Annotated in this window: 48 protein-coding genes (2 of these 48 cut by a window edge); 37 read left to right on the top strand and 11 right to left on the bottom strand. The window is 71.4% G+C overall.

Translation table 11 applies throughout. The features are described from left to right. The 10 genes from ASE68_RS13060 to ASE68_RS13015 form a co-directional block, all read left to right on the top strand. A protein-coding gene (locus ASE68_RS13060) for an Ig-like domain-containing protein (RefSeq protein ID WP_055859371.1) crosses the window boundary here: on the top strand, positions 1–5168 show its 3' portion. The gene continues 691 nt to the left of window position 1, outside the view; the window shows 5168 of its 5859 coding nt (coding positions 692–5859); its start codon lies beyond the left edge, outside the window; the stop codon is at positions 5166–5168. 17 nt (positions 5169–5185) lie between these two features. Further along, positions 5186–6157: a MoxR family ATPase gene (locus ASE68_RS13055; protein WP_055859369.1), complete on the top strand. Its 972-nt coding sequence runs from the start codon at positions 5186–5188 to the stop codon at positions 6155–6157. Beyond that, complete coding sequence (locus ASE68_RS13050) at positions 6154–7560, top strand: DUF58 domain-containing protein (protein ID WP_055859365.1); 1407 nt, start codon at positions 6154–6156, stop codon at positions 7558–7560. The genes ASE68_RS13055 and ASE68_RS13050 overlap by 4 nt, the downstream gene beginning before the upstream one ends. Continuing rightward, complete coding sequence (locus ASE68_RS13045) at positions 7557–9902, top strand: transglutaminase-like domain-containing protein (RefSeq protein ID WP_055859363.1); 2346 nt, start codon at positions 7557–7559, stop codon at positions 9900–9902. The genes ASE68_RS13050 and ASE68_RS13045 overlap by 4 nt, the downstream gene beginning before the upstream one ends. Then, positions 9899–10549, top strand: coding sequence for a zinc-ribbon domain-containing protein (locus ASE68_RS13040; RefSeq protein ID WP_157421643.1), 651 nt, complete (start codon positions 9899–9901; stop codon positions 10547–10549). The genes ASE68_RS13045 and ASE68_RS13040 overlap by 4 nt, the downstream gene beginning before the upstream one ends. Positions 10550–10662: 113 nt before the next feature. Beyond that, on the top strand, positions 10663–13686 hold the full coding sequence (locus ASE68_RS13035; protein ID WP_055859357.1) for an FtsK/SpoIIIE domain-containing protein: 3024 nt from the start codon (positions 10663–10665) through the stop codon (positions 13684–13686). An 85-nt stretch (positions 13687–13771) separates the two neighbouring features. Continuing rightward, entirely contained in the window at positions 13772–15019 is a 1248-nt protein-coding gene (locus tag ASE68_RS13030) for a PotD/PotF family extracellular solute-binding protein (RefSeq protein ID WP_055859354.1), read from the top strand. 14 nt (positions 15020–15033) lie between these two features. Further along, a complete protein-coding gene (locus tag ASE68_RS13025; protein WP_055859351.1) occupies positions 15034–16233 on the top strand; it encodes an ABC transporter ATP-binding protein in 1200 nt (399 codons plus the stop codon). 2 nt (positions 16234–16235) lie between these two features. Further along, entirely contained in the window at positions 16236–17150 is a 915-nt protein-coding gene (locus ASE68_RS13020) for an ABC transporter permease (protein ID WP_055859348.1), read from the top strand. 128 nt (positions 17151–17278) lie between these two features. Next, positions 17279–18040, top strand: a complete 762-nt coding sequence (locus ASE68_RS13015) for an ABC transporter permease (protein WP_082462374.1) — start codon at positions 17279–17281, stop codon at positions 18038–18040. A 144-nt stretch (positions 18041–18184) separates the two neighbouring features. On the opposite strand, the gene ASE68_RS13010 is transcribed toward ASE68_RS13015, so the two are convergent. Together ASE68_RS13010 and gabT are read right to left on the bottom strand one after the other, a co-directional pair. Beyond that, a complete protein-coding gene (locus ASE68_RS13010) occupies positions 18185–19174 on the bottom strand; it encodes an asparaginase (RefSeq protein WP_055859345.1) in 990 nt (329 codons plus the stop codon). After that, positions 19171–20547: a 4-aminobutyrate--2-oxoglutarate transaminase gene (gene gabT / locus ASE68_RS13005; protein WP_055859342.1), complete on the bottom strand. Its 1377-nt coding sequence runs from the start codon at positions 20545–20547 to the stop codon at positions 19171–19173. The genes ASE68_RS13010 and gabT overlap by 4 nt, the downstream gene beginning before the upstream one ends. A gap of 145 nt (positions 20548–20692) precedes the next feature. Between gabT and ASE68_RS13000 the strand changes: the two genes are divergently transcribed. After that, the gene (locus ASE68_RS13000) at positions 20693–21172 is read left to right on the top strand and encodes an OsmC family protein (protein ID WP_055859339.1); all 480 of its coding nucleotides are present in this window, start codon (positions 20693–20695) and stop codon (positions 21170–21172) included. A gap of 15 nt (positions 21173–21187) precedes the next feature. Here ASE68_RS13000 and ASE68_RS12995 read toward each other — a convergent pair whose 3' ends face one another. Next, positions 21188–22096, bottom strand: coding sequence for a hypothetical protein (locus tag ASE68_RS12995; RefSeq protein ID WP_157421642.1), 909 nt, complete (start codon positions 22094–22096; stop codon positions 21188–21190). A 160-nt stretch (positions 22097–22256) separates the two neighbouring features. Beyond that, positions 22257–23024, bottom strand: coding sequence for a 1-acyl-sn-glycerol-3-phosphate acyltransferase (locus ASE68_RS12990; RefSeq protein ID WP_055859333.1), 768 nt, complete (start codon positions 23022–23024; stop codon positions 22257–22259). Positions 23025–23100: 76 nt separating this feature from the next. Here ASE68_RS12990 and ASE68_RS12985 point away from each other — a divergent pair, with 76 nt between their 5' ends. The 6 genes from ASE68_RS12985 to ASE68_RS12960 all read left to right on the top strand — a co-directional run bounded on the left by ASE68_RS12985 (position 23101) and on the right by ASE68_RS12960 (position 28869). After that, on the top strand, positions 23101–23739 hold the full coding sequence (locus tag ASE68_RS12985) for a 4-phosphopantetheinyl transferase family protein (protein WP_055859330.1): 639 nt from the start codon (positions 23101–23103) through the stop codon (positions 23737–23739). Positions 23740–23810: 71 nt separating this feature from the next. Next, positions 23811–24896, top strand: a complete 1086-nt coding sequence (gene dxr, locus ASE68_RS12980) for a 1-deoxy-D-xylulose-5-phosphate reductoisomerase (protein WP_055859327.1) — start codon at positions 23811–23813, stop codon at positions 24894–24896. A gap of 87 nt (positions 24897–24983) precedes the next feature. Further along, entirely contained in the window at positions 24984–26309 is a 1326-nt protein-coding gene (locus ASE68_RS12975; protein WP_055859324.1) for an RIP metalloprotease, read from the top strand. Between the two features lie 199 nt (positions 26310–26508). After that, positions 26509–27777 carry a sensor histidine kinase gene (locus ASE68_RS12970; RefSeq protein WP_055859321.1) on the top strand — a complete coding sequence of 423 codons (1269 nt, stop codon included), beginning with the start codon at positions 26509–26511 and terminating at the stop codon, positions 27775–27777. Continuing rightward, complete coding sequence (locus ASE68_RS12965; protein WP_055861333.1) at positions 27774–28436, top strand: response regulator transcription factor; 663 nt, start codon at positions 27774–27776, stop codon at positions 28434–28436. Before ASE68_RS12970 ends, ASE68_RS12965 begins: the two co-directional genes overlap by 4 nt. A gap of 127 nt (positions 28437–28563) precedes the next feature. Further along, complete coding sequence (locus tag ASE68_RS12960; RefSeq protein WP_055859317.1) at positions 28564–28869, top strand: SHOCT domain-containing protein; 306 nt, start codon at positions 28564–28566, stop codon at positions 28867–28869. An 89-nt stretch (positions 28870–28958) separates the two neighbouring features. On the opposite strand, the gene ASE68_RS12955 is transcribed toward ASE68_RS12960, so the two are convergent. Both ASE68_RS12955 and ASE68_RS12950 read right to left on the bottom strand, forming a co-directional pair. Beyond that, entirely contained in the window at positions 28959–30209 is a 1251-nt protein-coding gene (locus tag ASE68_RS12955; protein ID WP_055859313.1) for a low temperature requirement protein A, read from the bottom strand. A gap of 128 nt (positions 30210–30337) precedes the next feature. Further along, a complete protein-coding gene (locus ASE68_RS12950; protein WP_055859311.1) occupies positions 30338–31522 on the bottom strand; it encodes an acetyl-CoA C-acetyltransferase in 1185 nt (394 codons plus the stop codon). Between the two features lie 128 nt (positions 31523–31650). On the opposite strand from ASE68_RS12950, the gene ASE68_RS12945 reads away from it, so the two are divergent. The 4 genes from ASE68_RS12945 (at position 31651) to ispG (ending at position 35166) form a co-directional block, all read left to right on the top strand. Beyond that, positions 31651–32424 (top strand): CoA transferase subunit A, encoded by a 774-nt coding sequence (locus tag ASE68_RS12945; RefSeq protein ID WP_055859307.1) that lies wholly within the window; start codon positions 31651–31653, stop codon positions 32422–32424. A gap of 1 nt (position 32425) precedes the next feature. Then, a complete protein-coding gene (locus tag ASE68_RS12940; RefSeq protein ID WP_200921711.1) occupies positions 32426–33058 on the top strand; it encodes a CoA transferase subunit B in 633 nt (210 codons plus the stop codon). A gap of 122 nt (positions 33059–33180) precedes the next feature. Continuing rightward, complete coding sequence (locus ASE68_RS12935) at positions 33181–33930, top strand: hypothetical protein (protein ID WP_157421641.1); 750 nt, start codon at positions 33181–33183, stop codon at positions 33928–33930. A gap of 105 nt (positions 33931–34035) precedes the next feature. Then, entirely contained in the window at positions 34036–35166 is a 1131-nt protein-coding gene (ispG, locus tag ASE68_RS12930) for a flavodoxin-dependent (E)-4-hydroxy-3-methylbut-2-enyl-diphosphate synthase (protein WP_055859302.1), read from the top strand. 13 nt (positions 35167–35179) lie between these two features. On the opposite strand, the gene ASE68_RS12925 is transcribed toward ispG, so the two are convergent. Further along, a complete protein-coding gene (locus ASE68_RS12925) occupies positions 35180–36439 on the bottom strand; it encodes an FAD-dependent oxidoreductase (RefSeq protein WP_055859299.1) in 1260 nt (419 codons plus the stop codon). 167 nt (positions 36440–36606) lie between these two features. Here ASE68_RS12925 and ASE68_RS12920 point away from each other — a divergent pair, with 167 nt between their 5' ends. The 3 genes from ASE68_RS12920 to ASE68_RS12910 all read left to right on the top strand — a co-directional run bounded on the left by ASE68_RS12920 (position 36607) and on the right by ASE68_RS12910 (position 41057). Next, positions 36607–37251, top strand: a complete 645-nt coding sequence (locus ASE68_RS12920) for a PadR family transcriptional regulator (RefSeq protein WP_055859296.1) — start codon at positions 36607–36609, stop codon at positions 37249–37251. A gap of 257 nt (positions 37252–37508) precedes the next feature. After that, the gene (locus ASE68_RS12915; protein ID WP_055859293.1) at positions 37509–39176 is read left to right on the top strand and encodes a hypothetical protein; all 1668 of its coding nucleotides are present in this window, start codon (positions 37509–37511) and stop codon (positions 39174–39176) included. A 114-nt stretch (positions 39177–39290) separates the two neighbouring features. After that, a complete protein-coding gene (locus ASE68_RS12910) occupies positions 39291–41057 on the top strand; it encodes a proline--tRNA ligase (RefSeq protein ID WP_055859290.1) in 1767 nt (588 codons plus the stop codon). Positions 41058–41110: 53 nt separating this feature from the next. Here the strand turns inward: ASE68_RS12910 and ASE68_RS12905 are convergent, their stop codons facing one another. Continuing rightward, the gene (locus tag ASE68_RS12905; protein ID WP_055859287.1) at positions 41111–41920 is read right to left on the bottom strand and encodes a DUF1206 domain-containing protein; all 810 of its coding nucleotides are present in this window, start codon (positions 41918–41920) and stop codon (positions 41111–41113) included. A gap of 213 nt (positions 41921–42133) precedes the next feature. Here ASE68_RS12905 and nusA point away from each other — a divergent pair, with 213 nt between their 5' ends. The 4 genes from nusA (at position 42134) to rbfA (ending at position 46959) form a co-directional block, all read left to right on the top strand. Continuing rightward, the gene (gene nusA, locus ASE68_RS12900; RefSeq protein WP_055859284.1) at positions 42134–43132 is read left to right on the top strand and encodes a transcription termination factor NusA; all 999 of its coding nucleotides are present in this window, start codon (positions 42134–42136) and stop codon (positions 43130–43132) included. 114 nt (positions 43133–43246) lie between these two features. Then, positions 43247–43510 carry a YlxR family protein gene (locus ASE68_RS19900; RefSeq protein WP_082462230.1) on the top strand — a complete coding sequence of 88 codons (264 nt, stop codon included), beginning with the start codon at positions 43247–43249 and terminating at the stop codon, positions 43508–43510. Positions 43511–43593: 83 nt separating this feature from the next. Continuing rightward, complete coding sequence (infB, locus tag ASE68_RS12895; RefSeq protein ID WP_055859281.1) at positions 43594–46416, top strand: translation initiation factor IF-2; 2823 nt, start codon at positions 43594–43596, stop codon at positions 46414–46416. Between the two features lie 57 nt (positions 46417–46473). Further along, complete coding sequence (gene rbfA / locus ASE68_RS12890; protein WP_055859280.1) at positions 46474–46959, top strand: 30S ribosome-binding factor RbfA; 486 nt, start codon at positions 46474–46476, stop codon at positions 46957–46959. 63 nt (positions 46960–47022) lie between these two features. Here the strand turns inward: rbfA and ASE68_RS12885 are convergent, their stop codons facing one another. Next, complete coding sequence (locus ASE68_RS12885) at positions 47023–47904, bottom strand: A/G-specific adenine glycosylase (RefSeq protein ID WP_055859277.1); 882 nt, start codon at positions 47902–47904, stop codon at positions 47023–47025. Positions 47905–47966: 62 nt separating this feature from the next. On the opposite strand from ASE68_RS12885, the gene ASE68_RS12880 reads away from it, so the two are divergent. The 3 genes from ASE68_RS12880 to ASE68_RS12870 all read left to right on the top strand — a co-directional run bounded on the left by ASE68_RS12880 (position 47967) and on the right by ASE68_RS12870 (position 51046). Then, on the top strand, positions 47967–48569 hold the full coding sequence (locus ASE68_RS12880) for a hypothetical protein (RefSeq protein WP_055859273.1): 603 nt from the start codon (positions 47967–47969) through the stop codon (positions 48567–48569). 291 nt (positions 48570–48860) lie between these two features. After that, positions 48861–50402, top strand: coding sequence for a hypothetical protein (locus tag ASE68_RS12875; RefSeq protein WP_157421640.1), 1542 nt, complete (start codon positions 48861–48863; stop codon positions 50400–50402). Next, entirely contained in the window at positions 50399–51046 is a 648-nt protein-coding gene (locus tag ASE68_RS12870) for a cell wall protein (protein WP_235480854.1), read from the top strand. The genes ASE68_RS12875 and ASE68_RS12870 overlap by 4 nt, the downstream gene beginning before the upstream one ends. A gap of 99 nt (positions 51047–51145) precedes the next feature. On the opposite strand, the gene ASE68_RS12865 is transcribed toward ASE68_RS12870, so the two are convergent. Continuing rightward, complete coding sequence (locus ASE68_RS12865; RefSeq protein ID WP_055859268.1) at positions 51146–52153, bottom strand: ketopantoate reductase family protein; 1008 nt, start codon at positions 52151–52153, stop codon at positions 51146–51148. A 77-nt stretch (positions 52154–52230) separates the two neighbouring features. Between ASE68_RS12865 and truB the strand changes: the two genes are divergently transcribed. From truB to ASE68_RS12840, 5 genes are all read left to right on the top strand, one after another. Then, complete coding sequence (gene truB, locus ASE68_RS12860) at positions 52231–53145, top strand: tRNA pseudouridine(55) synthase TruB (RefSeq protein ID WP_055859265.1); 915 nt, start codon at positions 52231–52233, stop codon at positions 53143–53145. Then, entirely contained in the window at positions 53142–53510 is a 369-nt protein-coding gene (locus ASE68_RS12855) for a hypothetical protein (RefSeq protein WP_055859262.1), read from the top strand. The genes truB and ASE68_RS12855 overlap by 4 nt, the downstream gene beginning before the upstream one ends. Positions 53511–53622: 112 nt before the next feature. Next, positions 53623–54045, top strand: coding sequence for a hypothetical protein (locus ASE68_RS12850; RefSeq protein WP_055861320.1), 423 nt, complete (start codon positions 53623–53625; stop codon positions 54043–54045). Further along, a complete protein-coding gene (locus ASE68_RS12845; RefSeq protein ID WP_055859259.1) occupies positions 54042–54971 on the top strand; it encodes a bifunctional riboflavin kinase/FAD synthetase in 930 nt (309 codons plus the stop codon). The genes ASE68_RS12850 and ASE68_RS12845 overlap by 4 nt, the downstream gene beginning before the upstream one ends. Further along, complete coding sequence (locus ASE68_RS12840) at positions 54968–56212, top strand: CynX/NimT family MFS transporter (protein WP_055859257.1); 1245 nt, start codon at positions 54968–54970, stop codon at positions 56210–56212. The genes ASE68_RS12845 and ASE68_RS12840 overlap by 4 nt, the downstream gene beginning before the upstream one ends. 65 nt (positions 56213–56277) lie before the next feature. On the opposite strand, the gene ASE68_RS12835 is transcribed toward ASE68_RS12840, so the two are convergent. Further along, entirely contained in the window at positions 56278–57210 is a 933-nt protein-coding gene (locus tag ASE68_RS12835; RefSeq protein WP_082462372.1) for an ROK family protein, read from the bottom strand. Between the two features lie 117 nt (positions 57211–57327). Between ASE68_RS12835 and ASE68_RS12830 the strand changes: the two genes are divergently transcribed. After that, positions 57328–57671 carry the beginning of a sugar-binding transcriptional regulator gene (locus ASE68_RS12830; RefSeq protein WP_055859251.1) on the top strand. It continues 601 nt past the right edge of the window, so 344 of the gene's 945 nt are visible here — the first part of the coding sequence; the start codon lies at positions 57328–57330; its stop codon lies beyond the right edge, outside the window.

Genomic DNA, 57671 nt, shown 5'->3' with positions numbered 1-57671 from the left:
GCAAGGTCGAACTCGGCCAGGTCGTGCAGTCGGCCGACGACCCGAGGCTGCAGGAGCCGTCCGTCGACGGCGACGCGGTCGCCATCGCGTCGCGCGACGGCCTCATCATGGTCGATCTGGCCGACGGGGCCGTCCAGACGGTGCAGGTCCCGCAGGCCGGTGGCTCCGCGACGGCGCCGGTGCGCCACGGCGGCTGCCTGAATGCGGCGTGGTCGGCCGGCACCGCCTGGCGCGCGTGCGACGGCGAGACGGCGGAGCGGTTCCCGCTCGATACGGCGACCACCGCCGACCTCGTGTTCCTCGTGAACGGGCGGTCCCTGGTGCTGAACGATCGCGGCTCCGGCCGCAGCTGGGCGGCCTCAGCCGACTACGGGCTCATCGACAACTGGGACCAGCTGCTCGCGACCGAGTCCGACGACGAGACCGTCGAACGGCCCGACGCCGAAGACCCCGCGCCGCTCGAGCGCAGCCAGGCCGACCCGCTGGCCGCCGACGACGCCTTCGGCGCCCGACCCGGTCGCGCGTCGACGCTGCCGGTGCTGCTGAACGACTACGACCCGAACGGCGACGTGCTCGTGATCGCCGCGCTCGATGTCGTGCCGCCCCCCGGCGTGAGGCTCGACCTCGTCTCCGATCGCCAGCAGGTCCAGGTCAGCCTCGACGAGACGGTGACCGAGGGCTTCTCCTTCGGCTACACGGTCGACGACGGTCGGGGCGGCAGCGCCGCGGCATCCGTGACCGTGCAGGTGCGCACCGACGACCAGAACGGCCCGCCGCAGCAGGTGCGCGATCGCTCCGCGGCCGTGGAGACCTCCGGACGGTCGACCACGGCGGTGCTCGGCGACTGGGTCGACCCCGACGGCGACCCGTTCTTCCTCCGCTCAGCCAGCGCCCCGGGCGACAAGGTGTCGTTCACGCCCGACGGCTCCGTCGTGTTCGACGAAGTGCAGCACCAGCCGGGCGAGCGGCGGGTCGCCCTCGTCGCGGCCGACGGCCGCGACGAGGGCGCGGGATCCCTCGATATCGACGTGCGCGCGCCGGGCACCGTTCCCCTGATCGCGGAGTCGTTCGTCGTGCTCGCCGCCGCGGGCGAGGAGGTGCGGGTCGATCCCCTCCGGCATGTGCACGGGGGAACGGGCCACGCGGTGCTCACGAGTGTGCCCGCGAAGCAGGACGCGGTCATCACGCCCGACTACGACGGCGGGACCTTCCGCTTCAAGAGCTCGGCCGAGCGCACGCATTACCTCGAGTACGTCGTCACCGACGGGAGCTCGGCGCCCGTCACCGGATTGATCCGGGTCGAGGTCGAGGCCGGATCCGATCGGGACACGATGCCGATCACGGTGCCGCACACCGCCTTCCTCCGGGTCGGCCAGCCCATGGACGTCGACGTGCTCGCCACGGACATCGACCCGACCGGGGGCGTGCTCGTGCTCACCGACCTCATCGGCGCCGACGCGAAGGAGTTCCGGGTCGCCCTGATCGACCACCGCATCCTGCGTGTCGAGCTGCTCGGACCGCTGCCGCTCGGATCGGTGACCTTCGGCTACCGGGTGAGCAACGGTCTCGGCGAGGCCGAAGGCGCCGTCACGGTCGTGGAGGTGCCGACAGCCGACACGATCCAGCCGCCGGTCGCGAACCCCGATACGGCGTCGGTTCGCACAGGAGACGTCATCGACGTGCCGGTGCTCGCGAACGACGAGCAGCCCGACGGCCTCCCGCTCGCGATCGATCCGGAGCTCGTCGAGCAACCGGTCGACGGCCTGCTCTTCGTCAGCGGCGACCGCCTGCGCTACTTCGCTCCCGACGAACCAGGGGAGTACGACGCGAAGTACACCATCGGCGCCGGCGGACAGGAGGCGACGGCGATGGTGCACCTGTCGGTGCGCTCCGCCGACCCCGAGACGAACTCCCCGCCCGTGCCGCCCGAGATCACCGCGCGCGCCCTCTCGGGCGACACGGTGCGCATCGCCGTTCCATTGGGCGGAACCGACCCCGATGGGGACTCCGTGCTGCTGGTCGGCCAGGAGTCGAACCCCGAGCTCGGCACCGTCGTCGAGACCGGACCCGACTGGCTCGACTACCAGGCCGGCGAGTACTCGGCCGGCACCGACACGTTCACCTACACGGTCGTCGACTCGCTCGGCGAGGGGGCGACCGGCACGGTCAGGGTGGGCATCGCCGCGCGGGCCGACGGCGCGAGGAATCCCATCGCGGTCGAGGACAGCGTGGTCGTGCGACCGGGGCGCACCCTGTCGGTCCGGGTGCTCGCGAACGACACGGACCCCGATGGCGACAGCCTCACGCTGACCGACGTCGTCGAGCAACAGGTCGGTGCGCCCGCCACGAAGGTGGGCGACCAGATCGACGTGGTGGTGCCGCAGGGCGACGGCGAGTACGGGTTCCAGTACACGATCGCGAATGAACGCGCCGGCACGGCGTCGAGCTTCCTCACGGTCGTCGCTCGCGAGGATGCCCCGCTCGCGCGACCCGAGGTCGACGACGTGGTCCTGAACCTGACCGACATCATCGACCGCGACCGGGTCGACGTCGACGTGCTCGCCGATGCGTTCCTCGCCGATGCCGACGTGGCCGACGTCGAGGTCGGCCTCCTGCCCGAATTCGACGAGGGCGCAGAGGTACTCCGCGACGGCCGCATCCGGGTGGCGGTCGAGGACCGCCGACGGATCATCCCGTTCTCCCTGACGCACCCCGACGACCCCGGCGTGGTGTCGTACGCCTTCATCCGCGTGCCGGGCCGCGACGACGCGCTGCCGCAGCTTCGACGCGACGCGCCCGACGTCGAGGTGCGCAGCGGCGAGAGCGTGCAGCTCGACATCGAGGACTTCGTGATCGCGGCGTCCGGCCGCCCGGTGCGCATCACCGATGCGGCGACGGTGCGGGCCGCGCACAGCGACGGCACCGACTCGTGGGTCGACGACCAGACCCTGCGCTTCCGGAGCGAGGCGGGGTACTTCGGGCCGGCGTCGATCTCGTTCACGGTCACCGACGGCGAGTCGGCGACCGACCCCACCGGGCGCACGGGCACCATCGTGATCCCGATCGAGGTGCAGCCGACGCAGAACCAACCGCCCAAGTTCCTGGGCGGCTCGATCGACTTCGAGCAGGGCGTGGCCAAGACGATCGACCTCGTGAAGCTCACCAACCACCTCTACGAGGAGCGGGACGACGAGTTGAAGTACCGACTGCTCGAACCGTTGCCCGAAGGCTTCGACCTCGAGCTCGACGGGCAGCGGCTGACGATCACGCCGACGGCGAACGCGGTCTCCGGCACGCAGGGGTCGGTCGCGGTCGCGGTCGTCGATGCCACGGGCGAGGGCGAGCCCGGACGCATCGACCTGCAGGTCGTGCCCTCGACGAGGCCGCTCGCCCGGCCCGTCGCCGATCGGGCCGTCGCACGGCGCGGCGAGACGACGAGCGTCGACGTGCTCGCGAACGACGACACCACGAATCCGTTCCCCGGCACGCCACTGCGCGTCGAGGCGCTCAAGGGTCTCGACGCGCTGCCAGCCGGCGTCTCGGTCACGCGCGACGGCGACGGCTCGACGCTGCTCGTGCGGGTCGCGGAGGACGCCGAGCCGGTGAACACCACGCTGCAGTACCAGGTCTCCGACGCGACCGGCGATCCGGAGCGGTTCGCATGGGGTACCGTGACCGTCTCGGTGCAGGACCGACCGGACCCCGTGACGGCGCCTCGGGTGACCGGGTTCGGCGATCGCAGCCTCGACCTCGTCTTCGGTGCCGGTGCGTTCAACAACTCGCCGATCACGGGATACGAGATCAGCCTGCTCGAACCCGGTTCGTCCGACGTGCTCGCGAAGAGCGAGTGCACGGCGACGAACTGCCGGGTGCCGACCCTGGGCAATGGCCGGGCGAACGCCGTGGTGCTGCGGGTGCAGGCCCGCAACGGCGTCGGGCTCTCCGACCCGGTCGACGCGCCGGGGCCGATCTGGTCGGATGTCGTGCCGCCGGCACCGGGCGAGGTCGTCGCCGCCCCGCTCGACGGGCGCCTCCAGCTCGGCTGGGCTCCGGTCTCGGCCGGTGCCGGAAGCCCCGTGCACTCCTACGTGCTCGTCGTCGGGGGCGTGCCGGTCGAGGTCGATGCAGCCTCGGTGTGCACGGCATCGCGGTGCCAGGTCGACTCGAGAGCGCTCGAGAACGGCAGTCTCGTCGAGTTCTCGGTGAGCGCGCGCAACGAGGCGTATCCGGCCATGGCGGTGTGGGCGGACGCCAAGGGGTCGGGCACGCCGTTCGGTCCGCCCGTCGCCGGCAGCATCAGCGTCGTCGGCGATGCGATCGCCGGCACCGTCACGGTGACCTGGACTCCCTTCGGCGGCAACGGCGACCCCATCGGCGGGTACTTCGTGCAGCGCCTCGCCGATGGGGCGACCACACCCCCCTCGGGTCCGCAGAGCTGCGTGGTGACCTCTCCCGCCCCCGGCACGGTCGTCGCCCCGTCGCGCGGCGGCGCCGTCTCCGAAATGGTCAGAGTGGGGCCGGATGCATCGAGCGTGCAGTTCACGGGCACCACGGCCGAGGCCGCGAGGTACTCCTTCGTCGTCTGGGGGTTCAACCGTTCCGCCTGCGTGAGCACCGGGGTCGGCACCATCGTGGTGCGCGAGCCCCCCGGACCGATCTCGTCGGTGCAGAGCGGCATGGACTGGATGACGCAGGACGCGTGGGACCGGTACATCTCGAAGGTCGAGCCGAACCAGCGACTGCAGATCGTCGCGGTCGACGCCGACGGCGTGCAGCTCGGCGCCCCCAAGGACTTCACCGGCTCGGGGTGGCTCCGTGCCGTCCTCGGGCGACCCTTCGGCGAGACCGCCCGGTTCCAGGTGCGTTCGTGTTCGCCGTGGGGCAGCTGCGGGCCATGGTCGGAGATCCTGCCGGCCGACGCGCAGCCGTCGCTCACGTTCGCGTTGCCGTCGCGCGCGTGGGACGGGGAACGTGCGGAGTGGTCGTGGGACTCCGAGCCCGACAACTCCGGGATCCCGGCGAACTTCCGATGCGGCATCGTCGGCGACGACATCGGGGTCGCGGCGCAGCGGGAGACGAGCTGCCGCGTGCCCGACGCACTGCCCGGTGACCGCGTCTGGTTGGATGTTGAGGTCGCCGGCGTGAAAGTGAGGTATCAGAACCCGTGATCACCGATGGAGCCCGCATGACGATGACCCCAGAAGAGGCCTCTCGATTCGCCTCGAACCTCGACCGGCTGGTCGGTGCGGTCGAGACCGTGCTGCTCGGCAAGAACCGGGTCGTGCGCCTCGCCTTCACGGCCCTCCTGAGCGAGGGCCACCTGCTGCTCGACGACGTGCCCGGAACGGGCAAGACGTCGCTCGCCCGGGCCATGGCCCAGTCGGTGCACGGCACGAGCAACCGCGTGCAGTTCACGCCCGACCTGCTGCCGGGCGACATCACGGGCGTCACCGTCTACGACCAGCGCACCGGCGCGTTCGAGTTCCACCCCGGCCCCGTGTTCGCGAACATCGTGCTCGCCGACGAGATCAACCGTGCGAGCCCGAAGACGCAGTCCGCGCTGCTCGAGGTCATGGAGGAGGGCCAGATCACCGTCGACGGGCAGACCCACCCGGTGGGGCATCCGTTCATGGTGATCGCGACGCAGAACCCGGTCGAGCAGGCCGGAACCTACCGCCTGCCGGAGGCGCAGCTGGACCGCTTCCTGATGCGCACCTCCATCGGATACCCCGACCATGCGTCGACGATCCGGATCCTCGAGGGAGCCGACCACCGTGCGCACGCGGTGCAGGTCGAGCCCCAGCTCGCCGCCGCCGAGATCGTGGAGATGGCGGCCGCGGCGCGCACCGTGCACGTCGACCCGACGATCCACGACTACGTGTCGCGCCTCGTCGACGCCACCAGGACCACCCGGGAGGTGCGACTGGGCGTCAGCGTGCGCGGCGCCCTCGCACTCATCCGGGCGGCGAAGACGCACGCCGCCGGTCGGGGCAGGCACTACGTCGTGCCCGACGACGTGAAGGCGCTCGCCGAACCCGTGCTCGCGCACCGGCTCATCCTCGACGCCGAGGCGGAGTTCGACGGCGTCACCGCGTCGAACCTCATCGCCCAGGTGCTCATCGAGACCCCGCCGCCGTCGACGAGGCAAGCGGTGTGAGCCTCACCGAGACCCGCACCACGATTCCCGAGGACGCCCGTCGGGAGGGGGTCCTCGCAGCCGTGATCGCGCTGCTCGTCCGGTCGGTCGGCCGAGTCGTCGGCGCGATCGACGAGTGGCGTCGCGCGGTCGCCTCCGTCGTGACCGGGCGCGGCTGGGCGGTGATCATCGCCGCGGTGGTGGCGTTCACCGTCGGCACGATGCTCGGCTGGGTCGAGTTCATCGCACTCGCATGGGGCCTCGCGGTCGTCGCGGCCGCGGCATCTGTCTGGCTGCTCGGCCGCGGTGCGTCGACGATCGGGCTCTCGGTGCCGATCCGTCGCGTCGTCGTCGGCGAACCGGCGCAGGCGCGGCTGGTCGCCGAGAACCCGGGGCGACGCCGGTGGGGCGGGGTCAAGCTCGAGGTCCCGGTCGGGCGGCAGGTCATGGAGTGGGTGCTGCCCGGGCTCGCGCGCGGCGGAGCGTTCGACCGGTCGTTCCGGGTGCCGACCGATCATCGTGGCATCGTGCAGGTCGGTCCGGCGCGAACGGTGCGCGCCGACCCGCTCGGCCTCGTGCGTCGCGAGATCGTGTGGTCGGAGGTCGCCGAGCTCCACGTGCACCCGCGCACCGTGGCGATCGCGGCGCTCAGCTCCGGGTTCGTGCGCGACCTCGAGGGGTCGCCGACCCGGGACCTGACCGCGAGCGACATCGCGTTCCACGCGCTCAGGGAGTACGTGCCGGGCGACGACCGGCGCTTCATCCACTGGAAGAGCACCGCGAAGACCGGCACGTTCATGGTGCGCCAGTTCGAGGAGACGAGGCGCAGCCGGCTCATGGTCGTGCTCGACCTCGACCCCGAGGCCTACCGCGACGATGCCGAGTTCGAGCTCGCGGTGAGCGCGGCGGCATCCGTCGGCGCGCGCGCGATCCGCGACGCCCGCACGGTGTCGTTCGTCGTCTCGGGCGCGAGCGCCGTGCCCGGCCAGGCGGGGCAACCGGGCGTCCCCGTCCGTCCGTCCGCGACGCCGACGCGGTACAGCGGCACCACCAGGCGCTCGTCGGTCCGCGGGGCCGCGGGCGTCGTGCGCGAACTGCCCACGGTGACGCGCGATCGCCTCCTCGATGCGCTGTGCCTGATCGAGCGCGACGAGCACGCGGCGATGATCGCGGATGTCGCGCCGGCCGCCGCGGAGGCGCTGCCCGGCGTCTCGCTCGCCTTCCTCGTGACCGGAACGGCCCGAGGCATCGGGCCGCTGCGGGCCGCCGCGTCGCGCCTGCCGATGGGCGTGGACGCGATCGCGGTGCAGTGCTCTCCCGAAGGCGACGCATCGGCGCGCACGGTCGCCGGGCTCACCGTGTTCGGCATCGGCTACCTCGAGGACCTGCGGGCGATGCTCGCACGAACGGCGTCGGTCGCGTGAGCAGGGCGGTCGGCGGCGGCAGGAGGGGCGGCGGCGGAGAGCGCGGCGGAGCCGGTCGCACCGGATGGTCGCGCGCCGTGTCGACGGCGCTGCTCGTGCTGCTGCTCGCCGCGGCGATGATCCCGTGGTGGCCGGTGTACGAGAGCACGGAGTTCCTCATCGCGGCGGCCGTCGCCGTCGTCGCCGGCATGGGCGTCGGCCTGATCGGCGCATGGCAGCGGTGGCCCGCGTGGGCGGTGCTCTCCGCACTGGTGGCCGCCTTCCTCGTGCTCGGCGTGCCGGCCGCCGTTCCGTCGCGCGCCTACGCCGGGGTGCTGCCGACCCAGCAGGGGTTCGTCGACCTCGTCGCCGCGACGGCGCTGTCGTGGAAGCAGCTCGTCACGATCGCCGTGCCGGTCGGGTCGTACCAGGCGCTCCTGGTGCCGCCGTTCCTGCTCGGCCTGCTCGCCTCGGCGGCCGCCGCGACCATCGCGTTCCGCACGCGGCATCCGGTCGCCGCGATCCTGCCGCCCGCGCTGCTGCTGACCGCGGGCATCCTGCTCGGGGTCGTGCACGGCGGGCTCGCGCTGCAGGCCGGGCTCGCGTTCCTCGTCGCGGTGGTCGCCTGGCTCGTGCACGTCGCGATCCTCGATCGGCAGTCGCTCGGCGGGCGCGCGGGCGTCGAACGGGCGCTCGCCGATGCACGGCGCGTGCTCGGGGCATCCGCGATCCTGGCGGTCGCCCTCGTCGGCGCCACCGCGGCGGTGCTGATCACGCCCGTGCAGGCGCGCACGGTCGTGCGGTCCGAGGTGCAGCAGCCGTTCGAGCCGCGGGCCCATCAGAGCCCGCTCGCGGCGTTCCGCGCCGCGTTCGACCCGCTCCAAGCCGACGACGTGATGCTCGAGGTGCGCGGACTTCCGGCCGGCGCGGGACTCGCGGTGGCCACGCTCGACACCTACGACGGCATCGTCTACTCGGTGGGCGGGGCTGACGGCACCTCGCTCTCCGGGAGCTTCACGCGACTGCCGTACCGCCTCGACCAGAGCGGCGTCACCGGCGACCCGGTCGAGATCGCCGTCACCGTCGAAGCGTACGACGACGTGTGGGTGCCGGGGGTCGGCCAGCTGGAGCGCATCGACTTCGGCGGCCTGCGGGCCGAGACCCTCGCCGACGGATTCGTCTACAACGACACCACCGGCACGGGGGCGGTCACCACCGGGCTCCAGCACGGCGACGCCTACGTCGCATGGTCGGTCGCGATGCTCGAGCCGACGGAGCTCGACACCATGCAACCCGGCACGAGCGTGATCCCGGCCGCGCCCGACCTGCCGGCCGAGCTCTCCGACCTCCTCGACCGATGGGCTCCGCTGTCTGAGGCCCCTGGCACCCGGCTCGCGGCGATCATCGACGGGTTCCACGAGAACGGGTACGTGAGCCACGGCACGGCCGCGGACGCCGTGCCCAGCCGCTCCGGACACGCGCTCGACCGGCTCGCCCAGCTCGCGGCCGACCAGCCGATGGTCGGCGACGGCGAGCAGTACGCCGTCGCGGCCGCACTCATGGCGCGCAAGATCGGCTTCCCCGCGCGGGTCGTCGTGGGGTACACGGCATCGGATGTCGCGGCCGGCGAGACCGGGGGCGCCGTCGCGGTCGGCGGCGAGACGATGCTCCGGCGCAGCGACCTGCAGGCGTGGATCGAGGTGCAGGGCGACGACGGCGCCTGGATCGCGCTCGACCCCAATCCCGAGGTGCGCGAGATCCCCGATCGGCAGCCCGAGCAGCCCGAGGTGGTCTCGCGGCCGGAGTCGGCGCTGCCGCCGCCGCCCGAACGCACGCAGGTCGATGAGAACGACTCGCCGACCGACCATTCCGACGAGCGACCGCAGGACGACCTCGGCCGCTGGCTGGGCGTGCTCACGACGGTCGCGACGATCGCCGGGCTGACCGTGCTCGTGCTCGCCCTGCTCGCGAGCCCGTTCCTCGCGGTCATCGTGGCGAAGATCCGTCGTCGTCGCGTGCGTCGCAGGGCCGACTCCCCGGTCGATCGCATCGAGGGCGGCTGGCGGGAGTTCGCCGACACCGCGGCGGACTACGGCTATCCGATCAGGCCGAATTCGACGAGGGCGGAGCAGGCGGTCACGGTCGGGGGCCTCGCACCCCTCGTGCTCGCCTCCGTCGTCGATCGCGCCGTCTTCGCGCCCGGCGGCCCCGAGGCCGGCGACGACGAGCGCGTCTGGCGCTCGGTCGACGAGTTGCAGCGCCGGCTCGCGGCTCCGCGCACGCGACGCGAACGCTGGTTGGCGGCGATCTCGCTCACCTCGCTCGGCGGGTACGCTGTCAGCCGGAGAGGGGGTCGACGATGAGGTGTCGCATCTGCGGGGCCGCGCTGCCCGACGGCGCGATGTTCTGCGGGCACTGCGGCAGTTCGACGAGCGCGACCCCCGAGTCGCGACGACGCCCCGATCCGCGGCCGGGCGACACGACCTCCCTGGGCCCCGGGTTCCGTCGCAGCGGTGTCGTGAGCGTGCCGGTCGGGCTCCAGGGCGGGATCGCGGATGTCGCCGCGGGCCGAGAAGACGGCGCGGCCGCGGGTGCGGGCGAGCCGGTGCCGGGCGATCCCGGCGCGGCCGGTGCCGGTTCGGGCGCCTCGGCGACCTCGGCTTCCTCGGCGTCGTCGACCGGCGGGCCGCCGCGGTTCGTGCTGCGGTTCGGCACCGGCGAGGTGCGCGTCGTATTCGGCACCGGACTCATCGGCCGACGGCCGCTGCCGCAACCGGGCGAGAGCTTCGACCATCTGGTGCAGGTCGAGGACCCGGCTCGGTCGGTCTCCAAGACCCACCTGGAATTCGGCACCCACGAGGGCACGCTCTGGATCGCCGACCGCTTCTCGGCCAACGGCACGATCGTGCGCCGATCCGACGACGTGATCCGCTGCGAGCCCGGGCGACGGTACCTGATCTCCTCCGGCACGGTCGTCGAGCTCGCCGACCAGTCCTTCACCCTCTCCTGACGGGCGCGGCAGGCCCGCAGAACCCGTCCTCAACAGCCGGTCGGATGCCTCCGCGCTGACGCCTCCCGCGGCTCGGGTCCGATGATCGCCGCACGCGGTGGTCGGATGACGGGATGCCGACCCGCCTGTTCGCACCCCCCGACGACACCCGGCTGCCCCTGTCGCTGCCCGCGACCGCGCCCGCGCCGAGCCCACCGGGGTTCCCGTTCATCGCCGCGATCGCCCCGGTCATCGGCGCCGTGGTGCTCTGGCTGGTCACCGGTTCGGTGATCTCGCTCGCGTTCGCCGTGCTCGGGCCCGTGCTGGCGATCGCCACCGTGCTCGACGGCCGCCGGCAGGCCCGCCGTGCGCTGCGCCGCGCACTGGCCGAGCGGGAGTCGGCGTTCGCGCGGCTGCACGAGGAGGTCGGGGTGCGCCACGCGCACGAGCGCGAGGCGGCATGGCACCGTCATCCGCCGGCCGGCCGGATCGCGGCGCTCGGTGATGCGCCGGAGTGGCGCGAGCATGACCTCAAGCCGATCGTGCTCGGCGCAGCGACGGTCGAGAGCACCCTGCGCGTCGAGGGGGCGCCCGTCGACGAGATCGATCGGGCCGCGCTCGACCACGTGCGAAGACTCGACCGGGCACCGGTCGTGGTCGACCCCACCGGCGGCGTCGGGTTCGCCGGCCCGGCACCGCTCGTGCGGGCGGCCGCACGATCGGCCATCCTGCAGTGCGCGCACCACGCGCGGCCCGATGCGGTCGCCTTCGAGGTGCCGGATGCCGCTGCCTGGCGGTGGGTGCGCGGCCTCCCGCATGCGGGCTCGGGCCTGACGATCACCCTTCGGGACCTGACGCCGGCGTCCCGGCGGTCGTCATCGTCGCCGTCGCCGTCGCCGTCGAGGGAGCCGGAGGCGGGCTTCAGCGTCGTGGTGGCCGACGATCCCGAGCAGCTTCCGCCGGGGCTCGCGACCGTGGTGTGCATCGAGGGACCGCGAACCGCCACGCTGCACCAGCGAGGAGCCGTCGTCGGCACGTCCCTCGCGCCCGACCTGCTCGGCCTCGAGGAGGCGGCCGCATGGGCCGGCCTCGCCTTCGGGTTCGCCGAGCGTGCCGGTCTCGGCACCCGCGCCTCGGCGTTGCCCGACCTCGTCGCAGTGGGAGGGCTCCCCGTCACGGCCGCTCCCGATCGTCGCCGCTCGAGTCTGCGCGTGCCGGTCGGCGCGGTCGCCGGGGGAGTGCTCGACCTCGATCTCGTGACCGACGGGCCGCACGCGATCGTCGCGGGCACGACCGGCAGCGGCAAGAGCGAGTTCCTCCTGGCGTGGATCCTGCAGATGGCCGCCGCGCACCCGCCCGAGCGCGTGGCCTTCCTCCTCGTCGACTTCAAGGGCGGGTCGGCGTTCGAGCCGATCGCGGGCCTCCCGCATGTCGCCGGCATCGTCACCGATCTCGAGGAGGCCGAGGCCGAGCGTGCGGTGCAGAGCCTCACCGCCGAGCTCCGGCACCGGGAACGCGTGCTCAGGGATGCGGGCGCGCGGGACATCGCGCAGTTGCCGGATGCCGCGCCGCTCGGACGCCTCGTCGTCGTGATCGACGAGTTCCAGGCGATGATCCACCGGTTCCGCGACCTCGGTGCGGTCATCGGCGACATCGCCGCACGCGGGCGGTCGCTCGGCGTGCACCTCGTGCTCGCCTCGCAACGCCCGAACGGCGTGCTCGGCGAGCAGGTCACGGCGAACGCCCCGATCCGGGTCTCGCTGCGCGTGATGCACCGCGCCGACAGCATCGCCGTCGTCGGCAGCGATGCGGCCGCCGGCATCCCGGCCGACCGACCAGGGCGGGGCATCGTCGACCGCGGCGACGGCGTCGCGGTGCCCTTCCAGTCCGCCCTGGTCGACGCGGGCGCCGTCGAGGAGGTGCGACGGCGATTCGCGGCGTCGCCCGCCGTGCGACGGCCGTGGCTCGACCCGCTGCCCCCACGGCTCGCGCCGGCCGACCTCGAGGCGGCGCGGCACGCGGAGGCGGTGAGGGTGGCGGCGGCGGTGGCCGTGGCACGAGCCGATCACCTCGCGGCCGCGGTCGGCGGCGCCGTCGTCGGGGAGCCCGGCGCCCGGAGCCCCGATGTCGGACCCTCGGTCGTCTTCGGCCTGCTCGACGAACCCGACCTGCAGCGCCGGAGCCTCGCCGCGTGGGCGCCGACGACCGATGGACACCTCCTCGTGCTCGGCGCACCCGGAAGCGGGCGTTCGACCGCGCTCGCCGCGATCGAGTCCGCAGCGAAGGCCCGTGCCGGTGCGCCCGACGTGCTCCGCCTCGGGCGGGGCCGGGCCGCCGACTGGCAGCTGCTCGCCGACCTGGTCGTCGCGGCGCGGGCCGGAACCCCCGAGCAGCGGCTGCTCGTGATCGACGACCTCGACACCCGGTTCGCCCCATGGCCCGAGGAGTACCGGCACGCCGCGACGGCCATGCTCGCCGAACTCATGCACGATGGCCGCCGGCTCGGACTCTCGGTGGCCGCCTCCGCGACGCTCGCCCACCGCGTGGGCGGGGGCCTGCGCGACCTGTTCGGTGCGGTCGTGCACCTGCGGCATCCGAGCCGGGCCGAGCTCTCGCACGCCGGCGGACTCGGCGAGCTCTGGCAGCGCGACGCCCCGCCCGGTGCCGGGCAGTGGCGGGCGCGTCGGCTTCAGGTGGTCGAGGCGGCCCTGCCGACGCCGCCCGCCGCGGTCGCCGCTCCGCCCGCAGGCCTCGACGCGGAATTCACGGCCGTGGTCTCGGCGACGGTGCAGCGCGACCTCGACCGACTGCGGGCGATCGGATGCGCGCCGATCAGGCTCGAGCCGGGCGGCGAACGTGAGCTGCTCGCCGGCGTCGGGCATGCGGCCCTGCTCGTCGTCGGCGACGCCGACGCCTGGACGGCGTCGTACGCGCTCGCAGCACGTGCCCGCGACGCCGCGACGATCGTCGTACGCGGGGGCATGCGCGAGTTCCGGGCCCTCGCCCCGGCCGGTGCCGGCCGGTCAGGGGCGATCGCCCTCCCGCCGCTGCTCGACGCCGACGGGGGTGAATGCTGGGTCGTCCAGCCCGGTGAGCCGGCCGTTCGTCGAGCCTGGCCGACGACGGAAAACATCGCATATCACGCCTTCGGGCACTGAATCCGAATGATCTGTTCCCAGAAATTAACGATTCGGACATCGATCCGTGAAATCGACCCCGCAGTGTGGCACTATCGACGCACCCATGGCAACGTCGCTGAACCCGAATGGAGCACCCGTGAACTCTCGGCCCCTTCCCCAGGATCCGATGATCCGTTCGCTCATCGCACGCGCCCGAGCGTCGCAGATGAGCCGCCGCACGATGCTCGCCGGCGCGGGCGCCGGTGCATCCGCCCTCGCCCTCGCCGCATGTTCGACCGGTGGCGGCGTGACCAAGCCCACCCCGGCAGCCGACAAGTCCGCCAACGACAAGACGCTCAACTGGGCGAACTGGGCGGCCTACATCGATGAAGACGACTCGGGAAACTACCCGACGCTCCAGGCGTTCGAGGAGCAGACCGGCATCAAGGTCAACTACGAGGTCGCGGTCGACGACAACAACACGTACTACGGCAAGGTCAAGGACCAGCTCGCCCTCGGTCAGGACATCGGCGCCGACACGGTGTGCCTCACCGACTGGATGGTCGCCCGGTGGATCCGCTTCGGGTACACGCAGGAGCTGAACCACGACAACATCCCGAACCTGGCGAACCTCGAGCCGGCCCTCCGGGAGCCCGACTTCGACAAGGGCCGCAAGTTCTCGCTGCCGTGGCAGGGCGGATTCGCCGGCATCTGCTGGAACAAGGAGGCGTTCCCCGACGGCCTCGCCTCCGTCGAAGACCTGTGGTCCTCCGAGCTCAAGGGCCGGGTGGGCGTGCTGTCCGAGATGCGCGACACGATGGGCCTCATCATGCTGCAGAACGGCGTCGACATCGCCGGCGACTGGGGCGATGAAGAGTACGACGCGGCCATCGACGTGCTCACCGAGCAGGTCGAGAGCGGTCAGGTGCGCAACATCAAGGGCAATGCCTACCTCGAAGACCTGAAGAGCGGCGACACCCTCGCGGCCATCTGCTGGTCGGGCGACATCACGGTCATCAACGCCGAGGCCGGCGACAAGTGGGAGTTCGCGATCCCCGAGGCCGGCGGCACGCTCTGGAACGACAACTTCCTGGTGCCGGTGGGCTCCACGCGCAAGACCAACGCCGAGGCGCTCATGAACTACTACTACGAGCCCGAGGTCGCCGCCGAGGTCGCGGCCTGGGTCAACTACATCACGCCCGTCGTCGGCGCGAAGGAGGCGGCCGCGGCCATCGACCCCGAGCTCGCCGAGAACCAGCTCATCTTCCCCGACGAGCAGACGCTGTCGCAGGCCCACATCTTCCGTTCGCTCTCGGGCGCGGAGGAGCAGAAGTACCAGGCCCAGTTCCAGAGCATCCTGCTCGGCGCCTGAGAGAGACCGACACCATGGCTGTACGCGAATTCGCCGAGCGGGGCGCAGACCTCGAACTCGTCGGCATCCAGAAGCGCTTCCCGGGGTTCACCGCGATCCAGGACATGGATCTCACGATCCCCGCCGGGTCGTTCTTCGCCCTGCTCGGTCCCTCGGGCTGCGGCAAGACCACCACGCTCCGCCTCGTCGCCGGGCTCGAGGAGCCGACGCAGGGCCGCATCCTCATCGGCGGCAAGGACGTGACCTCGACGCGCTCGCACGAGCGGCCCGTCAACACGGTCTTCCAGAGCTACGCGCTCTTCCCGCACATGAGCATCATCGAGAACGTGGCGTTCGGCCTCAAGCGCCGTCGCATCGGCGATCCGCTCGGCAAGGCGCACGAGGCGCTGCGCCTCGTCGAACTCGATCACCTCGCGCAGCGGCGCCCGCAGCAGCTCTCGGGCGGCCAGCAGCAGCGCGTCGCGCTGGCACGCGCGATCGTGAACCGCCCCGCGCTGCTGCTGCTCGACGAGCCGCTCGGCGCCCTCGACCTCAAGCTCCGACGGCAGATGCAGCTCGAGCTGAAGACGATCCAGGAGGAGGTCGGACTCACCTTCCTGCACGTCACCCACGACCAGGAGGAGGCCATGACCATGGCCGACACCGTCGCGGTCATGAACAAGGGCGCCATCGAGCAGATGGGCGCACCCGAGGCGCTCTACGACCTGCCGCGGACCGTGTTCGTGGCGAACTTCCTCGGGCAGTCGAACCTGTTCACCGGCGAGGTGGTCGGCACCACCGACACGGCCGTCTCGGTCGATGCCGGAGGCGCGCGCCTCGTCGTCCCCAAGGCCCGGTCGGCCCGCCACAACGGCACCGTGACGGTCGGCGTGCGTCCAGAGAAGGTCACGCTGCATACCGAGGCGCCCGCCGAGGCGCCCGACCGCAACGTGGTCGGTCCCGGTCGCGTGCTCGACGTGTCGTTCTCCGGCGTGAGCACGCAGTACCTCGTCGACATCCCGAGCCACGGCACCGTGCTCGTCTTCGCGCAGAACACGGGAGCCGGCCCCAGCGTCGGCCTCGGTGCGGAGGTCTGGGCGAGCTGGCGTGTCGAGCACGGCTTCGGGCTAGTCGACGGACCCGGTGACGCGGAGCGCTTCGCGGCCGACGACTCGACGACGGCCATCGCCGCGCAGCGCCGCGACGACCTCGTCGCCGAGCTCGAGGAGGGCTGAGCATGGCCTTCGCCGCGTTCTCGACTGCGGAGGCCCCGACCCAGCAGGCACCGCGCAAGTCGAGTCGAATCGCGCTGTTCCTGCTGCTGCCAGGCATCCTCTACCTGGTGCTGTTCTTCCTCACGCCGCTCGTCTCGCTGCTGCTGACCTCGTTGCAGGCGCCGCTCGAATACGGCGACATCGGCCAGTACCAGTACGCGTTCAACTGGCAGAACTACGTCGACGTGATGTCCACGTATTGGCCGCACATCGTGCGCTCATTCGGCTACGCGCTCACCGCGACGGTGTTCGCCCTGCTGTTCAGCTACCCGTTGGCGTACTTCATCGGCGTGACGGCGAGGAGGTGGCCGCTGCTGCAGAGCCTCATGCTCGTGCTCGTCATCGCCCCCTTCTTCATCAGCTTTCTGCTCCGCACCCTCGCCTGGAAGCAGTTGCTCTCCGACGAGTCGTTCGTGATCACCTCGCTGAAGGCGCTCTCGCTCCTGGCTCCCGACGCGCACTTCACCGGTACGCCGTTCGCGGTGATCTTCGGCCTGACGTACAACTTCATCCCGTTCATGGTCCTGCCGCTCTACACGACGCTCGAACGACTCGACCTGCGCTACCTGGAGGCGGGCAGCGACCTCTACGCGAGCCCGTTCACCGTGTTCCGCAAGATCACGCTGCCGCTGTCGATGCCGGGCATCGTCGCAGGCACGCTGCTCACGTTCATCCCGGCGGCGGGCGACTACGTCAACGCCAGTCGGGACTTCCTCGGAGGACCGGACACCCAGATGATGGGCAACGTGATCGAGGCGAACTTCCTCGTCCTGCTGAACTACCCGGCGGCGGCGGCACTGTCGATCATCCTGATGGCCGCGATCCTCGTGCTCGTCGGCATCTACGTCAAGCGTTCCGGAACGGAGGACCTGCTGTGAGCGGAGAAGTGCAAGCCGCCGCCGTGCTCGGCGGGTTGAGCGAGAGCGAGCAGACCGAACCGCGTCGCGGGCCGCAGCGGCCACGACGCATCGGCCTCGGCTCCTGGCTGCTGCCGGTGTACGCCGTCATGGCGTTCGTGTTCCTGCTGATCCCGATCGCCTACACGTTCGTGTTCTCGTTCAACGACTCGGTGAAGTCGAACATCGCCTGGCGAGGGTTCACCTTCGACAAGTGGCTGAACGTCTGCAACGTCGAGGGAGGCGCGGTCTGCCAGGCCTTCGCCAACAGCGTCATCATCGGCATCGTGGCCACGCTCATCGCCACGACGCTCGGCACCCTGATCGCGATCGCGCTCGTGCGCTACCGGTTCCGGGCGCGATCGGTCATCAGCCTGCTGCTGTTCCTGCCGATGGCCACACCCGAGGTCGTCCTGGGCGCCGGGCTCGCGGCGCAGTTCCTCGCGGTGGGCGTTCCGAAGGACATGACGACGATCATCCTGGCCCACACGATGTTCTGCATCAGCTTCGTGGTCGTGACGGTCAAGGCGCGTGTCGCGAGCCTCGACCCGGCGCTCGAGGAGGCCGGTCGCGACCTCTACGGATCGCCGTCGCAGGTGTTCTGGCGGGTCACGTTCCCCCTGCTGCTGCCGGGCATCGTGGCGGCCGCGCTGCTCTCGTTCGCCCTGAGCTTCGACGACTTCATCATCACGAACTTCAACTCCGGTTCGGTCTCCACCTTCCCGAAGTACATCTACATCTCGGCATCGCGCGGCATCCCCGCCGAGGCCAATGTCATCGCCTCGGCGGTGTTCCTCTTCGCGATCGTGCTCGTGATCGGCGCACAGGTGTCCCGTGCGGCGCGCGCGAAACGGCTTGCGAAGCTCGGCTGACCCGAACCGAGCGATCAGCGGATGCCGCACCGGAACGTTCCGGTGCGGCTCCGTCGTTCCGATCGGCCGACCTGCCGGCTGGCCGACCGGCCGACCGGGGCGTACGGGCGTCCGGGGCGCATGAGCGTCCCGCGCGCCCTCGCGTCAGAACGTCGCGCGGATCTCGCCGACCCGGCGCTCGCCGCCCATGACCCAGAGGTCGAGCTCGGTGGCGACGCGGTCGACCGCCGCGTCGTCGATCGCGCCCGTGCTCGCGAGCAGGCGCAGCGCGATGATCGTCGAGGCCCGCGAGGAGCCGTCGAGCACCTTCAGGGCGGTCGTCGTGCCGTCGGGTGCGGTCATGACCATGACGCCCTCGGCGCCGAACTTCGCGAACACGCCGACGCGTTCGATCGCGATCGTGTCTGGCTGGCCGGGGCCGGCGATCGCCCACGGGTTCTCGCGCACCGCCTCGGTGAGCGCAGCGCCCTCGCGGAAGAGCGCGAACGGCGACGACGAGGCCGCGGTCGTGACCTTCTGGATGCCGCGGGCGAGCCCGGTGAGGCTGATCGCGTGCACGGGCGCGCCGCAGCCGTCGATCGCGGTCATCGTGGCGCGCTCGCCGGTGAGGCGTTCGAGCACGTCGAGGATCCGACGCTGCAGCGGGTGGGCGGGATCGAGGTAGCCCTCGAGGGGCCAGCCGTTGGCGACGCACGCGAGGAGCATGGCCGCATGCTTCCCGGAGCAGGTCATGTAGACGCGTTCGCGCTGACCGCCGCTGCGCACCAGGTCTTCGTACGCGGTGCGGTCGCCGGGGTTGGCCGGCGGGCATCCGAGCGCGGACTCGGGCAGCGACGCACGTGCGAGCAGTCCGCGCACGAGTGCGACGTGCGCGGCCGTGCCGGAGTGGCTCGCGGTGGCGATGGCCGCGTCTTCGCCGCGGAGCGTCACGCCGGAGGACATGACGGCGACCGCGATGAACGGCTTCAGGGCGGATCGGGGGAGGACGGGCGATGCCACGTCGCCGAGGGAGCGCAGGAGCTCGCCCTCGGGGGAGAGCACGACGGCGGAGCCGGCGTGCCTGGACTCGGTGAAACCATTGCGTTCGACCACGGCGAGTTCGACGGCGTCTGCTGAGGCGAAGGTGCCGGTCATCCGAGTGCCGCGAGGCCGTCGTCGAGCACGCTGAGGGCGTCTTCGATGAGGGCGTCGGAGACGGCGAGGCTCGGGAGGAACCGGAGCACGTTGCCGTACGTTCCGGCATTGAGCAGGAGCACGCCGTGCTGCGCGGCGAACGCGACGAGCGCGTTCACGGCCTCGGGGTTCGGCACCTTCGTGGTGCGCCCCGTTCCGGGTTGCACGAGTTCGATCGCGATCATCGCGCCGATGCCACGGATGTCGCCGATCACGTCGTACCGGTGGCTGAGCTTCTCGAGCCCGGCCCGCAGCGTCGCCTCGATGCGTGCGGCCTCGCCGAGCAGGTCGTGCTGCTCGATCGACTCGAAGACCGCGACCGCCGCGGCGCAGGCCACCGGGTTTCCGCCGAAGGTGCCGCCGAGCCCGCCGGCGTGGGCGGCATCCATGATCTCGGCGCGGCCGGTGACGCCGGCGAGCGGGAGGCCGCCGGCGATGCCCTTGGCCGAGAGCACGAGGTCGGGGACCCAGCCGAAGTGCTCGCTCGCGAACCAGGCGCCGGTGCGGGCCATGCCCGACTGGATCTCGTCGGCGATCATGACGACGCCGTGCTCGGTGCACCAGGTCTGCAGGGTGGGCAGGTAGCCCTCGGCCGGCACGATGAAGCCGCCCTCGCCCTGCACGGGCTCGACGACGAGGCAGGCGAGGTCGCTCGCCCCGACGACCTTCTCGAGGTACGCGATGGTGCGGGCCGCGGCATCCGCACCCGAGAGCCCGTCGCGGTAGGGGTAGGAGTTCGGGGCGTGGTACACGTCGCCCGCGAACGGGCCGAACCCGGTCGCATAGGGGTGGGCCTTGTAGTTCATCGCCATGGTGAGGTTGGTGCGGCCGTGGTAGGCGTGGTCGATCACGGCGACGGCGCGGCGGCCGGTGTGCTTGCGGGCGATCTTGACGCCGTTCTCGACGGCCTCGGCGCCGGAGTTCACGAGCACGGTGCGCTTGGCGTGCGCGCCAGGGGTGTGCTCGGCGAGCAGCTCGGCGACGCGCACGTACTCCTCGTAGGGCGTGATCGTGAAGAGCGTATGGATCACGTCTTGCAGCTGGGCGGCGGCGGCGCGCACGACGCGTTCTTCGGTGTGGCCGACGGTGGTCACGCCGATGCCGGCGCCGAAGTCGATGAACTGGTTGCCGTCGACGTCGACGAGCACGGCGCCGTTGGCGCGTTCGATGTAGACGGGCAGCGCCGACGAGACCCCGGCGGAGACGACCGCGGCACGTCGCGCGTGCAGCGCCTGCGACTTGGGGCCGGGGATCGCCGTCACGATGCGGCGCTCCTGCGGCACCGTGTAGACGGGGGCGGCCGAGGTCTCTGCGGGTGTCCTGATGTCAGTCATGATGCCTTCCAGACTAGCGCCGAGGGGGCGACGGCCGAAGGCTGCGCCGACGCGAGGCGCCCGCTCGCGAGGCCGCCGGCCGCCGGCTCTGCGCGTTCGGCTACCGTGGACTCGATCGCGCGCCAGCGCATCGGAGAGGGGCATCGTGAGGCTCGGCGAACACGCGTACGCGATCGAGGTCGAGTGGACCGGCGCCCGCGACGCCGGCACGACCGGCTACCGCGCCTACGGGCGCGACCACGTCGTGCGGGCCGCGGGCAAGGCGCACGACCTGGCCGGTTCGAGCGATCGGGTGTTCCACGGCGACGCCGACCGATGGAACCCCGAGGAACTGCTGCTCGCGGCCCTCAGCCAGTGCCACATGCTCTCGTACCTGCACGTCGCGACCCTGCACGGCGTGGTCGTGACGGGCTACACGGATGCCGCGACGGGGGTTCTCGTCGAAGACGGCCGGGGTGGTGGCTCGTTCCGCGAGGCGACGCTGCATCCGCGCGTGACGGTGGCGGATACCGCGATGCTGGCGCTCGCGGAGGAGATCCACGCCGAGGCGGCGGCGAAGTGCTTCATCGCGGCATCCGTCGCCTTTCCGGTGCACCACGAGCCGGTCGCGGTCGTCGCCGGCTGACCTCGCACCGACGGCTCAGGGGGAGTCGGGCGTCTCGGCGACGGCCGGCAGCGTCGGCTCGGTCGCGCAGGGGTGGCCGCCGACGAGCCGCGTGCACGCCGGGAAGAACGCCGGGAAGCGCTCGAGCGTCGGATCGCCGAACCAGCGGTTCCAGAGGATCCAGAAGTTGAGGTTGCCGTAGGCCCCGCAGGCGTCGCCGGCTGAAGGGTCGGCGAGGGTCGCCGCGTTCGGCTGGTACGGCGTGTAGTTGTACAGGTTCGCGGTCGCCTGGTTGCGGATCGCCACGGTGCTCGCGCCGCACGCGGCATCGGGGTTGTACCCGATCGACGTCTCGCCGATCATGTACCGGCGCACAGGGTTCTCGGTGTACTGACGGAACTGCCAGGCCGCGTTGTAGACCTGGTTGAAGAAGCCGAAGTACTTCTGGTCGCAGTCGGCGGTGTCGGGGCAGGCGTAGCCGGTCGCACGCTCGTACCCGGAGGCGGTCGGACGCGTCAGCAGGGACTGCTCCTTCTGCAGGAGCACGAGGAGCGCCTTCGGGCTGATGCCGCAGGCGACCGCCGTCTTCGCGATGATGCGGCTCGCCGGCTCGTCGACGCCGCCGCGGTACTCGGCGCAGTGCGCGCCGCCCTCTGCGGGCTGGGTCTCGGTCGTCTGCGTGAAGTCGGCGAGGCACGGAATGCCCTCGTCGGCGCGGCAGGACACGTTCTCGAGGAACTGCTGGATCTGCCGCTCGGTCAGGGCCGCACTGTCGTAGAACGCGTCGTCGCTCACGATGAGCGCGGGGTCGAACTCGGTCGTCGGCGGCTCGGGCAGGGTTCGATCGACCCGCAGCGGTGCGGTGTCGGCCGGGGCGCACGACGCCAGCAGCAGGATCGCCGCGACCGCCGCGGTGAGGCGCGCGAGTCGGCCGAGGGTGCTCATCGGCACGACATTACCGGCCGGTCGGGCGAGGGTGCTGGGAATCGACCGGATGTCGCGTTCCGGATGTCGCGTACCGGATGTCGCGCGGTCGACCGTCGCGTGTCCGGATGTCGCATGCCCGCCTTCCCAGGCCGGGCAGGGCACGGCAGGCGGCTGCGGGTCAGCGCCGTTCGCGGGGGATGACCCGGTCGGCGATCTTCGCGAGCGTGCCCTCTGGGGGCTTCTCGTTGTAGATGCCGGCGAGCTCCTGCTCCGAGAGGGCGTGGATGCCGGCCATGATCTCGTCGGTCGCCGCCCGGCGGGCGCGGCCGGAGGTGGCCGCCCCGTGATGGGAGACGTCGATCGGCGCGCCGAACCGCACGGTCACGGGGCGGATCCGCGGCAGCTTCGCGCCGACGGGCTGGATCTCCTGCGTGCCGACGAGCCCGACGGGCACGACGACGGCGCCGGTCTGCAGGGCGAGCCAGGCCACTCCCGTTCGCCCCCGGTAGAGGCGGCCGTCGAGCGAGCGAGTGCCCTCGGGGTAGATGGCGAAGGCGTTGTCGTGCTCGAGGATGCCGCGGCCCGCGTCGAGCGCGGCCTGCGCGTCGGCGCCGGCGCCGCGTTCGACGCCGACCGCGCCGATCGCGGTGAAGAAGGTGCGCGAGACCCAGCCGCGGAATCCGGTGCCGGTGAAGTAGTCGTTCTTGGCGAGGAACTGCACGGGTCGCGGCGAGGCGAGCGGGATCACGACGCTGTCGATGAACGAGAGGTGGTTGCTCGCGAGGATGACGCGCCCGGTCGCGGGCACGTGCTCGGTGCCGGTGATCTTCGGACGGTAGACGAGCAGCGCCAACGGCCGCAGGATTCCGCGGATGATCCGGTATGCCGGCCCCTGCCGAACGGGTTCGGCGACCTCTGGGCTCTCGACTTCGTCGTGCTCTGTCACCCTAAGACCTTAGGCGTAGCGCCATTCCGCGGCCGGTATATGGGCTCGACCCGTCCCGGTGCGGGAGGATGGGGTCGTGGACGTGACGGCCGAGGGCGAGCTCATCGAGCTGGGTGACACCGGCGCGCGTGCGCTCGTGCACGCGGGTGCCCGCCGCCAGCCCGGGGCCGACGTCGTGCTGCGGGGCCTGGTCTCGCACGCGGCCTCCGTTCCGGCCGACGACGTCGAGCTCGTGCACGCGTGCTCCGAGTGCGGCGCCAGGCACGGCCGGGTCACGGTCGCGTACCCGCTCACGGCGTCCGGTGCGCCCTGGTTCGCGGATGTCGCGATCGACGGCGACACGATCGTCGCCGCGGCCGGCACGAGGCACGCGCTCGGGGTCGCGGTCGAGCCCGCCGCGATCGAGACGGGCGAGCTCATCGACGAGGCCGCGTTCCACCCCTCCGAGCGGGAGGCGCTCGGCTCGCTCGGCGGCACCCACGGGGCACTCGTGCGGGCGACGCTGTGGGCGCGGAAGACCGCCCTGCTGCGGGCGCTCGGGCACACCGACTTCATCGAGCCGTCGAGGCTCGCGCTCTCGATCCCCTCGGTCGACGGCGGGCTCGGGCGCATCGAGCGGCCCGTTCCCGAGTTCGGGTCCTTCTGGCGGGGGGTCGTGTTCCACGACCTCTCGGTGCGGGGGCCGCACGTGGCATCGGTCGCCGTGATCCGCTGACCGGCGCGAGCAGGCCTCCGCTGAGCGGCGCGAGCACGCATCCGGCGAGCCCCTCGGCCTACAGTGGTCACGTGCGCTCAGTCATCATCCTCGGCTCGACCGGTTCGATCGGCACCCAGGCCCTCGACGTGATCCGCGCGAATCCGCGCCGTTTCGAGGTCGTCGGCCTCGCGGTCGGCTCGAATCGCGCGACGCTCGCCGCGCAGGCGGCCGAGTTCGGCGTCGAGTACACCGCCGTCGGCATCGACGAGGCGGTGCAGCTGGTTCGGGATGTCGATGCCGATGTCGTGCTGAACGGCATCACCGGGTCGGTGGGCCTCGGCCCGACCCTCGCGACGCTCGAGCGCGGCACGACCCTCGCCCTGGCGAACAAGGAGTCGCTCATCGTCGGCGGCGCCCTCGTGACGAGGATCGCGGCGCCGGGGCAGATCGTGCCCGTCGACTCCGAGCACTCGGCGATCGCGCAGGCGCTGCGCTCGGGCACCGACGACGAGGTGCGCCGACTCGTGCTGACCGCATCGGGCGGCCCGTTCCGGGGGCGCCGTCGCGAGGAGCTCGCCGACGTCACGCCGGCGCAGGCGCTCGCGCACCCCACCTGGGACATGGGGCTCGTCGTCACCACGAACTCCGCCACGCTCGTGAACAAGGGACTCGAGGTCATCGAGGCGCACCTGCTCTTCGACGTGCCGTACGACCGCATCGACGTCACCGTGCACCCGCAGTCGATCGTGCACTCGATGGTCGAGTTCGTCGACGGGTCGACGATCGCGCAGGCGTCCCCGCCCGACATGCGCCTGCCCATCTCGCTCGGCCTCGACTGGCCGAACCGGGTCGCCGCGGTCGGCCGACCGCTCGACTGGACCGTCGCCTCGTCGTGGACCTTCGAGCCGCTCGACCACGAGGCGTTCCCCGCGATCGCACTCGCCAAGCAGGTCGGTCGCGCCGGCGGCGACTACCCGGCCGTCTTCAACGCCGCGAACGAGGAGGCCGTCGCCGCGTTCCACGCCGGACGCATCGGGTTCCTCGGCATCGTCGACACCGTGAAGGCGGTCGTCGAGGCGCACGAGCCGCCCGAGCGCGAGCTCACGCTGGCCTCCCTCGCCGAGTCGGAGCGGGCCGCGCGCGCCGCCGCGAACGCGCGCATCGCACGGGGCTGAGCCGCGGCATCCGGTCGCCGACGGAGCCATAGCGGCCTCACAGCGGAGCGTCAGGCGACACCGAGTCTCTGGCAGTACGCTCATCGGATGGATTCCGTGCTGCCGTTCATCATCGGCGTGGTCGTCATCGTCGTCGGCCTCGCCGTCTCGATCGCGCTGCACGAGATCGGGCACCTCGTTCCTGCCAAGCTCTTCAAGGTCAAGGTCACCCAGTACATGATCGGCTTCGGGCCGACCGTCTGGTCGCGACGTCGCGGCGAGACCGAGTACGGCGTCAAGGCGATCCCGCTCGGCGGGTACATCTCGATGATCGGCATGTTCCCGCCCGCCAAGGGCGGCCAGGTGCACGCCGACTCCACCGGCTTCTTCAAGGGCCTGGCGCAGGACGCGCGCGATGCGAGCCAGGAGTCGATCACCCCGGGCGATGAGAAGCGGGCGTTCTACCTGCTGCCGGTCTGGAAGCGCATCATCATCATGTTCGGCGGCCCGTTCATGAACCTCGTGCTCGCGGTGCTGCTGTTCGGCGTGCTGCTCATGGGCTTCGGCGTTCCGCAGTCGACGACGACCGTCGCCTCGGTCAACGAGTGCGTGCTGCCCGCGACGAGCGAGCGGCAGACGTGCGAGGCGGGCGACCCGGCCGCGCCGGGCGCCGAGGCCGGCCTCCAGCCCGGCGACGTCCTCGTGTCGATCGACGGCGAGTCGATCACCTCGTGGGAGCAGTCGACCGCGATCATCCGCTCGCACCCCGGCGAGCCGCTCGCCGTCGTCGTCACCCGCGACGGCGAGGAGCAGACCCTCACCGTGACGCCCGCACTCAGCGAGCGCTACGTCACCGACGCGAACGGCCAGGTCGTCGAAGACGAGACCGGCACGCCGGTCACCACCGACGTCGGCTTCGTCGGCATCGGCCCGACCTCGGCCCGCGTGCAGCAGCCCGCGACCGTCGTGCTGCCGACGGTCGGCGAGAACATCGCGGGCGTGGCGGGCATCATCGTGAACCTGCCGCAGCGCATGGTCGACGTGGCCAATGCCGCGTTCGGCCCCGACGAGCGCGACCCGAACGGGCCGATCAGCGTCGTCGGCGTCGGTCGCGTCGCCGGCGAGGTCGCCGCGACCGACCAGTTGGCCGTGACCGACAAGGTCGCCGGGCTCATCGGAATCCTCGGCTCGCTGAACATCGCACTCTTCGTGTTCAACCTGATCCCGCTGCTGCCGCTCGACGGCGGGCACATCGCCGGTGCGCTCTGGGAGGCGATCCGCCGCGGGTTCGCGAAGCTGTTCCGCCGCCCCGACCCGGGCCCCGTCGACATGGCCAAGCTCATGCCCGTGACGCTCGCGGTCGTCGTCGTGCTCGGAGCGATGAGCGCCCTGCTCATCTACGCCGACCTCGTGAAGCCGGTGCAGCTGTTCTGATCGTCATGCCGCACATCGCCCCCTCCGCCACGGTCGCCGTCCATCGCGCCGGACGCTCCGGGCGCCCCGCGCGCGCCGAGCGCGCCGAGCGGGCCGGGCACTCCGGGCGCTGCGGGTTCGCCGAGTACTCCGGGGGGAGTAGGCGATGAGCCTCCGGGCGGACGATTCCGGCGCGGCATCCGATCGATACGATCAGGGAATGCCCGTTCCGCCGTGGGATCCCCGCCCGGGTGCCGACGGGCGGCCCGAATGGGCGGGCCCGCACGGCTGGGCCGGCCCGCCGCGCTGGGGCGCCGACCTCGGCCGCGACCCCCGCGAGGCGCGGTTCCGCCCGTCGTCGACGTTCCGCCTGCTCGCGCCCGTCGTGCTGAGCCTCCTCGTGCAGGTTCCGGCCGCGATCGGCATCGCGATCGGCACCCACACCGCATGGGGCATGGGGCTCCTGCAGGTGCTGCTGGCCGCGGCCGGTCCGCTGATGCTGCTCGCCGTGCGCCGCCTTCCCGGCCTCACGGTCGCCGCGGTCACGGCCGCGGCGCTCGCCGACCTCCTGCTCGCCCCCGTCGTCGGCCCGCCATACATCGCCCTCGCGTTCGCGATCGTGATCTCCGTCGCGCGCGGCGCCGTCGTGTGGGCCGTCTCGGCGGTCGTCACGGGCTGGATCGCCGCGGTCGTGCTCGTGTCCGCATGGGGCGAGCCGTGGCATCCGGTGCGCGTCGCCTTCACGACCCTCGCGCTCGCCGCCTGCTTCGGCATCGGCGCCGTCGTCAGGGGACGCGACGAGCGCATGCGCCGCTACCGCGCCGAGGCGATGCAGCGACGCCAGACCGCCGAGGAGCGCGAGCGCGTGCGCATCGCCCGCGAACTGCACGACGTGATCGGCCACGCGCTCTCGCAGATCAACGTGCAGGCCAGCGTCGGCCTGCACCTCATGGACCGCGACGCCGACCAGGCCCGCACCGCGCTTGCGAACATCAAGGACACGTCGAAGACCGCGCTCGAGGAGGTGCGCAGCGTGCTCGGCGCGATCCGCACCGACGCCGATGCGCCCTTGTCGCCGCAGGCCGAGCTCGCCGAACTGCCGCGGCTGCTCGCCGGCGTCACGACCGCCGAGTTCGAGGCGACCCTCGTCGACCGCCTCGATGGCGACGCTCCCGGGCGGGCCGTGCAGTTCGCGGCCTACCGCATCGTGCAGGAGGCGCTCACGAACATCGTCAGGCACGCCGAGGCGGCCAACGCGGAGGTCACGCTCGAGCGCGTCGGCGACGTGCTGCGCGTCACCGTCGACGACGACGGCAGCGGCCTGCCCGCGGCATCCGGCGAGGGCAGCGGCATCCTCGGCATGCGCGAACGCGCCGCACTCCTCGGCGGGTCGGTGCAGGTGCTGCCCGTGCCGGCGCCCGAGGGTGCGGGGACGGCCACCTCCGGCACTCGCGTCGAGGCGCGGCTGCCGTGGAGGGCGACGGCGTGATCCGCGTCGCGCTGGCCGACGACCAGGTGCTCGTGCGCGCCGGCTTCCGCGCGCTGCTCGCGGCCGAGGACGGCATCGAAGTGGTCGGCGAGGCCTCGACGGGCGCCGAGCTCCTCGAGCTCGTGCGGCGGAACCCGGTCGACGTCGTGCTCATGGACATCCGCATGCCCGACGGCGACGGCCTCTGGGCGACCGAGCAGATCGCCGCCGATCCCGCACTGGCGGGCGTGCACGTCGTGATCGTGACGACCTTCGAGCTCGACGAGTACGTGGCTCGCGCGGTGCGCGCCGGCGCGAGCGGATTCCTCGTCAAGGACACCGAGCCCGTCGACCTGATCCGTGCCGTGCGCGTCGTCGCGACCGGCGAGGCGCTGCTCTCGCCCGGCGTCACGAAGCGCCTCCTCGAGCGCATGGCGACGGGTCTCCGCGACGCACCGGACGCCGAACGCCTCGCGGGGCTCACCGATCGCGAGCGCGAGGTGCTGCGGCTCGTCGGCCTCGGACTCACCAACGACGAGATCGCCGCCGAACTCGTGCTGTCGCCGCTCACGGCGAAGACCCACGTGTCGCGCATCATGGCCAAGCTCCACGCCCGCGACCGGGTGCATCTCGTCGTCACGGCCTACGAGTCGGGGCTCGTCTCGCCGGGCTGGCAGTAGTCGGGCCTCGGTGATGCTCCCGGGGGAGCATCCGAAGTGCCTCCCGTGGGCGGATTCGCGGCGCGCCCGCGATGACGAGACTCTGATCGACGGCCTGACCAGCAGGCCACGATCAAGGGATCACACCATGCTCACCACCCTCGCCACCGCAACCGTGGTCGCCCACGCCGGACCCTGGGCGGCCGGCTTCGGCTGGGTCTTCTTCCTCATCCCGCTGTTCTGGCTGCTCGTGGTCGGACTCATCATCTTCGGCGTGAGCCGCGGCCGCCGCCGGTACTGGGCTCAGGGCGCGGCCGAGGGCTACGGCCCGCCGTGGACCCGCGGCGCGAGCGCCGAGCAGACCCTCGGCCAGCGCTTCGCGAACGGGGACATCGACGAGGTCGAGTACCGCGCCCGCCTCGAGGTGCTGCGCTCGAACCGGCCCAGCGCCTGACCGGTCGCGACCCGGCGGCCGGCTGAGCGGCCGCAGACGAGGGGCGGATGCCGCGGCATCCGCCCCTCGTCGCGTTCACGGCCTGCGGTTCAGGCGCCGAGCGCCCGTTCGAGCGCCGCCGACTGGTGCCGGTGCCCCACCGTCTCGTACCCGACGACGACGACGACCGGTGCGAACGCCGTGATGAGGATGCCGGTCGGCAGGCTCGCTCCTGCTGCCACGGCGACCACGGCCGCCGCGAGCACGGCCGCGCTCGCGAGGAAGAGCGCGATGTGGAACGGATCGAACCGGCCGATCAGCAGCGCGTACAGCACGAACAGGGCCGTGAGGAAGACCGCGACCGGGATGACGATCGTGAGGAGCGCCTCGACCGCGCCGATGTGCGCCTCGCCGGCGATGACGTTCGCCGCGACGTGCAGGCCCGCGCCGGTCGCGGCGAGCGATCCGAACACGACGATGTGCCCGTATCCCCAGACGTACGACCGGTTTCGGAACACCGCGAGCAGCGTGCCGGAGGGCATCGTGAAGTAGCTCCACCAGAGGCCGAACACGAGCAGGGTTCCGCCGAGCGCGACGCCGGCCGCCTCGATCGACCACCGCTGCTCCTCGACGACGGCCGAGATCGCGAGGATCGTGCCGAGCACGATCTCGCCGAGCGTGATGATCACGAGCAGCCCGTAGCGTTCGGCGATGTGGTGCGGATGCCACGGCGTTGCGCCGCCGCGTTCGGCGAGCGGCGGCACGATGACCTCGAGGATCCCGAAGAGGAGCATCAGCCACAAGGCGAGCGCGAACGGCGGGTTCACGAAGATGAGCACGACCCAGCCGACCTGGACGACCCCGAGCGAGACCGCGTACCTGATCGCCGTGCGCCTCGCCGTCGGGTCGTCGCGCGCGATGCGCAGCCACAGGGCGATCGTCGACACCCTGATCACCACGTACCCGGCGATCAGCACCGAGTTGTCGACGTGATGTCCCTCGTCGATGGAGTGGAAGAAGTCCGGCAGCCCGAGCGCCAGCACGAGCACGCCGAGCATCTGCACCATCGTCGCGATGCGCACGAACACGCCGTCGTTGTCGTACGCCGACGCGAGCCACGAGTAGTTGATCCACGCCCAGCAGATCGCGAAGACCGCGAAGAAGAACGCGACCGCCGCGGACATGAAGTGGCCGAGCTCGAGCAGGTGCGCGGCCTGGCTGCCGGCCTGGCTGAAGGCGACCACGAAGGTGAGGTCGTAGAGCAGTTCGAGCGGGGTCGCCGTGCGGTGCGTCTCGCCTGGGTCGCGCCCGACCATGCGGCGCAGTCGGTGGTGCAGCGGCGGCTGGGCGGTCTGGCTCATGGCGCAATCGTGGCACTCATGGAGCGCTCGCCGCACGATGCACGCCGTCGACGAGCGGATGCCGCGGCCTCCGACCTGTGCAGGGGCCGGGCCGAGGCATCCGCTCGTCAGGACTTCGCGCGAGCGGCTCAGCGCGAGAGCAGCAGCGCCTCGCCCTGCCCGCCGCCGCCGCAGAGGGCGACGGCTGCACGACCCCCGCCGCGGCGTGAGAGTTCGAGCGCGGCGTGCAGCGCGAGTCGGGCGCCCGACGCGCCGATGGGGTGGCCGAGCGCGATGGCGCCGCCGTGCACGTTGACCTTCTCGGCGTCGAGGTCGAGGTCGCGCATCGACTGCAGCGAGACCGCGGCGAACGCCTCGTTGATCTCGACGAGGTCGAGGTCGGATGCCGCGAGCCCCTCGCGCTCGAGGGCCGCGGCGATCGCGTTCGAGGGCTGCGAGTGCAGCGAGTTGTCGGGGCCGGCGACCTGGCCGGATGCGCCGACGAGTGCGAGCCAGGGGAGCCCGCGCGACTCGGCCCACTCGCGGCTCGCGACGACGACCGCTGCGGCGCCGTCGGAGATCGGCGAGGAGTTGCCCGCGGTGATCGTGCCGCCCTCGGCGAAGGCCGGTCGGAGCCGGCCGAGCACCTCGGCCGTGGAGTCGGGACGGACGCCCTCGTCTGCCGAGACGACGACCGGGTCGCCCTTGCGCTGCGGCACCTCGACGGGCACGATCTCGTCGTCGAACAGGCCGGCAGCGGCCGCCGCGCCGGCGCGCACGTGGGATGCCGCGGCGATCTCGTCCTGCTCGGTGCGCGTGAGCCCGTACCGCCCGTTGAAGCGCTCGGTCGAGGCGCCCATCGACTCGCGGTCGAAGGCGTCGGTGAGGCCGTCGTGCGCGGCGTGGTCGAGCATCTCGACGCTGCCGTACGCCCAGCCCTTGCGCGAGCCCGGCAGCAGGAGCGGGGCCTGCGTCATCGACTCCTGGCCGCCGGCGACGACGACGGATGCCTCGCCGAGGCGGATCAGGCGGGCGGCATCGGTGATGGCGACGAGGCCCGAGAGGCAGACCTTGTTGATGGTGACCGCGGGCACCCGCCACGGGATGCCTGCTGCGACGGCCGTCTGCTTCGCGGGATTCTGCCCTGCACCGGCCTGGAGCACCTGGCCCAGGATCACCTGGTCGACGTCGTCGGGGGAGACCCCGGCCTTCGCGAGCGCCCCGCGCACCGCGACCGCGCCGAGCTCGACCGCGGAGCGGGTGCCGAGGTTGCCGCTCATGCGGCCGAACGGCGTGCGGGCTCCGGCGATGATGACGACATCGGTGGTGGGCATCGGGGACTCCTTCGTCGGGGGTTGGCTGTGCGCTGCTTCCATCCTACGATTCGGTTAGGGAGCATTCACCGGATTCACGAGGTCCGCCGTATGCGATCCCGTCATCGGGTCGACAGGGAGGTCGTGACATGACACTCGACAAGGTCATCGGGTCCGCCGCGGAGGCGGTCGCCGACATCACGTCAGGGGCGAGCATCGCCGTCGGCGGATTCGGGCTGTGCGGCATCCCGATGGTGCTGATCGACGCGCTGCTCGACAGCGGCGTCGACGAGCTCAGCATCGTGAGCAACAACTGCGGGGTCGACGACTGGGGCCTCGGCGTGCTGCTCGCCGCCCGTCGCATCCGCAAGATGACCTCGTCGTACGTCGGCGAGAACAGGGAGTTCGAACGGCAGTACCTCTCGGGCGAGCTCGAACTCGAGCTCACGCCGCAGGGCACGCTCGCCGAGAAGCTCCGCGCCGGCGGCAGCGGCATCGCCGCGTTCTTCACGCAGACCGGCGTCGGCACCCAGGTCGCCGAGGGCGGACTCCCGCGCCGGTACGGAGCCGACGGCACCATCGCCGTGGCCAGCCGGGCGAAGCCGGTGCAGGCCTTCACGTTCGCCGGGCGCGAGCGCGACTTCGTGCTCGAGGAGGCCATCACGACCGACTTCGCGCTCGTGCACGCGTTGCGCGGCGATCGTCACGGCAACCTCGTGTTCGACAAGTCGGCCCGCAACTTCTCGCCGCTCGCCGCAATGGCCGGCCGGATCTGCATCGCGCAGGTCGAGCACCTCGTCGAGCCCGGCGACCTCGATCCGGATGCCGTGCACCTCCCGGGCGTCTTCGTCGACCGCGTCGTCGTGGTGGGCCCCGACGTCGAGAAGCGCATCGAACGACGCACCGTGCGAGAGGAGGCCTGAGATGGCGCTGACCAGGCTCGAGATGGCCGCACGGGCGGCACGCGAACTCGCCGACGGCTCCTACGTGAACCTCGGAATCGGGCTGCCCACGCTCGTGCCGAACTTCGTGCCCGACGGCGTGACCGTCGTGCTGCAGTCCGAGAACGGGATCCTCGGCGTCGGGCCGTACCCGCGCGAGGCCGACGTCGATCCCGACCTCATCAACGCGGGCAAGGAGACCGTGACCGTGCTGCCCGGGGCCGCGTACTTCGACTCGGCGACGAGCTTCGGCATGATCCGCGGCGGCAAGATCGATGCCGCCATCCTCGGCGCCATGCAGGTCTCCGCCGGCGGCGACCTCGCCAACTGGATGATCCCCGGCAAGATGGTGAAGGGGCCGGGCGGCGCCATGGACCTCGTGCACGGAGCCCGCCGCGTGATCGTGCTCATGGAGCACGTCGCGAAGGACGGCTCGCCGAAGATCGTCGACGAGTGCTCGTTGCCGCTCACGGGTCGCGGCGTCGTCGATCGCATCATCACAGACCTCGCGGTCATCGACGTGACGCCGTCGGGCCTGGTGCTCGTCGAGTGCGCACCCGGCGTGAGCGTCGCCGACGTGGTCGCGGCCACGGAGCCGCCGCTCGCGGTCGACTGATCGGCGCCGGGCCCGGCGCCCGCCCGTCGTTACGCGATCGTCGCCTTCGCCTGCTTCCCTGCTGTAGGGCTCACTGGCAGGATCTCCCCATCGGCACCGGATGCCGCGAAGAATGGTGACGGATGCCACGCAGGAATCGATCGCGTCTCGGTGTCGTCGTGCTCGTCTCGGTCGTGCTCCTGTCGGGTTGCGCCGTGATTCCCGCCGCGTCCGAGCCCGAGCCGAGCGCGACGCCGACGACCCCGGCGCTCGAGCCGACCCCCGAACCGACCCCGTCTCCGACGGCGACCGCGGACCCGCTCGCATCGGTCGCCATGTTCGTCGCTCGCCCGACCGCGCTCGAGCTGCGGGACGCCTCCGGCGAACTCGTCGTCAGCCTCGAATATCTGGATGACGTCGGCCCGGCGATCGCGACCGTGGAACGTCTGCTCGGAGCTGAAGCCGAGACCGAGGAGTACCAGGCCTCCAATCACTATCCGGCCGCGACGCTGCACCGCTGGGGAGCGTTCGAGATCCTGGAGCGACGGTACGTCGATGGCTGGGCGCGGTTCTCCGAAGAGGAGCGCACGCTCGGCAAGCCGGCCTTCGGCGTGACGTTCACCGGGCCCGAGGAGTCTGGGTTCGACCTCACGACCGAGCAGGGGGTGCACGCGGGCGCGGAATGGGCGGACCTCATGGCCATGCCCGAGGTGCAGACCAACCCGAACGGGTGCAACGGCCCATACCTCGACTTCATCGGCAAGGACGTGACCTGGCCCGATGGCACCGCGCACGTGCAGAAGTACGCGGTCGACTTCCGCCCATCCGACGACCGAAACAGCATCGGTCGCGTCACTGCGCCGGTGCCGGTGTACGAGGACGGGTGCGCGTGAGCAGACCCGATGCCGTCGACGTCCGCCTGCGGCAGACATCCGTCTCGCAGCCGGCGCCCACCCAGCCGGAACTAGGATGAACACGTGCCTGCTGTGAATCTCGGAATGCCGAAAGTCCCCGAAGTCCTGGCCCCGCGACGCAAGTCCCGCCAGATCAAGGTGGGCAAGGTGCTCGTCGGCGGCGACGCCCAGGTGTCCGTGCAGTCGATGACCACGACGCCGACCACGAACATCAACGCCACGCTGCAGCAGATCGCCGAGCTCACGGCCTCCGGCTGCGACATCGTGCGCGTCGCCGTGCCGAGTCGCGACGACGCCGAGGCGCTCCCGATCATCGCGAAGAAGAGCCAGATCCCGGTCATCGCCGACATCCACTTCCAGCCGAACTACGTGTTCGCGGCGATCGACGCCGGATGCGCCGCAGTGCGCGTGAACCCGGGCAACATCCGCAAGTTCGACGACAAGGTCGGCGAGATCGCGGCCGCGGCGAAGGCCGCTGGCGTGTCCCTCCGCATCGGCGTGAACGCCGGTTCGCTCGACCCGCGCCTGCTCGAGAAGTACGGCAAGGCGACGCCCGAGGCGCTCGTCGAGTCGGCCGTCTGGGAGGCCTCGCTCTTCGAGGAGCACGACTTCCACGACTTCAAGATCTCGGTCAAGCACAACGACCCGATCGTCATGGTCAAGGCCTACCGCCTGCTCGCCGAGCGCGGCGACTGGCCCCTGCACCTCGGCGTGACCGAGGCCGGCCCCGAGTTCCAGGGCACCATCAAGTCGGCGACGGCGTTCGGCATCCTGCTCGGCGAGGGCATCGGCGACACCATCCGCGTCTCGCTCTCGGCGCCCCCGGCGCAGGAGGTCAAGGTCGGCCTGCAGATCCTGCAGTCGCTCAACCTCCGCGAGCGCAAGCTCGAGATCGTCTCGTGCCCGTCGTGCGGCCGTGCGCAGGTCGACGTCTACAAGCTCGCGAACGACGTGACCGACGGTCTCGAGGGCATGACCGTTCCGCTGCGCGTGGCCGTCATGGGCTGCGTCGTCAACGGCCCCGGCGAGGCCCGCGAGGCCGACCTCGGCGTGGCGTCCGGCAACGGCAAGGGCCAGATCTTCGTCAAGGGCGAGGTCATCAAGACCGTGCCCGAGTCCGAGATCGTCGCGACGCTGATCGAAGAGGCCAACCGCATCGCCGACGAGATGGGCGCGGATGCCCCGGTCGGCAGCCCGCAGGTCCTGACCCCGTAGTCGACGGCGCGCGTCAGCGCGGGCCGATGAGCTCGCGCAGCCGCGCGGAATCCGGCGCCAGCGCGAGGGCCACGGTGACGGCCGAGCGCACGGCGCTCTCGTGGGAGTCCACGTCGTGCATGTACAGTCCGGCGAGCCAGAGTCCGCCGGCTCCGTTGAGGCCCTTGAGGGTCGCCTGCGCGTCGAAGTACTCGGGCGTGATCATGCCGTGCTCGTAGGTGACGAGGGCGTGCAACGGATCGGGCAGCTCGTCGTCGTGGGTGATCCAGCTCTTGAAGACCGGAAGCCCGCGCCGCGGGTTCCAGACGGTCAGCGAGCTGTGCACGCCGTCCCACCTGGCGTTCACGACCGACCAGGATGCCTCGTCGCGCGGCATGAGGCGACGGTCGCCGTGGATCGCGATCCGCGTCTGGAAGGTGCGGAACCGCTCGAGCTGCGTGCGCATCCCGGCGAGCTCGGGGATCCCGGCGACGAGTCCGGCCGCCACACGCGGATTGCAGGCGAGCACGACGCGGTCGAACTCGTGCACGCCGCCGTCGGCGGTCTCGACGAGGAGGTGGCCGTGCTCGCGCGCGAGCCGGGTGATCGCGGCATCCGTTCGCACCGTCGTGCGTTCGAGTGACGCGACGAGGGCGTCGACGTAGACGCGCAGGCCGCCGGGGATCTCGCTCTGCACGGGAGCCCGGAGCCCGCTGCCGGCGTTCACGCCGAGGTAGTGGAACGCGTTGCGCGCGGCGAAGCCGAGGAACGCCTCACGGTCGACGCACCAGAACGACAACAGCAGCGGAACGAGGAACTCGTCGGTGAAGGCCTTCGGCAGCCGCTCGTGCTCGAGGTAGTCGGCGACCGTGACCGACGAGTCGTTCCGCGCGAGGAACGCGGGCAGGCGATCGATGAACCGCCGGAATCTCAGCAGGGTGCTGAGCGCGTCGGGCGCGAGTGACGACCAGGCGACGCGCCCCGCGCTCGCCGGAGGCATCGCCACGGCACGTCCCGAGCGCATATCGGCGACCGTGAGCGTGGCCGGGTAGGACTCGCGGGCGATGCCGAGCGCGTCGAGCAGGCGGTTGAACGTCGCGTAGGCGGGGCCGGGGGAGAAGAACTGGAAGCCGGCGTCCACGTCGAACGGCCGACCGTCGACCTCGACCGTTCGCGTGTCGGCGTGGCCGCCGAGGCGATCGTCGCGCTCGAAGAGGGTCACCTGGTGCTGCCGGTCGAGCAGCCACGCGGTCGTCAGTCCCGCGGCGCCACCGCCGACGATCGCGACCCTCATCGCTGCGGCATCCATGCGGATCTGCGGTGCGCACTCACGCGCTCACCCTAGTCCGCGGGTCGTCTCGAGGACGCGCCGATTGACATTGTGGCAATAGCGATATATCGTTGACCCATCACAGAAGTTCTGTGAGTCATCTTTCACCACAACCCGAAAGGAGTTCGCACATGTCACGCGAACACTTCATCGAAGCAGACCTCCGCGGTGCCGCCCGTCGACACGACCGGATGTCCCACCAGTTCCATCGCGGCGAGGGCCGCTTCCACCACGACCCCGCCTTCGGCCGTCCGCACCACGGGCCCGGTGCCTGGGGCGACGCGGCGTTCCCCGGCGGCCCCGGATTCGGACCCGGGTTCGGAGGCCGCGGCGGTCGCCGCCGCTCGAAGGGCGATGTGCGGGCGGCGATCCTGTCGCTGCTCGCCGAGAACCCGAGCAACGGCTACGCCATCATCAAGGCCGTCGCCGAGAAGACCGAGGGCGCCTGGCGTCCGAGCCCCGGCTCGGTCTACCCGACCCTGCAGCAGCTCGTCGACGAGGGCCTCATCGTCGCCGTCGGCGAAGGCCGCAAGACCGAGTTCCAGCTCACCGACGAGGGTCGCGCCTACATCGCCGACCACGAGGACGAGATCGCCGGAGCATGGGCGTCCGTGCCGAAGCCCAGCGAGTCGTCCACCGAGCTCTTCCAGGCGCTCGGCAAGCTCATGGGCGTCGCGGGCCAGTTCCGCCACGGGGCGAGCGACGAGCAGCGTGCGGCCGCGGCCGCGAAGATCGACGAGGCGCGCAAGGCGCTCTACCTGATCCTCGCCGAGTGAGCCGCACGGCCGATGCGGAGCGATCCGCCTCGGCCGCGTGGAAGAGCGAGCGGGCACCCGCCCGGCATCGAGCCGGGCGGGTGCCCTTTCCGCGTCGCGCGACGTCCCCCGAACTGGAGGTACGCCCCGGGTGGACGTCAGGGCGGACCCTGACATGGCCGAGCCGGTGCGGGCGTATCGTGACGGCCGTCCGGCTCGATTCCCGGACTGGACACCCGCCACCCGTTCCCCCCGGGCCGCACTCGAACGGAGCGAACATGTCCACCGAACTGTCCCCGCGAGCCCGATTCGGACTCGCCGCCGGCACCGTCGCGACGATGACCGCGCTGGCCTTCGCCCTGGCCCCATTGCCGGCGATCGCCGATGACGCCGTCCCCGATCCGCCCGCCGCGGCGGCCGAGGCGTCACCGACCTCCTCCGAGGCCGCACCGACCGCGGAGGCCGTCGAGGCACCGGATGCCGCGGCGGTCGTCGTGCCAGAGGAACCGGCGGCCGAGGAGCCGCCCGCTGCGGGGCCGGTCGCCGATGAGCCGGTCGCCGAGCCCGAGCCCGAGGCATCCGCCCCCGAAGCGCCGGCCGCCCCGGCCGACGACACGGAGCCCGCGGCCGCCGAACCCGCACCTGCGACGGACGAGCCCGCCGAGGCATCCGTCGTCGGAGGTGACGCGAGCCCGGGGAGGGGTGACGTCGCCCCAGCCGTCGAGGCGCCCGAGGTCGTCGTCGCGGCGCCGGAGGACACCGTCGAGGAGACGCTCGCCGCCGACGTCGAGGAACCGACGGTCACCCTGTTCGCCGCGGCGGCCGCTGGACCGATCGCGGCCGCGCTGCCGACCCCCGGTAGCCCGTGCTACCCGGCCGTCTGCATCACGAACGGAACGATTCTGCTCGCGGTCAACCCGACCGGCGAGCTGAACACGACCGACGCGACGGGCTCGGCTGCGGGACCCGGTGACGCCGGCCTCGCCTACCTGCCGACGGGCAACGACTCGACCTCGCCCGGGTGCCTGTGCGAGGGCTGGGGCGTCGCCGACCCCGCCTCCGGCGTCTGGGGCGGAGCGGATCTCGACACCGAGGGCCCCGGCGGGACGAACCTCGTGGTCGAGTCCTTCGAGTTCACGGGCTCGACGGCCACCTCCGTGGTGCTCGTCAACGATGCCGCGAACGCGCCGGTCTTCCGGGTGACCCACCAGTACGTGCCCTCGCCGGCGACGAAGAACCTGTACCAGGTGAACGTCATCATCGAGAACGTCTCGGGCGCCCCGATCGCGACGGTCCAGTACCGCCGCCTCATGGACTGGGACATCGAGCCGACCGCGTTCGACGAGTTCGTCACGATCGACGGCGGCTCGGCGAGTGCGCTGTTCTACACGAGCGATGACGGCTTCGCGAGCCCGAATCCGCTGTCGGGGCCGTCGAGCATCCTGTTCGAGGGCAACGGCGTCGATCAGGGTCCCGGTGACCACGGCGCGCTGTTCGACTTCCGGCTCGGGGGCCTCGCGGCGGGCGCCTCGCTCTCGTTCGTGATCTTCTACGGTGCCGCCGCGACCGAGGCGGAGGCGCAGGCCGCGCTCGGTGCCGTCGGCGCCGAGGCGTACTCGTTCGGTCAGAGCTCCCTCGACCCGTCGACGGGCACGCCGAACACGTTCATCTTCGCGTTCGGCAAGGTGGGGGGTACGCCGCTCTTCACGCCGGAGGGAACGCCGAGCCAGCCCGGACCGGTCGCCCAGCCGGCGGCCCCCGCGGCAGTGCCTTCCGTCGTCGTCGTTACCGCCGACGACACCATCACGGTCGAGGAGGATGCAGCGCCGGCGCTCGCCTCGACGGGCACCGAGCCCGTGCTGCCCGGCCTGCTCGGGCTGGCCGCGCTCGTGCTCGGCGGCATCGCCGTCGCGGCCGGTGCGGTGGCGCGACGCCGGAACGCCTGATCCGACACCGGGGGAGCGGGCGGGGCCGAGCGCCCCGCCCGCTCCCCACGTGCGTGCCCGACCTCGGTGCATCCGGTTTCGATGGCGGCATCCGACGCTCACTAGAATCGTCGGGTGCCCACACGCCTTTCCAACTACTTCCTCCGCACGCTCCGCGAAGACCCCGCCGACGCCGAGGTGACCAGCCACCGGCTGCTCGTGCGCGCGGGGTACATCCGCCGACAGGCCCCCGGCGTCTTCGCCTGGCTGCCGCTCGGCCTCCGCGTCAAGGCCAAGATCGAGGCCATCGTGCGCGAGGAGATGACGAACGCGGGTGCCCACGAGGTGCACTTCCCTGCGCTGCTGCCGCGCGAGCCTTACGAGGCCTCGAACCGATGGACCGAGTACGGCGACGCGCTCTTCCGCCTGCAGGACCGAAAGGGCGCCGACTACCTGCTCGCGCCCACGCACGAAGAGGTCTTCACGCTGCTCGTGAAGGACCTCTACAGCTCCTACAAGGACCTGCCGCTCTCGATCTACCAGATCCAGGACAAGTACCGCGACGAGGCGCGGCCCCGCGCGGGTCTGCTGCGCGGCCGCGAGTTCACGATGAAGGACGCCTACTCCTTCGACGTCACCGACCCGGGCCTCGATGCCAGCTACCAGGCGCAGCGAGATGCCTACGAGCGCATCTTCACCCGGCTCGGCCTCGAGTACGTCATCGTCAAGGCGGATGCCGGTGCCATGGGCGGTTCGAAGAGCGAGGAGTTCCTGCACCCGACGCCCGTCGGCGAGGACACGTTCGTGCGTTCCGCAGGCGGGTACGCCGCGAACGTCGAGGCGTTCACGACCGTCGTGCCCGAGGCGAGCCCGATCGAGGGGCTGCCCGAGGCCGAGGTGTTCGACTCGCCGAACACCCCCACCATCGCCACGCTCGTCGACCTCGCCAACGCGAACCACCCCCGCCCCGACGGGCGCGAGTGGACCGCGGCCGACACCCTGAAGAACGTCGTGCTCGCCCTCACCCATCTCGACGGCACCCGCGAGATCGTCGTCGTCGGCCTCCCCGGAGACCGCGACGTCGAGATGAAGCGCGTCGAGGTCGCGTTCGCACCGGCCGAGGTCGAGCCCGCCACCGAGGCCGACTTCGCGAAGAACCCCGGCCTCGTCAAGGGCTACATCGGACCCTGGTCGCCCGATGGCGCCGTGCTCGGCGAGACGTCGGCCACCGGCATCCGCTATCTCGTCGACCCCCGCGTCGTCGACGGCACCGAGTGGATCACGGGCGCCAACCTCGACCAGAAGCACGTGTTCGGCCTCGTCGTCGGGCGCGACTTCGTCGCCGACGGCACCGTCGAGGCGTCGAACGTGCGCGCCGGCGACCCGGCGCCCGACGGCTCCGGCCCGGTCGAGCTCGCCCGCGGCATGGAGATCGGACACGTCTTCCAGCTCGGCCGCAAGTACGCCGAGGTGCTCGGACTCAAGGTGCTCGACGAGAACGGCAAGCTCGCGACCGTGACGATGGGCTCCTACGGCATCGGCATCACCCGCATCCTCGCGATCATCGCCGAGGGCAACAACGACGAGAAGGGCCTCGTCTGGCCGGCCTCGGTCGCGCCCTTCGACGTGCACGTGGTCGCGACCGGTCGCGACGCCGTGGCGTTCGATCTTGCCGAGCGACTCTCGAACGAGCTCGAGCAGGCCCGTCTCGACGTGCTCTACGACGACCGCCCCAAGGTGTCGCCCGGCGTGAAGTTCGGTGACGCCGAGCTCATCGGCGTACCGCGCATCCTCATCGTGGGTCGTGGCGCTGCCGACGGCGAGGTCGAGCTCTGGGACCGCCGCACGGGCGAGCGCCAGACGCTGCCCGCGGCCGACGCGGTCGCGGCACTCCTGAGCTGACGGCGACGGCGCCCCGACGATTCGTCGGGGCGCCGTCGGCTCATCGGGTTCGCTCAGACATCCGCGTATCGTGCCCGCGCGAAGCAGTAGATGCCGTAGACCACGAGCCCCGCGCCGACGAGCCAGAGGATCACCTGGCCGAACGGCAGGGCGGCCAGGCTCTTCAGCGCTCCGTCGAGTCCGCTGGCCTTCTCGGGGTCGTGGGTGACCGCGGCCACGCCGAACAGCACGCCGACCACGGCCACGGCGATGCCCTTGGCCACGTAGCCGACCGTGCCGAGCACCCGGACGCCCTCGCCGACCTTGCCCGCCGGCAGCGACAACTGGCGCTCGAAGTCCTTGCGGATGCCGCGCACGACGAACGCGACGCCGATGCCGAGCGTGACGAGGGCGACGAGCACGAGCAGCAGCACGCCGCCGGGGCTCGAGAGCAGGGTCGCGCTGAACGACGTCGTCGACTGCGAGGAGTCGGAGCTGCCGCCGAGGGCCGTGACGAGGGCCGTCGCGCCGATCGCGATGTAGGCGACGGCCGTGCCCACATCCTTGGCACGATGTCCCCATTTCTTCTTCGCATCTGCGTCCTGCTCGAGGAATGCCCCGACGATCTGCCAGAGGGCGAGGGCGAACATGCCGAGCACGATCAGCCAGAGCACGAAGACGCCGAACGGCACGCGTGCGATCTGCTGCATCGCGCCGCTCTGGTCGGCTTCGCCACCGCCGGCGCCGACCGCGATCGACACGGCGATCGCGCCGATCACGATATGGACGATGCCGAGCACGACGTAGCCGGCGCGGGCCAGGATTCGGAAGGAGCTCGAGCGTTGGGCGGCGCTCGCGGTCGACTTGAGGGATTCCGGGGTCATCGGCTCAGCGTATCGACGGCGTCGACCCGTCGTGGCCCCCTTGCGCTGCGCGGTCCGGGCCGGTATCGGGCGTCGAACGGCATCTCGTGGCGAGCACGGGGCCGCGGCATCCGATGCTCGGTATTTCGACAGCGTCGGGCATCCGGTACCCTTGAAGATCGCCCGGCATTCCGGGCGCAACTGAATACGAGAGCTGAATAGAGGAGGCCGGCGATGGACATCGACCTCAGCGTGCTTCGCATGATGGAGCGCGAGAAAGAGATCCCGTTCGATGAACTGGTGCAGATCATCGAGCAGGCCATTCTCATGGCCTACCTGAAGCACACGCATCCCGACCAGCACGGCCACGCGAACCCCGACGGCGCGCGGGCTCACCTCGACCGCAAGACGGGCCACGTCTCGGTGTTCGTTCCCGAACTCGATGAAGAGGGCAACGTCGTCGGCGAGGCCGAAGACAGCCCGAGCGACTTCGGTCGCATCGCGGCCTTCGCGGCGAAGCAGGTCATCAACCAGCGACTGCGCGACCTGGCCGATGATGCTGTGCTCGGCGAGTTCCGCGGCCGCGAGGGCGACATCGTCGCCGGCGTGATCCAGCAGGGCCCGAACCCCCGCATGATCCACATCGACCTCGGCTCGGTCGAGGCGATCCTCCCGCCTGAGGAGCAGGTGCCCGGCGAGGAGTACCCGCACGGCCAGCGCATCCGCGTCTACGTGACGAGCGTCGCGAAGGGCACCAAGGGCCCGTCGATCACGGTGTCGCGCACGCACCCCGCGCTCGTCCGCAAGCTGTTCGCGCTCGAGGTGCCCGAGATCGCGAACGGCGTCGTCGAGATCGTCTCCCTCGCCCGCGAGGCCGGACACCGCACGAAGATCGCCGTGCGCGCCAACCAGCCCGGCATCAACGCCAAGGGTGCGGCGATCGGCGAACTCGGACAGCGCGTCCGCGCCGTCACGGCCGAGCTCGGCGCCGAGAAGATCGACATCGTCGACTACTCCGACGACCTCGCCACGTTCGTCGCGAGCGCGCTCTCGCCCGCCAAGGTCACGAGCGCGTTCGTCATCGACGAGTCGACCAGGGCGGTCCGCGCCCTCGTTCCCGACTACCAGCTCTCGCTCGCGATCGGCAAGGAGGGCCAGAACGCCCGCCTCGCCGCCAAGCTCACGGGCGCGAAGATCGACATCCAGCCCGACTCGGTCCTCGAGTCGAACTAGCCGGCACGCCGGGTCCGGTCGGACGACCGGCCCGGTCCCGCCCGGCCGGTCGTCCTGCCGGTCGGAACGAGCCAGACCCAGGGCGTCCGCGGCGCCCAGCCTCGGAGGTGTAGGATGGAACCCGTCAGAACGTGCATCGGATGCCGTTCGCGCGCTCCACGATCCTCACTTCTGAGGGTCGTCTCCCACCAAACACAGGTCGTCGCTGATGCTTCGGCCGTGCTTCCGGGCAGGGGCGCGTGGTTGCATCCGACACTCGAGTGCTACCGGCTCGCCGTTCGGAAGCGCGCCTTCGGGCGCGCACTCCGCATTCGCGGCGAGGTGGACACCGGCAACGTAGAGAACAGGCTGAACACACAAGTGATGACCAATGAGTGACAACTAATGAGCGGCTCGAAATGAGTCCCGTCCGTTATTGATGGTCTGCCCCTGTCCGGGGTCAGACCCGGAACAGGAGAGAAGTGGCTGCCAAACCACGCGTACACGAGATCGCATCCGAACTCGGCGTCGACAGCAAGATCGCCCTTGAGAAGCTCAAGGAGATGGGCGAGTACGTCAAGGGACCCTCGTCGTCCATCGAGCCCCCCGTCGCGCGCCGCCTGAAGGCCGCGCTCGAAGCAGCAGGTGCTGCGGCGAAGAACGCCGCACCCGCCGCCGCTGCACCCGCCGCGCCGGCACGCCCGGCCGCGGTCAAGCCCGGCCCGAAGCCGGCACCCAAGCCCGTCGCGGCGCCCGAGGCCCCGGCCGAGGCACCCGCCGCTGCCGCACCCGCCGACGTGCCGCTGACCGTGGCCGAGCGCCAGGCGCAGGCCGAGGAACGCGCTGCGCAGGCCGCAGCCGAGAAGGCCGCCGCCGCAGAGGCTCCCGCAGCCGCCGCGACCACCGACGCCGCACCGTCCGACGCCGTGAAGCCCGGCTCCGCGGCGAAGCCCGGTGGCTCGGCGCCCCGCCCAGGGGCTCCTCGCCCCGGCGCACCCGCTTCGCGCCCCGGCAACAACCCGTTCTCGAGCTCGCAGGGCATGGGGCAGAAGCCCGCAACCCCGCGTCCGGGCAACAACCCCTTCGCCAGCGCCCAGGGCATGGGCCAGCGCCCGAGCCCCGGCAACATCCCGCGCCCGCAGGCGCCCCGACCGGGTTCGCCCCGTCCGGGTGCTCCTCGTCCGGCCGGTGCAGGCGGTCGCCCCGGCGGCGGCTTCCAGCGCCCCGGCGGCGCAGGCGCAGGTGCCGGCGCTCGTCCCGGCGGCGGCGGTGGCTTCCAGCGCCCCGGCGGCGGCGCTCCCGGCGCAGGCGGCTTCGGCGGCCCGCGCCCCGCAGGCGGTGGCGGCGGCCGTGGTCGCGGCCCCGGCGGCGGCACGGCCGGTGCCTTCGGCCGCGGTGGCGGCAAGAGCAAGGCCCGCAAGTCGAAGCGCACGAAGCGTCAGGAATTCGAGATGCGGGAGGCCCCGTCGCTCGGCGGCGTGAGCGTTCCCCGCGGCGACGGCACCACCGTCATCCGCCTGCGTCGCGGCTCCTCGATCTCCGACTTCGCCGACAAGATCGACGCGAACCCCGGTTCGCTCGTGACGGTGCTGTTCCACCTCGGTGAGATGGCGACGGCGACCGAGTCGCTCGACGAGGCCACCTTCGAGGTACTCGGCGCAGAGCTCGGCTACAAGATCCAGGTCGTCTCGCCCGAAGACGAGGACAAGGAGCTCCTCGAGGGCTTCGACATCGACCTCGACGCCGAACTCGACGACGAGGGCGACGACGTCCTCGAGCAGCGTCCGCCCGTCGTGACCGTCATGGGTCACGTCGACCACGGTAAGACGCGACTGCTCGACGCGATCCGCAACGCCAACGTCGTCGCAGGCGAGGCCGGCGGCATCACGCAGCACATCGGTGCCTACCAGGTGCACACCGTGCACGAGGGCATCGATCGTCCGATCACCTTCATCGACACGCCGGGTCACGAGGCGTTCACCGCCATGCGTGCTCGTGGTGCGCAGGTCACCGACATCGCGATCCTCGTGGTCGCAGCCGATGACGGCATCATGCCGCAGACGATCGAGGCCCTGAACCACGCGCAGTCGGCGAACGTGCCGATCGTGGTCGCGGTCAACAAGATCGACAAGGAAGACGCCAACCCGGCGAAGGTGCGCCAGCAGCTCACCGAGTTCGGCCTCGTCGCCGAGGAGTACGGCGGAGACGTCATGTTCGTCGACGTGTCGGCCCGCAACGACATCGGCATCCAGGACCTGCTCGACGCGGTGCTCCTGACGGCCGATGCCGGTCTCGACCTGCGTGCGAACCCCAACAAGGACGCACGTGGTGTCGCGATCGAGGCGAAGCTCGACAAGGGCCGCGGTGCGGTCGCGACCGTGCTCATCCAGTCCGGAACCCTGCGCGTCGGCGACGCGATCGTCGCGGGCACGGCCTATGGCCGCGTCCGTGCGATGACCGACGAGAACGGCGACGCGGTCCTCGCGGCCACGCCGTCGCGCCCCGTCCAGGTGCAGGGCCTCTCGAGCGTGCCGCGCGCCGGTGACACCTTCCTCGTGACCGAGGAGGACCGCACTGCGCGTCAGATCGCCGAGAAGCGCGAAGCCGCCGAGCGCAACGCCCAGCTGGCCAAGGCCCGCAAGCGCATCTCGCTCGAGGACTTCACCCGTGCACTCGAAGAGGGCAAGGTCGAGTCGCTCAACCTCATCATCAAGGGTGACGTGTCGGGTGCCGTCGAGGCGCTCGAGGAGTCGCTCCTCAAGATCGAGGTCGACGACTCGGTGCAGTTGCGCATCCTCCACCGCGGTGTGGGTGCCATCACCGAGAGCGACGTCAACCTCGCGACGATCGACAACGCGATCATCGTGGGCTTCAACGTGCGCCCCGACACGAAGGCGCGCGAGCGCGCCGCTCGCGAGGGCGTCGACATCCGCTTCTACTCGGTCATCTACAACGCGATCGACGAGATCGAGGACTCGCTCAAGGGCATGCTCAAGCCCGAGTTCGAAGAGGTCCAGTCCGGTGTCGCCGAGATCCGCGAGGTGTTCCGCTCCTCGAAGTTCGGCAACATCGCCGGTGTCATCGTGCGGTCGGGAACGATCACGCGAAACGCCAAGGCGCGCGTCATCCGCGATGGCGTCGTCGTCGGCGACAACCTCGCGATCGAGTCGCTGCGTCGGTTCAAGGACGACGTCACCGAGGTGCGCACGGACTACGAAGCCGGTATCGGCCTCGGCAAGTTCAACGACATCCAGGTGGGCGACGAGATCGAGACCACCGAGCTGCGCGAGAAGCCTCGCGCGTAGTCGAGGCGGCCGGGGCGGCGAGAGCCGCCCCGGCCTCTCTTCGGAAGGAGACAGTGCATGGCTGATCCGGCACGCGCCCGAAAGATGGCGGACCGCATCAAGGAGATCGTCGCCAGACGACTCGACAAGGGCCTCCGAGACCCGCGACTCGGTTTCGTCACGATCACCGATGTCCGCGTCACCGGCGACCTGCAGCACGCGAGCATCTTCTACACGGTGTACGGCACCGATGAGGAGCGAAGCGACTCGGCCCTCGCGCTGAAGGCCGCCACCGGCATGCTGCGCACCGAGGTGGGCCGCAACATCACCGCGCGGCTCACGCCGTCGCTCGAGTTCATCCTCGACGCGATCCCCGAGAACGCCGACCACATCGCCGCGCTCCTGCGCGAGGCTCGCGAACGCGACGCCGAGACCGAGGCTGCGGCGAGCACGGCCGAGTACGCCGGCGACGCCGACCCGTACGTGAAGCCGCGCGACTTCGACGAAGACGAGTCCGAAGGCGACGAGTCCGAAGACGTCGACGAGAGCGCGACGTCTCGCTGAGAACTGAACGACCGAAGGCGCGCCCGTGAGGGCGCGCCTTCGGCGTCTCACGATGCCGTGCGCTCAGGCGTCGGGCAGCGTGAATCCGTCGTCGCCGCGCACGGCGAGTCCGTCGTGCACGAGCGACTCGATCGCGCGGTCGAGCTTGGCCGCATCGGGCCAGGCCGTCGCGAGCTCCGCACGCGCCACCGGTCGGTGCGCGGCACGCAGTTCGCGCATGACGAGCCCTCGAACCTGGCGGTCGGAGCCCTCGAACCTGGCCTGCTTCGCCGAGCGCGGGCCCTCGTAGTCGGGGCTCCCGGCGAGCCGCCACGCGCACTGCGCCGCGATCGGGCAGCTGTCGCACTGCGGCGATCGGGACGTGCAGACGGTCGCCCCGAGCTCCATCGCGGCGGCGTTGAACGTGCGCGCCGCGACATCCGCCTCTGGGAGCAGGGCGTCCATCTCCGCGAGGTCGCGTGCCGTCGACGGCGGGCCGGGGTGACCCTGCCCGAGCACGGCGCGCGCGATCACGCGTCGCGTGTTCGTGTCGACGACCGGATGCCGCGCGCCGAACGCGAACGCGGCCACCGCTCGTGCCGTGTACGGTCCGACGCCCGGCAGCGCGAGCAGGTCGTCGAGTTCGCGCGGCACCTCGCCCCCGTGGTGCTCGACCATCGCGGTCGCCGCACGGTGCAACCACAGCGCGCGGCGCGGGTACCCGAGGCGATCCCAGGCGCGCACCGCCTCGGACGGGGGAGCGGCGGCCATCGCCGCGGGCGTCGGCCAGCGTTCGATCCACGCCTGCCACCGCGGGACCACGCGGGCCACCTGCGTCTGCTGCAGCATGAACTCGCTGACGAGCACCGCCCACGGCGAGACGTCGGCCGCGCGCCACGGCAGCGGCCTCGCGGCGTCCGCGAACCAGTCGTTGACGGCCTCGGCGAGGTCGGGCGATGCGGGCATCCTCCAAGCCTAGGCAACGGATCGGGCATCGCGGCCGAGCACGCACTGGCTAGCATGGGGCCATGCACCTGGTGACGACGCCGCGCGTGACGTTCCTCCGACAGCTCTCAGACGGCATCCTCGAGCACTACGGTCGCGGTCGCATGATCGTGGCGATCGACGGGCCGCTCCGCAGCGGCAAGACCCGGTTCGGCGACGACCTCGCCGAGGTGCTCCGCGAGCGCGGGCACCGGGTGTTCCGGGCCAGCATGGAGGGGTTCCACCGTTCGCGCGCGGCGCAGGACGTGTTCGGCGTCGACACCCCCGACCGCTACTACCGCTACGGCTTCGACGAGTCGGCGCTGCGGCGCGTGCTCGTGGAGCCCTTCCGCATGGGCGGGTCGACCGCGTTCGTCACCGCCGTGCTCGACCCCGCACGCGACGCTTGGGTCGAGCCGAAATGGGTCACCGGCCCCGCGGACGCGATCCTGGTGCTCGACGGCAGGTTCGTGCTGCGGTCGCGACTCGCCGAGCTCTGGGACGTGCGGATCGCCCTCGACGGCGAACCGACCGACCCCGCCGACCTGCTCGCCTACGCGGAGTCCGACCCGCGCGACGCCGACGCGGTCGTGGTCGACGATCGCGACCCCGAGCACCCCGCACTCGCCCCGGCCGGACGACGCTGACCACCGGCATCCGGACACGCATGCGGGCGCTCGAGACGATGAACGACCCCAATTTGGGGGACAAGTCGACGTCGACACGCGAAGCGGTGGACGCCGACGATTCGATGGGGCCATACTGAAGGTTCACAGCCCTTTGCCCCCGGCTGTGCGAACCCCACCCCTAGCTCCACCCGAAGACCCGAACGTTCGGTGCGCCCGCCCAAGGCACATCGATCCATGCTGTGCGCTCGCGCACGCCCTCGGTTCTCGCCTGGGTTCGCAGACGCCGGTTTCGATCGATGGAGAACCCGAATGCCCAACCCCCGAGGTTCGGTGCGCGGCGCCGTGCGCTCATGGCGCACACGTACACGCCCCGACTCACCGAGCCTGTGGCGTCGTGCCGCGGCCGTGCTGACCACGCTCGCCCTCGCAGGCGGGCTCTCCGTCGTCGGAATGGCCGCGCCCGCGTCGGCGCACCACAACACGATCACCGCGACGTCCGTCTGCGCGACGGACGGCAAGTCGGCCACGGTCACGTGGACGGCGGTGAACTCCGAGAACGTCCGTGAGACGATCACCTCGACCACTCAGCCCGGTGTCATCGCGAAGAACACGGTCATCGCCGCGAAGGGCAGCGCGGTCGGCACCCAGACCGGGGCAGAGCTCGGCAAGAAGTACACGCTCGAGCTGAAGGGCAAGTGGGACAACGGAAACACGTCCACCGACACCGGCAGCTACACCGTGCCCGCAGCACTGTGCGACAACGACTGGCCGTACGACGCGCCGACCTGCACGGCCCTGACGGTCAAGTACCCGAAGAACGTCTCCGGCAACGATGTGAACATCCGCTTCGTCATCGACGGCAAGAAGTTGACGCTCAACTTCCACAACAACACGGGTCGCTGGAACAACACGCAGACGTTCACCTACGCATCACACGTGAATTGGCCCAAGCCCGCTCCCGACGAGTTCGTCATCGAATGGGTTCAGGTCGACGGAACGAACTACCACTGGGAGGGCAAGGTCGATTGCGGCGAAGGCAGCAAGCTGACCATCTGTCACGCCACGGCGAGCGACAAGAACCCGTACGAGCTGATCACGATCTCCAAGTCCGCTGTCGTCAGCGCACACCTGAAGCACCAGAAGGGCGAGGACATCATCCCGGCCTTCACGTACAAGGGGAAGACGTACTCGGCGCAGGGCGACCAGACGCTGCTCGTGGGCGGCTGCACTCTGCCCGCGTCCGGCGATGTGACGGTGTGCCACTGGGACCCCCAGTCGACCACCTACACCCGGTCGTGGCTGACGGTCGACCAGTTCCTCTCTGCGAAGCACGGTGAGCACACCAACGACATCTACTCGGCCTTCAGCTACTGGAACTGGGACTTCCCGTTCCTGCACTCGGTCAGGGAACGCGGTGACCAGGCACTGCTCGCGTATACCGATTGCGTCCAGCCGACGGAGGTTCCGGTTCCGGCTGAGCCTGCGTTCAGCGATGAGTGTGGTGTCGACAACTACGTGTTGACTCCGGTGCTGTCGGATGCTGTGGTCTGGGGCACGGAGGTTCCGGTTCCGGCTGAGCCTGCGTTCAGCGATGAGTGTGGTGTCGACAACTACGTGTTGACTCCGGTGCTGTCGGATGCTGTGGTCTGGGGTGCTCCGGTCCTTGCCGATGGCAAGGTCTCGATCACGGCGACGCCGGCGAAGGGCCACAAGTTCGCGGGTGCATCGCAGTCGGTGACGTTCGGTCCGTTCACGTTGAACGACGCGGCGTGTGACACGGAGGTTCCGGTGTCTCGATCACGGCGACGCCGGCGAAGGGCCACAAGTTCGCGGGTGCATCGCAGTCGGTGACGTTCGGTCCGTTCACGTTGAACGACGCGGCGTGTGAGGAGCCGATCGACCCCGTCGACCCGACCCTCGACGGTTCGGTCGCCGTGGGCGAGTGCCAGGCCGATGTGCCGTGGATTCTTTACACGGTGCAGCTCAACGACACCAACGAGTCCGTGGGTGCGAATGCGGAGGTGTTCCTCGTGATCACCGACGGCACGAACACGGAGAAGCGCTCCCTGGGCACCCTCGACGACGCCGATCACCTCGACGGCAAGACTCTCTGGCCTGGTGCATCAGTAGATGCCGACGGTAATCCGACGGGCTGGCCCGGCTGGGAGCAGAAGGCCGATGGCACCTGGGTCGAGACGACGGACAACTTCGCCTGGACTCGTGGTGACATCAGCGCGATGATCGAGGTCAACCCCGAGCTCGCGGTCGACCTGAGCTATCCGCCGGCGACGCCGGACTGCGCCAACGGCCCGACCGTCCTGCCGACAGACGGCACCGACGGCAGCGGCGACGGCGAGACCGCGACCGCAGGCGGCGGCACCGGCCTCGCGAGCACCGGCTTCGCCGGTACGGGCATCGCGATCGTCGCCGGCATCATCGTGCTGGCAGGCGCCGCGTTCCTCGTGGTGGCTCGCGTTCGCCGCAAGCGCGCGTAGCGACATCCGCTGAACAGCAGAGGGGGCCCGGTTCGCCGGGCCCCCTCGTTCTGCGTCTGCTCGATGCCGTGCAGGGCGCCCGGCTCGGCGACGAGCGGCTCAGGACTCGTCGAGCGCCCGGAGCGAATCGTGCACGCGCGCAGCGGGCAGCGGCCGCCCGGTCGCCTCGACCTCGTGCACGAGCGCCGTGAGCGCCGCATTCACCGGTGCGACGAGTCCGGCGACGGAGGCCTCGCGCACGACGGCGCCGTTCAGGAAGTCGATCTCGGTCGGCTGCCCCCGGCGCAGGCTCTGCTGGGTGGAGCCGCGATTCGACTCCCAGCCCATCCGGGCCACGAGCGCCGACGGCACGGTCGCCGCCTCGCGGAGGGGGAGTTCGGCGAAGGCGCGCAGCGAGGCGTCGTCGAGCCCGTTCAGGCTGCCGAACCGAACGCCTCGGGCGATGCCGATGCGAACGCATTCGCGCATCGACGCGGTGAGCGCGGTCAGCAGCTCGGGTGAGGCGACGACGTCGCCGAGGGTGCCCCCGACGATGGCGGGCACGGCGTTGACCATGTTCACGACGAGCTTGGTCCACTGCGCACCTCGGAAGTCGTCGAGGGCACGAACGGGCACCGCGTCGGAGAGCACGGCCGCGATCCGCACGGATTCGGCATCGGCGGGCCCGTCGCCGCGACCGAGACGGCTCTCGGCCGTCGCCGTCACGTGCACGAGCCCGGGTTCGGAATGGTCGGCGGCGATCAGTGAGAGCAGGCCGAAGCACTCCGACCCGGGCAGCAGCCGAGCGGCCGTTTCGACGCCCTCGAGGCCGTTCTGCACGACCACGACGGGGGTGCCGTCGATGAGCTCGCGGTTCGCGGCGATCGCGGCCTCGGCATCCTGCGCCTTGGTGCACACGAGCACGAGGTCGGGGCGAAGGGTCAGATGCTCACCGGCCGCGACGAGTGCGTGCACCTCGCCGTAGCCGCCGCTGAGGCGGATGCCGTCGTCGCGGATCGCGGCGAGGCCGGCACCGCGCGCGGTCACCTCGACGTCGTGGCCGGCCTGCGAGAGCAGTGCCGCGAACGTGCCGCCGAGCGCGCCGGCGCCGATGATCCCGATCCTCACCCGTCCAGCGTAGGGGCGGGGCGGCCGGGTGGGGCCGGTCGAGGGCGCGCGACCGCCCGACTGTTAGCCTGTAGGGCGTGAACAGCGGCATCCTCCTCGTCGACAAGCCGCAGGGCATCACCAGCCATGACGTGGTCGCGCGCACGCGCCGACTCGCCGGAACCCGCAGGGTCGGGCACGCCGGCACCCTCGATCCGATGGCGACCGGACTGCTCGTGCTCGGCGTCGACGGGTCGACGCGCCTGCTCACCTACCTCGTCGGACTCGACAAGGAGTACCTCGCCACGATCAGGCTCGGCGTCGGGTCGAGCACCGACGATGCCGAGGGAGAGCTGTTCGACGCGGCCTCCGCAGACCTGGTCGCGGCCGTCGACGAGGCCCACGTGGCCGATGGCATCGCGAAGCTCACGGGCGTCATCGAGCAGGTGCCGAGCGCGGTGAGCGCGATCAAGGTCGACGGCAAGCGCGCGTACCAGCGGGTGCGCGACGGCGAGCAGGTCGAGCTGAAGGCCCGCACGGTCACGATCTCGGCGTTCGAGGTGCTCGAGGTGCGCCGCGTCGACGGGTTCGTCGACCTCGACGTGCGAGTCGAGTGCTCGTCGGGCACGTACATCCGCGCGCTGGCCCGCGACCTGGGCGCCGATCTCGGCGTCGGCGGGCATCTGACGGCACTCCGCAGAACGCGCATCGGGCGGTTCGAGGTGGCCGCGGCATCCGTGCTCGAGGACCTCGACGTCGCGTCGGCGCTCATCGGTGCAGCGGATGCCGCCGAGCTCGCGCTTCCCGTCGTGCACGTCACCGGGCAGCAGGCGATCGACCTCGGCCACGGCAAGCGCATCGACGCGGCCGGAGCGCCCGAGACCGCGAAGGGTGCGCCGATCGCCGCGGTCGCCGATACAGCGGTCGGCGGCCGACGTCTCGTCGCGATCGTCGAGCGCCGCGGCGAGACCCTCAAGGTCGTCGTCGGATTCCCGCCCGAGGACGCATCGTGATCGAGTGGTTCATGTGGGTGCAGCTCGCGGTCGCGGTCGCGGCGGGGCTGCTCTGCGTCGTGCTGGGCTTCGCCGGTCGCCCGCCGAGCGACCTGTCGAACGGTTCGCTCGTGCTCGTCGAGCTGCTGCTCGTGGTGCAGGTCGTGGTGTCGATCGCGGCTCCGGCGTTCGGCAACGTGCCGACGGGCAGCGCGCTGGAGTTCGGCGTGTACCTGTTCGCCGCACTGCTGGTGCCGCCCGCGGCGATCTTCTGGGCGCTGCTGGATCGCAGCCGCTGGAGCACGGTCGTGCTCGGCGTCGGTGCGCTCGCGGTCGCGGTGATGCTCTACCGCATGTTCCAGATCTGGACCGTGCAGCTGGCGTGACCGGCGTCTGAGAGAATCGAACGACATGTCTGAAACGCCCGCGCACGCCGCGAACACCGCGCACGCCGCCGAATCCGTGAACACCGCCACCGCCTCCGAGGTCCGCCCGCGCATGAGCGGCGTCGGCCGCGTGCTCGTGGCGGTGTACGCCGTGCTCGCGCTGGCCGCGACCGGCCGGTCGTTCTACCAGATCGCGACGAAGTTCGACGAGGCGCCCGTGGCCTACGCGCTGTCCGCGCTCGCGGCGGTCGTGTACATCGTGGCGACGATCGCGCTGGTCCGTCAGGGCCGGGTCTGGTACCGCGTCGCCTGGGCGACCCTCGTGTTCGAGTTCACGGGGGTGCTCGTGGTCGGCGTGCTCAGCATCCTCGACCCGCAGCTGTTCCCGCACGACACGGTGTGGTCGTGGTTCGGTCGCGGGTACCTGTTCATCCCGTTGGTGCTGCCGGTGCTCGGCATGTGGTGGCTGGCGAAGCACCGGCCCCACACCTCGGCCGCGACATCCGACGACCTCACGAGAACGGATGTCGCGTGAAGACCTTCAAGGGCGTCGACGGGGTTCCGGCCGGCTTCGGTCCGAGCGCGGTCACGATCGGCAAGTTCGACGGCGTGCACTCCGGCCACCGCACCCTCATCGAGCGCATCCGCACGATCGCCGGCGAGCGCGGTCTCGTGACGGCCGCGGTCACGTTCGACCGCAACCCGCTCGCGCTGCTCGCGCCCGACAAGTGCCCCGAGCCGCTCGTGAGCGTGCGGCAGAAGCTCGAGCTGCTCGCCACGACGGGCGTCGACGCGACCCTGCTGCTGCCGTTCGACCGCGCCCTGGCCTCGGTGCCGGCTGCGGAGTTCGTCGAGCGCGTGCTCGTGCGGGCGCTCGACGCGAAGGTCGTGCTCGTCGGCAAGGACTTCCGCTACGGCGCCCGCGGCGCCGGCGACGTCGACCTGCTCATCGAGCTCGGCCGCGAGTTCGGCTACGACGTCGAGGTCGTCGATGACGTGCGCCCCGAGGGGGAGCGCCGGGTGTCATCGACGTGGATCCGCGAGATCCTCGCCGAGGGCGACGTGCGGCACGCGACCGCGCTGCTCGGGCACACGCCGACCGTGTCCGGCATCGTCGTGCACGGCGCGAAGCGCGGCCGCGAGCTCGGGTTCCCGACGGCGAACCTCACGCCTGAGTCCGAGGGCCTCGTGCCGGCCGACGGCGTGTACGCCGGGTGGCTGACCGACGCCGGCACCCGGTATCCGGCGGCCATCTCGGTCGGCGACAACCCGACGTTCGAGGGCGTGGCGCCCAAGCAGGTCGAGGCCTACGTGCTCGACCGCGAGCTCGACCTCTACGACCACGTCGTCGACGTCGAGTTCGTCGACCGCATCCGCGGCATGGTCGCGTTCACGAGCATCCCCGACCTCATCGAGACGATGCGCGACGACGTCGAGCGCGCGAAGCAGATCCTCGCGTGACCGGGGCCATCCCGGCGATCCCGTCGGGTGAGCCGGCGAGGCCGCTGTGGGCGGGGCGCACGCTGGCGCTCCTCGGCATCCTGCTCGTGGCGTCGAGCCTGCGCACGGGCGTCGCCTCGCTGTCGCCGATCATCGACCACATCGATGCGGACATCCCGCTCCCGCCGGCGCTGGTGGGTCTGCTCGGCATGCTCCCGCCGCTGTGCTTCGCCGTGTTCGGCATCCTGACCCCGCTCATCGCGAAGCGGCTGGGGCTCGAGCGCACCGTCGTCGTGGCGCTCGCGGTGCTCGCGATCGGCCTGGCGGGGCGCGGTCTCGCGCCCGAGGCGGTCACGCTCATCGCCGCGAGCGTGCTGGTGTTCGCCGCCGTCGGCGTCGGCAACGTGCTGCTGCCGCCGCTCGTGAAGCGCTACTTCTCCGACCGCGTCGGGCTCGTGACGACGCTCTACGTGTCGATCATCTCGGTGAGCACGTTCGTGCCGCCGCTCATCGCGGTGCCGGTGGCGGATGCCGCGGGCTGGCGCGTCTCGCTCGGCGAGTGGGCGCTCATCGCGCTCATCGCGCTCGTGCCGTGGATCGCGCTGCTCGTGCACCCGCGCGCGAAGGCGGCGGAGGCGCTGCCCGAGGAGGCGGCGGGCGGTCAGGTTCGACGCGCGCTGGGCTCGCCGATCGCGTGGGCGCTCGCGACGATCTTCGCGGTGTCGTCGGTCAACGCGTACGTCATGTTCGCGTGGCTTCCGAGCATCGTCACCGACGTGGCGGGGGTCACGAACGCCCAGGCGGGCGCGCTGCTCTCGCTGTTCGCCGCGATGGGACTTCCGGCGGCCTTGCTCGTGCCGGTCGTCGCGGCACGCTACGACCGGGTCCGCACGCTGGTCGTCATCTCGGTGCTCGCGTTCCTGATCGGCTACGGCGGACTGCTGCTCGCGCCCGAGGCCGCGATCTGGCTCTGGGTCGCCCTGATCGGCACGGGGCCGCTGCTGTTCCCGCTCGCCCTCGTGCTCATCAACCTGCGCACCCGCTCGCATGACGGGTCGATCGCCCTGAGCGGCGTCGTGCAGTCGGTCGGCTACCTCATCGCGGCCGTCGCGCCCATCGGCATCGGCCTCGTGCACGAGGCCACCGGCGGCTGGACCGTGCCGCTCGTGATCCTCGCGGCGACGGCGGTTCCGGCCGCGATCGCCGGGTTCCTCGCTGCGCGACCCGGGTACCTCGAAGACGAGCGGCACGCCCACCGGTAGTCGCCGGCGCCACGGCGCCACGGCGCTCGGGCACGCCGGCCTCGTGCGCACCCGAGGTCGCGGACTCAGACGACGAGCTCGGGCCGATGCACGAGTGCGGCGGCGCCGACGAGCGGCCCCTCGTCGGAGAGCGCGGACGGCTCGATGCGCGTGCGGGTCACGAACCCGAAGGTGACGCGCTCGGCGAGTGCCGCCCGAGCATGCTCGAAGAGGGCGGGGGAGACCCGGCTGAACCCGCCGCCGATGGCGACGACGTCGAGGTCGAGCAGGCTCGAGGCGGATGCCGCGGCACGGCCGATCGCGGTTCCGGCGCGTTCGACCGCGGCCAGGGCCACGGGGTCGCCGGCGGCATGCGCGGCGGCGAGGTCCTCGCCCGTCGTGCCCTCGAAGCCCTGCGCGCGAGCCCAGGCCACGGTGCGCGGACCCGAGGCGACGGCCTCGAGGCATCCGCGACCGCCGCAGGGGCATGGGTCGTCGAACCCGCCGACCTCGATGTGGCCGATGTGCCCGCCGTTGCCGGTGGGGCTCGGCACGGCGCGGTCGCCGAGCACGAGCCCGCCGCCGACGCCCGTCGAGACGATCATGCCGAGCAGGTTGTGCGCGCCGCGGCCTGCGCCGATCCAGTGCTCGGCGAGGGCGATGCAGAGGCCGTCGATGCGCAGCACCACGGGCGTGCCCGGCACGAGGCTCGCGACGAAGTCGGCGAGCGGGTAGTCGCGCCAGACGGGCACGTTGAGCGGTGAGACGGTGCCGTCGGCGACGCCGATCGGCCCGGCGGCGCCGATGCCGATGCCGATCACGGCTGCGTCGTCTGGCACGGCGGCGGCTGCGCCGAGCACCACGTCGCGCACGGCCTGCTCGAGGTCCGTGCTCGTGGCCGTCGGCCCGGTGGGCCGGCGGTGCCGGGACGCGGGGAGCACGGCGCCCTGATCGTCGACGAGGGCGGCTTCGACCTTGGTGCCGCCGAGGTCGATGGCGATGGCGAGGGGGCGGGTCACGAAGCCAGCATAGGGTGCGCGCGGATCCGCCATCCCTGCTCATATGAGCACGAATGCACGCGAGTGTTGCCGATGAGCGGCGACCTGCCTACGCTGGAGGTGAGCGGAAGGACAGGTGTGGACGAGATCGACGAACTCCTCTCGATCCGAGCGGCTGAGCTCTACTACGAGGAGAATAAGACGCAGGACGAGATCGGGCAGGCGCTCCGCCTCACCCGGTGGAAGGTCGGCCGACTCCTCGCGCAGGCCAAGCAGGAGGGCTTCATCCGCATCGAGATCCTGCATCCGCGGGCGAGGCGGCTGCCCATCGAGCGCCGCCTCCGCGACGAGCGCGGGCTCACCGACGCGGTGGTCGTCTCCTCGGCCGGCGTCGCCTCGGCCGAAGAACTGCAGGCGCGCACCGCGCAGGCCGCGGCCGACTACCTGACCTCGCTCCGCCCCGTGCCCCGCACCCTCGGCGT

Source organism: Agromyces sp. Leaf222 (genome assembly GCF_001421565.1).
In the GTDB taxonomy this organism is placed as follows: Bacteria; Actinomycetota; Actinomycetes; order Actinomycetales; family Microbacteriaceae; genus Agromyces.
Note: the sequence above shows the minus strand (reverse complement) of the source record. Positions and strands in the feature narration are given on the sequence as shown.

Coding starts and splice junctions, on each gene's coding strand:
- gabT (WP_055859342.1), bottom strand. CDS start 20,547: ATGACTGACATCAGGACACCCGCAGAGACCTCGGCCGCCCCCGTCTAC.
- ASE68_RS12960 (WP_055859317.1), top strand. CDS start 28,564: ATGCTCACCACCCTCGCCACCGCAACCGTGGTCGCCCACGCCGGACCC.
- ASE68_RS12935 (WP_157421641.1), top strand. CDS start 33,181: ATGCCACGCAGGAATCGATCGCGTCTCGGTGTCGTCGTGCTCGTCTCG.
- ASE68_RS12885 (WP_055859277.1), bottom strand. CDS start 47,904: ATGCCCGCATCGCCCGACCTCGCCGAGGCCGTCAACGACTGGTTCGCG.
- ASE68_RS12925 (WP_055859299.1), bottom strand. CDS start 36,439: ATGAGGGTCGCGATCGTCGGCGGTGGCGCCGCGGGACTGACGACCGCG.
- ASE68_RS12875 (WP_157421640.1), top strand. CDS start 48,861: ATGCCCAACCCCCGAGGTTCGGTGCGCGGCGCCGTGCGCTCATGGCGC.
- ASE68_RS13010 (WP_055859345.1), bottom strand. CDS start 19,174: ATGACCGGCACCTTCGCCTCAGCAGACGCCGTCGAACTCGCCGTGGTC.
- ASE68_RS12955 (WP_055859313.1), bottom strand. CDS start 30,209: ATGAGCCAGACCGCCCAGCCGCCGCTGCACCACCGACTGCGCCGCATG.
- ASE68_RS13035 (WP_055859357.1), top strand. CDS start 10,663: ATGCCGACCCGCCTGTTCGCACCCCCCGACGACACCCGGCTGCCCCTG.
- ASE68_RS13025 (WP_055859351.1), top strand. CDS start 15,034: ATGGCTGTACGCGAATTCGCCGAGCGGGGCGCAGACCTCGAACTCGTC.
- ASE68_RS12905 (WP_055859287.1), bottom strand. CDS start 41,920: ATGACCCCGGAATCCCTCAAGTCGACCGCGAGCGCCGCCCAACGCTCG.
- ASE68_RS13020 (WP_055859348.1), top strand. CDS start 16,236: ATGGCCTTCGCCGCGTTCTCGACTGCGGAGGCCCCGACCCAGCAGGCA.
- ASE68_RS12950 (WP_055859311.1), bottom strand. CDS start 31,522: ATGCCCACCACCGATGTCGTCATCATCGCCGGAGCCCGCACGCCGTTC.
- ispG (WP_055859302.1), top strand. CDS start 34,036: ATGCCGAAAGTCCCCGAAGTCCTGGCCCCGCGACGCAAGTCCCGCCAG.
- ASE68_RS12920 (WP_055859296.1), top strand. CDS start 36,607: ATGTCACGCGAACACTTCATCGAAGCAGACCTCCGCGGTGCCGCCCGT.
- ASE68_RS13015 (WP_082462374.1), top strand. CDS start 17,279: ATGGCGTTCGTGTTCCTGCTGATCCCGATCGCCTACACGTTCGTGTTC.
- ASE68_RS12970 (WP_055859321.1), top strand. CDS start 26,509: ATGCCCGTTCCGCCGTGGGATCCCCGCCCGGGTGCCGACGGGCGGCCC.
- ASE68_RS13030 (WP_055859354.1), top strand. CDS start 13,772: ATGGCAACGTCGCTGAACCCGAATGGAGCACCCGTGAACTCTCGGCCC.
- ASE68_RS19900 (WP_082462230.1), top strand. CDS start 43,247: ATGGAACCCGTCAGAACGTGCATCGGATGCCGTTCGCGCGCTCCACGA.
- rbfA (WP_055859280.1), top strand. CDS start 46,474: ATGGCTGATCCGGCACGCGCCCGAAAGATGGCGGACCGCATCAAGGAG.
- ASE68_RS13055 (WP_055859369.1), top strand. CDS start 5,186: ATGACGATGACCCCAGAAGAGGCCTCTCGATTCGCCTCGAACCTCGAC.
- ASE68_RS12940 (WP_200921711.1), top strand. CDS start 32,426: ATGGCGCTGACCAGGCTCGAGATGGCCGCACGGGCGGCACGCGAACTC.
- ASE68_RS12915 (WP_055859293.1), top strand. CDS start 37,509: ATGTCCACCGAACTGTCCCCGCGAGCCCGATTCGGACTCGCCGCCGGC.
- ASE68_RS12880 (WP_055859273.1), top strand. CDS start 47,967: ATGCACCTGGTGACGACGCCGCGCGTGACGTTCCTCCGACAGCTCTCA.
- ASE68_RS12945 (WP_055859307.1), top strand. CDS start 31,651: ATGACACTCGACAAGGTCATCGGGTCCGCCGCGGAGGCGGTCGCCGAC.
- ASE68_RS12975 (WP_055859324.1), top strand. CDS start 24,984: ATGGATTCCGTGCTGCCGTTCATCATCGGCGTGGTCGTCATCGTCGTC.
- ASE68_RS13040 (WP_157421643.1), top strand. CDS start 9,899: ATGAGGTGTCGCATCTGCGGGGCCGCGCTGCCCGACGGCGCGATGTTC.
- ASE68_RS12995 (WP_157421642.1), bottom strand. CDS start 22,096: ATGAGCACCCTCGGCCGACTCGCGCGCCTCACCGCGGCGGTCGCGGCG.
- ASE68_RS12850 (WP_055861320.1), top strand. CDS start 53,623: ATGAGCGGCGTCGGCCGCGTGCTCGTGGCGGTGTACGCCGTGCTCGCG.
- nusA (WP_055859284.1), top strand. CDS start 42,134: ATGGACATCGACCTCAGCGTGCTTCGCATGATGGAGCGCGAGAAAGAG.